This window comes from Salinisphaera sp. SWV1 (genome assembly GCF_052044155.1).
Classification (GTDB): domain Bacteria; phylum Pseudomonadota; class Gammaproteobacteria; order Nevskiales; family Salinisphaeraceae; genus Salinisphaera.
Map to the genome: position 1 here is coordinate 1 of NZ_JBQDYE010000034.1, position 46,472 is coordinate 46,472.

A 46,472-nucleotide genomic window follows, 5' to 3' on the forward strand; every position below is an offset into this window, starting at 1 on the left:
CGATCTGGCGTCGCGCCAGCCGGCGCCGCTGCCCGCGAGCGCCGCTTGCGCGCTGCCGAAACGCGCGACAAGGCGTCCGGCAAGAGTCGCGCCGATCCCCGGCGTGGTCGCCAGGCGCAGCCAGGCCGAGCGATCGCTCACGTGGCGGCGGGCGAATGCACGACGTCGTCGACGTGGATGGCGCGCGTGGCATGCATGACCAGCGCGAAGCTCACCTTGTCGTCGACCTTGAACACCATCAGATAGCCGGCTTTCACCTCGGGGAGCGTGACCTGGCCGCCGGCGACCGGGTCGGACACGGTGCGCCCGGATTTGTAGATGTCGAGGACATCGCCGCGTCGCAGCCCGATGTTGTGGCCGCGATCGAGCGTGACGACATCGTACTGGCCGATCTCGTCGACGCCGCCGTAGACCGAAATGATATGGGCGCTCAGTGCCTTGCCGGGCGCATGGGGATAGAAATCGTGCAGCAGGTTTTCATGGGTCAACGGCAGCAGGCGATCGCCGCGCCGGGCTTCGCGGTAGGTCTTGTCGATCCGGGCCGTCGCGATCTTCGGGCCGAAGGACTGGATGGTCAGTCGGCCGACCGGCACGACCTTGCGGCCCAGAACCTTGTGGGTTTCCGCGTCGCGGTAGGGGCCGGCCGGATGGACCAGTTCATAGTGGTCGGGCCCGTTGCGATCGGCACCGCGAACATACACCGTGGCGCCGTTGCCGGCGACCACATGCTGATCGTCGAAGGACACCACGTAGGGCGCGTTCTCGAGCGTTTTCCCGTCGACCAGGCGCGGGCTTTGCAGAAAATCGCGGATCGCGGCATAGGGGATGACCGCAATCGCCTGCGGCAACGGTTCCTCGCGCACCTGCGGTTCCAGATGCACCGTTTTGCCGCGCGCCAGCCGCGGCTGGCCGTTCATGCCACGTGTGAGCACCAGGACTTCGCCGGGGTAGATCCGATGCGGATTGGCGATGTCGGGATTGGCATCCCATAGCTGTGGCCAGTACCAGGGATCATCGAGATACTTGCTGGCGATATCCCAGAGTGTATCGCCGCGCTTGACCACATAACGCAGCGGCGCGTTGTCGCGCATGTGTCCGGCCAGATTCGCCGTGGTCAGGTTCTTCGGCACGGGGGCGGGCCTGGCAGGCAGGGGCGTGGTCCGGCCGGCATCGCGCGTCGCGCCGGCCGTGGCTCCGTTCGCCTGCGCGCCGCCCGCCTGTTGGCCGGGCCCGTGCGCGCAGCCCGACGCGAGCAGCGCCAGGCCGAGCCCGAGCAGCCGCCATCCCCCAATCCGCATCTGCCTCAAACCGTTATACTCCCGCGTTTCGACCGCCGACCGCGGCCATACCGCCGCCGTCTGAACAATCGACGTCAGTCAACTGCCGACAGAATATGGCCATTCTCGAGATTTTGCATTTCCCCGATCCGCGCCTGCGCGCGGTGACCGACCCGATCACGGTTTTCGACGACACGCTGTCACGTTTCATCGACGACATGTTCGAGACCATGTACGACGCGCCGGGCGTGGGGCTGGCCGCGACCCAGGTCGGCGATACGCGGCGTGTGGCGGTCATGGATTGTTCCGAGGACAAGAGCGAGCGCATCGTGATGTGCAATCCGCGCATTCTCTGGTCCGAGGGGGAGGACGTGGTCGACGAAGGTTGTCTGTCGGTGCCGGAACACTTTGATCGCGTCACCCGCGCCACGCGGCTGCGCTTTGCCGCCCAGGATCGCGACGGACGTGAATACGAAATGGACGCCGAAGGCCTGTTGGCGCAGTGCGTGCAGCACGAGCTTGCCCATCTCGACGGCGGGCTGTACATCGACAAGCTCTCCCGGCTCAAGCGCGAGCGCATCCGGCGCAAGCTGACCAAGGCGGCCAAGCGCGAAAGCGCCAAGGCGGACTGACCCATGCGCATCGTCTTCGCCGGGACCCCCGAATTCGCGCTGCCCACGCTGGAGGCGATCGCGGCCAGCGGCCACCAACTGGTGGGCGTGTTCACCCAGCCGGATCGCCCGGCCGGTCGCGGGCGCCGGCTCAAGCCGTCGCCGGTCAAGGCGCGCGCGCTCGAGCTCGGGCTGCCGGTATTGCAGCCGGAAAAACTGAAGAACAACACCGAGGCGCTCGATCGACTCGCCGAACTCGCGCCGGACGTGATGGTGGTCGTGGCCTACGGCCTGATCCTGCCGAAGGCCGTGCTCGACCTGCCGACCTGGGGTTGCCTGAACGTGCATGCCTCGTTGCTGCCGCGTTGGCGGGGCGCGGCCCCCATTGCACGCGCCATCGAGGCCGGCGATGCCGAAACCGGCGTGACCATCATGCAGATGGACGTGGGGCTGGATACGGGCGACATGCTGGCCGTGCGCCGCACGCCGATCGATGAGACCACCACGGCCGGCGATTTGCACGACGTGCTGGCCGACCAGGGCGGCGCGGCCCTGGTCGAGGTGCTCGATGCGCTGCCCGATGGCCTGACGCCCGCCGCCCAGGACGACGGGCGCGCGACCTACGCCGCCATGCTCGACAAGGCCGAGGCCGCGGTCGACTGGTCGCAGCCGGCGGTGCGCATCGCCCGGCTCGTGCGCGCATTCTCGCCCTGGCCGGTGGCGCATGCCGAGCTCGATGGCGATCGGGTGCGATTCTGGCAGGCGGTCAGCCGGGATGAGACGGCGCCGGCCGCGCCGGGCGCGGTGATCGCCGCCGGGCGCGACGGCATCGATATCGCCACGGCCGACGGCGTGTTGCGCGTCACCGAGCTGCAGCTGCCCGGCAAGCGCCGTATGAGCGCGGCGGATGCCGCCAACGGCCGCGCCTGGATTGGCGTCCGTTTTGGTTGATTCCGCGGGCACGGCAGCGCGCGTTCACGCCGCGCGTGCGGTCGCGGCGGTGATCGACCGGGGCCGCAGCCTGGATGCCGCCATTGCCGCCTGGCCACCCACGCTGGCCGGGGCCGATCGCTCGCTGGCGCGGCTGCTGGCTTACGGCACGCTGCGCGATCATCGTCGGCTGGGCGCGCTGTTGGCGCCCCGGTTGAGAAAGAAACCCCAGCCGCTGCTCGATGCGCTGCTGCGAGTCGGGCTCTACCAGCTCGAGGCCACGCGGGTGCCGCCGCATGCGGCGGTGCATGCCACCGTAGCCGCGACGCAAAAACTCAAGCTGGCCAAGGCGCGAGGGCTGGTCAACGCGGTGCTGCGCGGGCACCAGCGCGAACCGGCGTCGCTGGACGATGCCAGCGTTGCGGTGCGTGAAAGCTATCCCGACTGGCTGGCCGGCATGATCGCCGACGACTGGGGCACCGAGGCCCCGGCGGTCCTGGCCGCCGGCAATGCGCGCGCGCCAATGCATGTACGCGTCAACGCGCGTCGCGCCACGCGGGACGGCCTGCGCGCGCGCTGGGCCGAGGCCGGTATCGCGGCCACCTCGATCGCGGATTGCGCCGAGGGCCTGACGCTGGACGAGCCGGTCGCGGCCGAGCGTCTGCCGGGGTTTGCCGCGGGCGAGGTGTCGATTCAGGACGGCGCGGCGCAGCTGGCCGCCGATCTGGTGGCGCCGGAACCGGGCCAGCGCGTGCTCGACGCCTGTGCGGCGCCTGGCAACAAGAGCGCTCACTTGCTGGAGCGGGCCGATGTCGCGCTGACCGCACTGGATATCGACGCCGAGCGCGCGCGGACGCTCGAAGCGACGCTGGCCCGGCTGGGCCTGGCGGCGGCGGTCCGCGTGGGCGATGCCGCGGAACCGGCGGCCTGGTGGGACGGTCAGCCATTCGATCGCATCCTGCTGGATGCGCCCTGCAGCGGTACCGGCGTGATCCGACGGCATCCCGATATCAAATGGCTGCGGCGGGCGTCGGATATCGCCGCCGCCGCGACACGCCAGCGCGCGCTGCTCGCCGCGCTCTGGCCGCTGCTCGCGCCCGGCGGCCGGCTGGTCTATGCCACCTGCTCGATTCTGCGCGCCGAGGGCGTCGGCGTCGTAGCCGATTTTCTGTCCGCCACGCCGGAGGCCTGCGAAAAACCGATCGAGGCCGGCTGGGGCCGACCCGAGACGATCGGCCGCCGCATCGCGCCCGGCGATCACGATTTCGACGGCTTCTACTACGCGCTGCTTGAGCGAGCGCCCGTGTAGTAGCCGGTCGTGTAGTGGAGTCGAGCCATACGGCTTGATGTTGCGACGCGCCGCCGCCGTTGTCCTGGCCGCGCCGTCGTGGCGCGAGGCCCGTGCCTCCGGGTGCTGCCTGGATAGCCCGGGTAACGCTACGGATTGGAATTGGTTCGGGTGGGCGCCAGTGCGTTGGCAACCCAGCATCGCATGCCAAAAGGAGTCACACCATGGCAGGTCAACTCGAAGGCAAGAAGATCGCGTTTCTGGTTGCCGACGGTTTCGAGCAAATCGAACTGACCCGCCCGCGACAGGACATCACCGAAGCCGGTGCGCAAGTGCAGCTCGTTTCGCTGCAATCCGGCGAAGTACAGGGCATGAGCGGCGACATCGACAGGGCCGACAGGTTCACGGTGGACGAGACCGTCGATGAAGTCCCGGCGTCCGACCATTACGGGCTAGGGCCTGTTAACGCTATCCACGCGGGGCGCGCCGGAGGCTATTTTCGCGCAGGACAAGGCGCCGGGAGCGCCGTGTAGCCGCGCTACACAAGCGAGCGGCAACGCCGTATTGCGGGAAAATAGCCCCGGCCCTTCGGGTTGCGCCCAAAATCACGCCCCGCGGCGTTGCGCAGCTTGGCTTTGGAACCACCAACGCCGACGCTACGCGCCTTGCGGGATCGCGATTTTGGGCGGGCAACGCGACCCACGCGGATAGCGTCAACAGGCCCTGGTATTGCCCGGCGGCACACTCAATCCGGACGGTCTGCGGGTCAACGACACGGCCGTTTCCTTCGTGCGTGACGTCTTCAAGCAGCACAAGCCGGTCGCCGCGATCTGCCACGCACCGATCACCCTGATCGAGGCGGGCGTGGTCGACGGACGCACGCTGACGTCATTCCCCTCGATCAAGACCGATTTGAACAACGCCAGCGCGAACTGGGTCGATCAGGCGGTTGTCTGCGATGAGGGCCTGGTCACCAGCCGCACGCCGGACGATCTGGATGCCTTCTGTGCCAGGGCGATCGAGGCGTTTGCCGAAGGCAGGCACGCGGAACAGACCGCATAGCCGCTGCGCCGGTTCGTCGATTGAAAAGCCCGGGTTCGGCCCGGGCTTTTTCATGTTCAGCAGATCGAGCATGGCGGGGTTCAGCGAAAAGCCGCGTCGCGTACCAGAACGCCGTGTTCGGCCAGATAATTCTTGGCCTGCTGGATGGTGTAGGTACCGAAATGGAAGATCGAGGCCGCCAGCACCGCATCGGCATGGCCTTCGGCCAGGCCGTGGTACAGATCCTCGAGGCTGCCGACGCCACCGGAAGCGATGACCGGTACGGGCACCGCATCGGACACCGCCCGTGTAAGCCGGATATCGAAGCCGGACTTGGTACCGTCGCGATCCATGCTGGTCAGCAGCACTTCGCCCGCGCCGAGCGACACCAGTTTCTGGGCCCAGCCGATGGCCTCGATGCCGGTCGATTTGCGCCCGCCATGGGTGAAGATCTCGTAACGCGGCTCTTCGTCCTTTTTCGCCGCGTTCTTCACGTCGAGCGCGACCACGATGCACTGGCTGCCATAGCGGTAGGCGGCCTCGGCCACGAATTCGGGATTGCCGATGGCGGCGGTGTTGATCGAGACCTTGTCGGCACCCGCCGACAACAGGCGGCGGACGTCCGACAGGGTGCGTACGCCGCCGCCGACAGTCAGCGGGATGAACACCTCGCCGGCGACCTGCTCGACCACGTCCATGAGCGTTCCGCGGTCTTCAGTGGACGCGGTGATGTCGAGAAACACCAGTTCGTCGGCGCCCTGCTGGTCGTAGCGACGGGCGATCTCGACCGGGTCCCCGGCATCGGCGATATCCAGGAACTTCACGCCCTTGACGACGCGGCCCTTGTCGATGTCCAGGCACGGGATGATGCGTTTGGCGAGAGACAAGCTCAGCCTCCCTTGTACTCGTTGACGCGCTTGCGCGCGGCGGCGAGGTCGAGCGTGCCTTCGTAGATGGCACGGCCGATCACCGCGCCGGCGACACCGTCGGATGCAACGGCGAGCAGCGCATCGATATCGGCCATGTCGGTCACGCCGCCGGAAGCGATGACGGGAATGGTGAGTTCGGCGGCCAATGCGCGCGTGGCTTCGATATTCAGGCCCTGCATCATGCCGTCGCGGCTGATGTCGGTGTGGATGATGGCGACTACGCCGTCTTCCTCGAACTGCTGGGCGAGGTCGGCCACGGTGTGGTTGGATAGCTTGGACCAGCCGTCGGTGGCGACCATGCCGTCACGGGCGTCCAGGCCGACGATGATATGGCCGGGAAACTCGACGCCGACATCGGCCACGAAATGCGGCTCGGAGACGGCCCGAGTGCCCAGAATCACGAATTCGACGCCGCGTTCGAGATAGGTCTCGATCGCGGCCTCGTCGCGAATGCCGCCGCCGACCTGGACTGGAATCCGGCCCGCGGCATCGACGATGTCGCCGATGATCCGGTCGTTGACGGGGTAGCCGGCCTTGGCGCCGTCCAGGTCGACCACGTGAATGCGGTCGGCGCCTTCGTCGATCCAGCGCTGGGCCACGGCCACGGGATCGTCGTCGAAGACCGTGACGTCGTGCATGTCGCCCTGACGCAGGCGTACGCACTGGCCGTCCTTGATGTCGATGGCAGGAATGAGTAGCACGCCGTTTCTCCTCGCTTTGCTGACGGCAGATGAACCGGGCCGGACGCCCGATGAAGCGGCGAGGCCGTCAGGCCGCGCCGTTCCACTCCAGAAAATTGGCGAGCAGCTGCAGCCCGGCGGACTGGCTCTTCTCGGGATGGAACTGGACCGCGAACACGTTCTCGCGCAGCACCACCGAGGTGAATCGCACCCCGTAGTCGGTCGTGCCGGCGATATGCCTGGGATTGTCCGGCACGACATAGTAACTGTGCACGAAATAGAACCAGGAGTCCGCCGCGATGTCCTTCCACAGCGGGTGCGGGCGCTCCTGATGCACCTGGTTCCAGCCCATGTGCGGGATCTTGCGCCGCGAGCCGTCGGCCAGGACCTCGGCCTCGGCAAATTTCACCGTGTCGCCCGGAAAGGCGCCCAGGCAGTCCACGCCGCCGGATTCCTCGGAATGCGCCATCAGCGCCTCGATGCCCAGACACACGCCCATGAGCGGGGTCTTGCCGAGGACGCCGCGCAGCATGTCGTCGAGCTCCAGACGCTGGAGTTCGTCCATGCAATGGCCGATCGCGCCCACGCCGGGCAGGACCAGCCGATCCATGCGGGCGAGCGCGTCCGGATCGAAGCTGACCTCGATCTGCTCGTCCGAAGCGACGTAGCGCAGAGCCTTGGCAATCGAGTGCAGATTGCCCATGCCGTAGTCGATGATGCCGACGGTTGCCATAAAGCGACGAGTTGGGTTTCTACAAACTGCCCTTGGTAGAGGGCAGGGCGTCGAGGGCGCGTTGGTCGCGGGCCACGGCGGCGCGCAGCGCCCGGCCGAAGGCCTTGAACAGCGTCTCCGCAATATGGTGCGCGTTGTCGCCGGCGAGTGTATCCATGTGCAGCGTCAAGGCCGCACCGCTGGCCACCCCGTTGAAGAATTCACGCACCAGTTCGGTATCGAAGGTGCCGATTTTTTCGGCGGTGAACGGGACCCGAAAATGCAGGCCCGGGCGCCCGGAAAAATCCAGCACTACGCGCGACAGCGCTTCGTCGAGCGGCACATAGGCATGGCCGTAGCGCATGATGCCTTTCTTGTCGCCGACCGCCTGCTTGAGCGCGTTACCCAGACAGATGCCGACATCCTCGACCGTGTGATGATCGTCGATGTGGAGATCGCCGGCCGCGCGCACATCCAGATCGACCAGCCCGTGCCGGGCCAGCTGATGCAGCATGTGCTCGAAGAAGCCGACACCGATTTCGGCCCGGAATTCGCCGGTGCCGTCCAGATCCACGCTGAGCTGGATATCGGTTTCGGCGGTGCAGCGTTCGATCGTGGCGCGACGCGCTGTCATGGTCTCGCGATATACTCGGAATGCCCCTCTGGACGATCGATCATACGCGGTTGATAACGCCGATGCGAGAGGCGTTCGCCACAATAATCGATCACGCCGATCAGGCCGTCAGCCAGAAGGTCACGGGGCCGTCGTTGACCAGCTCGACCTGCATGTCGGCACCGAATCGGCCGGTGGCGATCGGCGCGTGGCGCGCGACCAGCACCGAGGTGAAGTGATCGAACAGCGGTTCGGCGCGCTCGGGCGGGCAGGCGGTGGAAAAACCGGGCCGATTGCCACGGCGGGTATCCGCGGCCAGGGTGAATTGCGGCACGGCCAACACCGCCTTGTTCGCGCTGATCGCGCCGCGATTCATGCGCCCCTGGTCGTCGACGAAGATACGGTAGGCCAGCACCCGTTCGGCGAGGCGTTGCGCGCGTGCCTCGGTGTCGTCCGGCTCGGCCGCCACCAGCGCCAGCACGCCGGCGTCGATGGCCGCGATGCGCTCGCCGGCCACTGTCACCGAAGCCCGGGTGACACGCTGGATCAGCGCGATCATTGCGGTATCAGGGCGGGTGCCGCGGCGCGGTGGGCGAGCAGTAGACGCTTGAATGGCGCCGGGTCCTTGATGTGCACGACTTCGCCGCTCATCGGAAAATACGCGTCGATCAGGCGCGAGGCCCAGAAACGCAGGGCGGCGGCACGCAGCATGGCCGGCCAGGCGGCGTGTTCGGCCTCGTCCGGCGTGCGCCGGCGGCCATACGCACGCATGAATGCCTGCCATTGCGCCGGGTCGTAGCGTTCGTCGTCGTCGAAGGCCCAGTCGTTGCAGATGATGGCGAGATCGAACAGCAGGTAGTCGTGGCAGGCATAGTAGAAATCGATCAGCCCCGACACGCGGGACTGGTCGAACAGGACGTTGTCGCGGAACAGGTCGGCATGCACGACCGCCGCCGGCAGGTCGACGTAGAGCGTGCGGGCGGCGCGCTGCTGGAAGGCGATCTCGTCGGCCAGTAGCGCATGCTCCTCGGCCGCCATGACGCCGTTGAGCCGCTCGGCGGCAGCGGCGATCCACTCGAGGTTGCGTGCGTTGCCCTGCACCGGGGTAAAGCTGGCCACCGCGCGATGCATTTCGGCGACCACGCCGCCCAGCGAACGGCAATGTCCGGCGCCGGGCGATTCCACGCTGGCGCCTTGCAAACGGTAGACCAGGGCGGCCGGCCGACCGCGCACCCGGCTCAGGAAGCCGCCGTCGTTGCGGGCGACCGGATGCGCGCAGGGCACGCCGTGGCCGGCCAGATGATCCATGAGCTGCATGAAGAACGGCAGCTCGGATTCGTCGACCTGCTCGAACAGCGTCAATACCCAGCGCCCGAGGCTGGTGTCGACGAAGTAGTTGGTGTTGGTGATGCCGGCAGAAATGCCGCTGAAGTCCTCGAGCTCGCCGACGGCATAGTCGGCGAGCAGCGCGCGCAGATCGTCGGCCTCGACGCGGGTGTAAACAGACATGCGCCGGCGCCTAGTTCCGCGCGCGTCGCGCGCGCTTGAGAAAGACCTGCATTTCCCTGGCCGCCTGGTTGTCGCCGCGTCGCTCGGCGACTTCGACGCCGCGCTCCAGCGCATCGATCGCGGCATGAACCCGGCCGGCGTCCAGCAGAACCCGGCCGTACAGCCGCCAGGCGGCCGAATACTCGGGATCCTGACGCACGGCCTCGGCCAGGTGCGTGCAGGCGGTCTCGAGCTCGCCGTTCTTGTACAACAATTCGCCCAGCGTGAACCGCGCCAGGGGCGCGTCCTGTCCGGCGTCGATCATGGCTTGGAGTCGATCCTGCATCGTCATGGCGCCGATTGTACCGAAAGGCCGGGCGGGCCTGTCAGGCGCGCCCGGATCAGCGGCGCCAGAAAGCCGGGGTGAGGATCACCAGCAGCGTGAAGACCTCCAGGCGGCCCAGCAGCATGGACAGGCACAGCACCCACTTGGCGAGCGTGGGAATGCCGGCCATGTTGGAGGCCACCGAGCCCAGGCCGGGGCCCACGTTGTTGATGGTGGCGGCCACCGCGGAGAACGACGTCAGCTCGTTGAGCCCGGTGGCGAGCAGAATGAGAAACATCAGCACGAATACGGTCACGTAGACCGAGAAGAAGCCCCAGACGGCGTGCACGACACGGTCGGGAATGACCTTGCCGCCCATCTTGATGGGAATCTCGGCGTTGGGATGAACCAGGCGGCTGATCTCGCGGGTGCCCTGCTTGGCCAGCAGGATGAAGCGAACCGTTTTCATTCCGCCCGTGGTGGAACCGGCACAGCCCCCAATGAAACCGCCCAGCAGCAGGAACATGGGAATAAAACTGGGCCAGATGGTGTAGTCGGTGGTGGTGAAGCCGGTGGTGGTGCCGATCGACAGCACCTGAAACAGCGCCTTGATCACGGCATCGGGGGCGTCGATATAGGTGCCCGAGACCAGCAGCACGATCGTGGTCACCGTGGTCGCGGCAACGACCATGATCAGGAACGTGCGGGTTTCCGGGTCGCGCCAGTAGCCCAGCGGATTGGCGCTGCGCCAGATCGAGAAATGCATGCCGAAGCTGATCGCACCAATGAGCATCGAAACACAGGCGGCCAGTTCGATGATGGGGTTGTCGTGGTAACCGAGCGATAAATCGTGGTTGGAGAAGCCGCCGGTTGCGATCGAAGAAAACGCATCGCTGATGGCATCGAACGGGGTAGTGCCTGCGGCCCAGAACAGCAGGGCGCAAAACAGGGTCAGCGATACATAGACGTACCACAGCGCCTTGGCGGTCTCGCGGATGCGCGGCGTGAGTTTGGCATCCTTGATCGGGCCTGGTGTCTCGGCGCGATACAGCTGCATGCCACCGACGCCCAGCATGGGCAGCACGGCGACCGCCAGCACGATGATGCCCATGCCGCCCATCCAGTGCAGCAGCACGCGCCAGAACAGAATGGCGTGGGGCAGGGTATCCAGGCCGGTGAGCACCGTCGCCCCGGTCGTGGTCAGCCCCGAGACCGATTCGAAGGCGGCATCGGTGAAGTTCATGTCGGGCCGGGTGGCCAGCCATAACGGGATGGCGCCGAACAGGCTCAGCACCATCCAGAACAACACGACCACCAGGAACCCGTCGCGAATCTTGAGTTCGCGCTGGACATGCCGGCTCGGCAACCAGGCGAGCAACCCGGTCGCCAGGGTGATGGCAAAGCCGATGGCAAAGGCCTCGATCTCGCCGTCGCCGTAGATCAGCGCAACCACAATCGGCGCCAGCATCGAAACCGAGAAGATCATCAGCAGCAGGCCCAGCACGCGCTGGACCACCGCGTAGTAATAGTTCAGCCGCCCCTGAATGATGGAAGTGAGCATCAGCCGGGACTAGACGTAGGACACGCCGACCTGGAACAGCTGTTCGACTTCGGCGGTGTATTTCTTGTCGATGATGAAGATCATGACGTGGTCGCCGGATTCGATCACGGTGTCGTGATGCGCGATGAGGACATCTTCGCCGCGGGCGACCGCACCGATGGATGCGCCGGGCGGCAGCTTGATCTCGTCGATGCGCCGGCCGACCACCCGCGAGTTGGAGCGCTCGCCGTGCGCAATCGCCTCAATCGCCTCGGCCGCGCCGCGGCGCAGCGTATGCGCGCGCACCACGTCGCCGCGGCGGACGTGCGCCAGCAGCGCCGAAATGGTCGATTGCTTGGGCGAAATGGCGATATCGATCTGGGTGCCGGAAGATTCGATCAGGTCGACATACGCCAGCCGGTTGATCAGCGACATGGCCTTGCGCGCGCCCAGCCGCTTGGCCAGCATCGCCGACAGGATGTTGGCTTCGTCGTCGTCGGTGACCGAGCAGAACACATCGACCGACTCGATGTTCTCTTCGCGCAGGAGCGCCTCATTGGCGGCATCGCCCTTGAGCACGATCGAGCGATTCACACGCTCCGACAACCAGCCCGCCCGTTCCGGATTGTGTTCGATCACCTTGACCTGGCACTGATTTTCCAGCGCAAGCGCCAAGCGTGTGCCGATGTTGCCACCACCGGCCAGCATCACGCGCTTGACCGGACGATCGATCTTGCGCAGTTCGCCGATCACCTGCTTGATGTCGCGCCGGGCGGCCACGAAGAACACCTCGTCGTCGGCCTCGACGATGGTATCGCCTTGGGGAATCAAGGGCTTGCCGCGGCGATAGATCGCCACCACGCGGGTGTCGACGTTGGGTATGTGCTGGCGCAGCGCCTTGAGTTCGTTGCCGACGAGTGGCCCGCCGTAATAGGCCTTCACGCCCACGACCTGGACCCGGCCCTCGGCGAAGTCCACCACCTGCAGCGCGCCGGGATACTGGATCAGGCGCTTGATGTAGTCGGTCACCAGCTGTTCCGGACTGATCGACATGTCGATCGGGATCGCGTCCTGATGGAACAGCCGTGCCTCCACCAGGTATTCCGACGACCGGATCCGCGCGATCTTGGTCGGCGTATGAAACAGGGTGTAGGCGATCTGGCAGGCGATCATGTTGATTTCGTCGACCGCGGTAACGGCGATGATCATGTCGGCGTCGTTCGCGCCCGCATCGCGCAGTACCGCCGGGTGCGCCGCATAGCCGTGCACGGCCCGGATGTCGAGCCGGTCCTGTAACGGACGCAGCAGCGATTCGTTGATATCGACGACGGTGACGTCGTTCGATTCATGGGCGAGATTCTCGGCGAGTGTGGCGCCGACCTCGCCCGCCCCCAGGATGATGATCTTCATGCGCGGCAACATTAGATCGCGCCCGCGGAGGTTGCAACAGCGCGAGCGTGCGGCCCGGCCGCCGGGTCGGGTTGGGTTCGCGCGCGCACGGCCGCAGTGGCGGCGTGCGACACCGGCATCGACGCCCGGATTCGGCCGCGCCGACGCGGGCCTCGTATGAAACGGCCACAGGCTCTACGATACGGCGCAACGGCATGACGACATGGAGTTCCGCATGGGTTCGAGCGCGGCAAACGACTGGCTCTCGGTGGTCGACTGGGATGAGCGGGGGCTGGCGCCGGTAATCACGCAGTCGGTCGACAGCGGGCGCGTGCTGACGCTGGCCTGGATGAACCGTGACGCGCTCGCCGCGACCGTGGCATCCGGTTATGCCACTTACTGGTCGCGCTCGCGCGCGGCGCTGTGGCGCAAGGGCGAGACCTCCGGCAATCTTCAGCGTATCGTCGAGATTGCGCTGGACTGCGACAACGATGCCCTGCTTCTGCGCGTCGAGCAGGTCGGCGGCGTGGCTTGTCACACTGGCCGCGAGTCCTGTTTCTTCCAGATCCTGGACGGCGAGACCTGGGTCACCCACGATCCCGTGCTCAAGGATCCCCAGCGAATGTATGGTCTGCATGAGTAATTCCGCCCCCGCCGATCCCGACGTCTTCACCGCGCTTGATGCCGCGTTGGCCAAACGTCGCATATCAGATCCCGCGCATAGTTACACTGCCTCGCTGTATGCTGGCGGTGTGGCCGCGATCAGCGCGAAGATCGACGAGGAGGCCGCCGAAGTCATCGAGGCCGCGCAGGGTGATGACGATTCGCATGTCGTGCATGAGGTCGCCGACCTGTGGTTTCACTGCATGGTTCTGCTCCAGTCGCGAGGGCTGGATTCCACGGCGGTACGTAATGAACTGGCCCGGCGCTTCGGCGTATCGGGCCACGAGGAAAAAGCCGCCCGTGGCACACGGGGCGGGAACAACGCCTAACACGAAGAGGTTTATATGCTTTCCGGTATCAGTATCTGGCAGCTGCTCATCCTTCTGGTCATCGTGCTGCTCGTCTTCGGGTCGAAGCGGCTGCGCAATCTCGGGCCGGACCTGGGCAATGCGCTCAAGGGCTTCCGCTCGGCCATGAAGGACGACGACGAGCAGCGCGAATCCGACAAGGATCCGAAGGTCGTGGATCACGCGCATCGCGAGGATGCGTCGAGCCACGGCGACAACCAAAGCCAAAACCACAGCCACGAAACCGGCGCCGAGAACGATAGCGCCAACCGTCGCGACTAGGGCGGATACACGTCATGTTCGACATCGGTTTCTGGGAGCTGGCGGTTCTCGGTGTGATTGGATTGATCGTGCTCGGTCCCGAGCGTCTGCCCGTGGTCGCCCGTACCCTCGGGCGCTGGGCGAGTCGCGCGCGCCATTACGTCAACGCGTTGACCACCGAGCTCGAGAACGAAGTGGCCACCGAGGACATCCGCCGGGATGTCCGGCGTGCGCGCGAGCAGATCGAGGCCGAGACGCAGGAATTTCGTTCGAGCACGGAGCGCGCCGTCAGCCCGCTCATGGAGCCGATCGAGGGCGAAGCCGAGCCCACCGAGAATGCGTCCGGCGAGCAGAACACGCCGACGCGGCCGGCCGCGGAGGACGCGGCGTCCGTGGCATCAGACGAATCCAGCGCGGCGGCGTCCGATGACGAGGCCGATAAGGCCGATGTCTCTGCCACCACAACGCAACCACACAACGAGAATCGCCCGTGAGCGACGACGAGATCGACGACAACGAACAGCCCCTGATGGCGCATCTTTTTGAGCTGCGCACGCGGGTGATCCGCATTGCGATCGGCATCGTCGTGGTGTTTCTGCCCTGTTTCTATTTTTCCCGTCCGTTGTTCACCTACCTGTCGGGCCCGCTGTTGGTGCACATGCCGAACCACAGCAGCCTGATCGCCACTGGCGTCACGGCGCCGTTCCTGGTGCCGATGAAACTCTCGCTGATGGTCGCGTTCGCGGTCTCGCTGCCGTGGACGCTGTACCAGGTGTGGATGTTCGTGGCGCCCGGGCTGTACATGGCCGAGCGCCGGCTTGTCACGCCCTTGCTGGTTTCCAGCACGTTGTTGTTCTATCTGGGTATGGCGTTCGCGTATTACGTCATCTTTCCCATCGTGTTCGGTTTCTTCGTCTCGGTGGCCCCGGCCGGCGTGACCGTGATGACCGACATCTCCAACTATCTCGACTTCGTGTTGAAAATGTTCATGGCGTTCGGCATCGCCTTCGAGCTGCCGGTGGCCATCTTCCTCATCGTCTGGGCCGGTTTCGTCACACCCAAGCAGCTCGGCGGCTATCGGCCTTACGTGCTGGTTGCCGCGTTCGCCGCCGGCATGCTGCTCACGCCGCCGGACGTGATATCGCAGACATTGCTCGCTGTGCCCATCTACCTCTTGTACGAGGTCGGGCTGTTCACGGCGCGCATGTTCGCACCGGGCGCACGCGACCGTGAACGCGAGCAGGAAACCGGCTGACCTGATGCGCCCGCAAGCGCGGGCGCGCAGAATTCAGGCCGAATTAATGGGCCGGACGTAGCGTCGGGGTGTTTCTTGCAACGCAGTAGGGCGCCATGATGTTGAACAAAACCGCGATTGTTTTCGGTCTGGCCATGGTCACGAGTTCGGCTTTTGCCGCGTCCGGCATGGGTGCTTCCGGCAATACGGGTGCGAGTGCGGGTGCCGCTCGGGCCGGTACGTCGAGCCGCGTCTCGTTGGCGGCCGAGTTTCACAAGCTCGATACCAACAATAACGGTGTGCTCAGCCGGAGCGAGGCACAGGCCAATCCGACCGTGGCCAAACGGTATGACTCGATGGATACCAACGCGTCGATCAAGAGCGACCCGCGGGCCAGGAAAAGCGATGTGAGCGCTGGCGGCATCACCCTCAAGCAATTCGAGGCGGGTATGCAGGCGGCCCACGGCGGCACGGTCGGGCCGGCGGTTTCCGGTGGCGAGACCTATATCGTCATGAAGAACGGCAGCAAGCGGAAGCTGCCCAAAACGACACAGAAAGCCGGAAACGCCATGAACGGCACACGGCAGAGCATGCAATCGGCGGGTCAGTCGATGAGCAATACGGCGTCGCAGATGCGTAACAACATGCAAGGGTCGGGCAACCCCATGTCGGGTAATGGCGCGCATGGTGGTACAGGCCCTGGATCGCAATAGCCGAATCTGTCGGACGGCTATGATAACGGCCCCGTGTCGGCCCCGGCACGGGTCGGGCCGGTCGCGGGCCCTGGGTCGCGATCCGTCGATCGGGGCTTGGCGGCCGGTTTAGTTTTGTGTAGAAGATGATCTTTGAACCGTGCCCGGAGTCATCGATCGTCTTGTGCCCTGATATCGCCGCGGACCGTTCGCGCTGTGCAGACGGCTGGAAGGCCCGACTCGATCTGACCATTGCCCGTCGCGGCGAACGCAGCGTGGCCACGCGCCGGCGTCATCGCGGGCCGGTTTATGTGCAGCGGTTACTGTACCCCGAAGGTGACGGCACCGCGCATGTCATGCTGCTGCACCCGCCGGGCGGCGTGGTTCAGGGCGATGAAATCGATTTCGACATCCAGCTCGAATCGCGCGCGCAGGCGCTGATCACCACGCCTTCGGCGGCCAAGCTGTACCGGGCTCCCGCGCGTGCCAGCCGTCAGGGTGTTCGCCTGTCGGTCGGTGCCGGGGCGCGGCTGGAGTGGCTGCCCCAGGAAACCATCGTGTTCGACGGGACACAGGCGCTGACCTCGCTGGATCTCGATCTGGCCTCGGATGCGCGCGCCGTCGCCTGGGATATCTGGACACTCGGCCGGCCGGCTGCGCACGAAGCATTCGATAGCGGACACTACGACGGTCGATGGTGCGTACGGGTCGGCAATCGGTTGCGTTGGCACGAACGCACATTGGTGCCGGGCGCCGGGCAGTCGCCGTTCCAGAACGCGCCCTGGGGGCTCAACGGCGCGCGGGCGGTCGGCACGCTCGTTGCTTATCAACCGGAAGGGTTCGACGCGACGACGGCGAACGAGTTGCGTCGGCGGCTTGCCGAATACCGCATCGGTAGTGGCGTGTCGGTGGTGGACGGTCTGTTGGTCGTGCGCGTGACCGGGCGAGAAGCACGGTTGTTACATACGCCGTTACGCCGGGTATGGGAATCTCTGCGGCCGTCGATACTGGGCAAACCGGCTGTTGCGCCCCGTATCTGGGCGACGTAGGCGCCGCGCTCCCGGCTATCGCCAACGCGTTGTTCCTGGGCCGCGGCCGCGTGGCGTGTCTTGATGGCCGGCGTCGCCGGTCGCTATCGAACGTAGGGGTAAACCGGCACACCGCGCGTCGATTGTCAGACCGGCCCGTCGGCACGGCCCGGTCGCCCACTGAATAGAGAATGTGTCATGGATCTCACGCCGCGCGAAAAAGACAAACTGCTGATCTTCTCGGCCGGGCTGCTTGCCGAGCGGCGTCGGGAGCGTGGCCTGAAACTGAATTACCCCGAGGCGATGGCATTCATTGCCTCGGCGTTGATGGAAGGCGCCCGCGAAGGCCGTTCGGTGGCCGAGATGATGGACTACGGCCGGACGCTGCTCACGCGCGAGGACGTCATGGACGGCGTGCCGGAAATGCTGACCGAGGTCCAGGTCGAGGCGACGTTCATTGATGGCACCAAGCTTGTCACCGTCCACGATCCGATTGTCTGAGGTAGCCATGATTCCAGGCGAAATTCTGCCCGCCGAGGGCGAGATCGAAATCAACGCGGGGCGTGAGCGGCGCACGATCGAGGTCGCCAATACCGGCGATCGGCCGGTGCAGGTCGGGTCGCATTATCATTTCGCCGAAACCAATCCGGCGCTGGCGTTCGATCGGGCTGCCGCCCGCGGTTTTCGACTCGATGTGCCGGCAGGCACGGCGATCCGCTTCGAGCCGGGCGCGACGCGCAGCGTGGCGCTGGTCGCCTACGCCGGCCGGCGTGTGATCCACGGTTTTCATGGTCGGGTGATGGGCCCGCTCGATGAGGATTCGGCATGAGCCATATGGACCGGACGGCCTATGCCGAGATGTTCGGGCCCGCCGCGGGTGATCGCGTGCGGCTCGGCGACACGGCCCTGACCATCGAGATCGAGTCCGATGCCGGGCATTACGGCGATGAGGTCAAGTTCGGCGGCGGCAAGGTGGTGCGCGACGGCATGGGCCAGAGCCAGCACGCCAACGATGTGGCCGCCGATACGGTGATCACCAATGCCGTGATTCTCGACTGGTGGGGCATCGTCAAGGCCGATGTCGGCATATCCGGGGGCCGTATCTCGGGCATTGGCAAGGCCGGCAACCCGGACATCATGGACGGCGTCGGCATCGTGATCGGGCCGGGCACGGAAATCATCGCCGGCGAGGGGCAGATCCTCACCGCCGGCGGGATCGATGCGCATATCCATTTCGTCTGCCCGCAGCAGATCGAGGAGGCGCTGGCCTCGGGTATCACCACCATGATCGGCGGCGGCACCGGCCCGGCTACGGGCACCAAGGCCACGACGGCCACGCCGGGGCCCTGGCACATGCATCGCATGCTCGAGGCGGCCGAAGCCTTTCCGATGAACCTGGGGTTTCTGGGCAAGGGCAATGCCAGCCAGCCCGGCCCGTTGCACGACCAGATCGTGGCCGGGGCCTGTGGCCTGAAACTGCACGAGGACTGGGGCACCACGCCGGCCGCCATCGACAATTGTCTGACGGTGGCCGAGGCAACGGACGTTCAGGTGGCCATCCATACCGATACGCTGAACGAGTCGGGCTTCGTCGAAGACACGTTCGCGGCATTCAAGGATCGGGTGATTCATACCTACCACACCGAAGGGGCCGGTGGCGGTCATGCGCCCGATATCATTACCGCCGCGGGCAAGCCGAATGTGTTGCCATCGAGCACCAATCCGACGCGGCCGTATACGGTGAATACGGTCGACGAGCATCTGGATATGCTCATGGTGTGTCACCACCTGAGCCCGTCGATCGCCGAGGACGTGGCATTCGCCGATTCGCGGATTCGCCGCGAGACGATCGCTGCCGAGGACATCCTGCACGATCTCGGCGCGTTCTCGATGATCGCCTCGGATTCGCAGGCGATGGGCCGCGTGGGCGAGGTCATCACCCGCACCTGGCAGACCGCGCACAAGATGCGCGTCCAGCGCGGGCCGGCGCCCGGCGACTCCGCGCGCGCGGACAACGAACGTGCGAAGCGCTACATCGCCAAATACACCATCAACCCGGCGATCACCCATGGCATCGCCCACGAGGTGGGCTCGGTCGAGGTCGGCAAGCTCGCCGATCTGGTGCTGTGGAAACCGGCTTTCTTCGGCGCCAAGCCGGCCACCATCATCAAGGGCGGGGTGATCGCCATGGCGCCGATGGGCGACCCGAATGCCTCCATTCCCACGCCGCAGCCGGTGCATTACCGTCCGATGTTCGGCGCCTACGGTCGTTCCGTCACCTCAACGTCGGTGACGTTCACCTCGGCCGCCGCCCTGGCGGCCGGCATTGGCGATCGGCTCGGTCTCGCCAAGCGCCTGGTCGCGGTCGCCGGTACGCGTCGGCTCTCCAAAGCCGACATGCGCAACAACGATGCCCTGCCGCATATCGAGGTCGACCCGCAGACCTACGACGTGCGCGCCGACGGCGAACTCCTGGTCTGCGAACCGGCGGCCGATCTGCCGCTGGCCCAGCGTTATTTCCTGTTCTAATTCGGCGCCTCGCCGTCGATCGGCCTGATCCATACCCCCATGATTCGACTCGTTCACAAATACAGCGGCGCGCCGGTTGCCGCCGATGCCACGGCAACCCTGGATTTCGACGCCCGCCAGAAATCACGCCAGCGCCTCGCGCTCGACAACGGCGACTTTGCCGGCCTCGTGCTGGCCCGCGGCACGACGCTGTCGGACGGTGATGTGCTGACCGACGCGCAGGAAAGCGTGTTCGTGCGCATCGTCGCGGCGGCCGAAGCCCTGTCCTACGTGCATTGTCTCGATCGACTGTTGCTGAACCGGATCTGCTATCACCTCGGCAACCGCCACGTGCCGCTGCAGGTGCACGCCGATGCCGTGGCCTATCGCCACGATCATGTGCTGGATGCGATGGTCGCGGGCCTGGGCGCGCGGCCGCAGGTCTGTCACTGTGCGTTCCACCCCGAGCCGGGCGCTTATGATCATAACGGCCACGGCCACGGCCACGGCCACGGCCACGGCCACGGCCACGGCCACGGCCACGAGCACGAGCACGAGCACGAGCACGAGCACGAGCACGAGCACGAACCGGCGGCCCCGGTCGAGAGCCCGAATCACGCCCATGGCTGATGCCGGCCGGGGGCTTGCGTTACAGCGCTTGCTGCAACTGGCCAGCCCCTCGCTTCCGGTCGGCGCCTTCGCCTATTCCGAAGGCCTGGAAGCCGCCGTCGAACAGGGTTGGCTGCGCAGCGAGGCGGATGTACGGGGTTGGCTCGCGGCGAGCCTCGAGGCCACGCTCGTACCGCTCGACCTGGCCGTGTATTTCCGCCTGCATGCGGCCTGGCAGGCGGACTGCGTCGAGCGGGTCGGCGACTGGAGCCGTTATCTGCTGACGTCGCGCGAAACCGCCGAGCGGCGAGCCCAGGAGCGCCACCTCGGGCACGCCCTGGCGACCCTGCTCGACGGTATGCAGGAGCCGGGCGCGCGCGATTGGCGTCTGGGCGGGGCGCATGCGGCGGACGTTTCATTCGCGGCGCTATGGGCGCTGGCCGCAACGCGCTGGCAAATCGAGCCCGAGGCGGCCGCGTCCGGGCTGGCCTGGGCCTGGCTTGAAAATCAGGTGCTGGCGGCGGTGAAGCTGGTGCCGTTGGGGCAGACGCGCGGCCAGATCCTGTTGTTCGAGTTGGCCGAAGGCGTGCCGGGTGCCGTCGCGCGCGCAACACGCCTCGCCGATGCGGAACTGGGCGGTTCGTTACCGGGCGTGGCGCTGGCCAGCACGGCGCACGAAACCCTGTATTCGCGACTTTATCGTTCCTGATCGATCATCTGAAAGAGGTAAGCATGGACAAGCAATCGCCCCTGCGGGTCGGCATCGGGGGTCCGGTCGGCTCGGGCAAGACGGCGCTGACCGACGCCCTGTGCAAGGCCATGCGCGACAAGTATTCCATCGCCGTGGTGACCAACGACATCTATACCCGCGAGGATGCGGATTTCCTGATTCGCAGCGGCGCATTGCCGGAACAGCGCATTCGCGGCGTCGAGACGGGGGGGTGCCCGCATACCGCGATTCGCGAGGATGCCTCGGCGAATCTGGCGGCGATCGATCAGCTCACCGCCGAATTTCACGATCTGGATATCATCCTGATCGAAAGCGGCGGCGACAATCTGGCGGCGACCTTTTCGCCGGAACTGTCGGACCTGACGCTCTACGTGATCGATGTCTCGGCCGGCGACAAGATTCCGCGCAAGGGCGGGCCCGGCATCACGCGATCCGATCTGCTGGTGATCAACAAGATCGATCTGGCGCCCTATGTCGGCGCCTCGCTCGAGGTCATGGCGCGGGACGCCCGGATGATGCGAGGTGAGCGCCCGACCCTGTTCACCAACCTGCGCGCCGGCAATGGCGTCTCCGAGATCATGGCGTTCGTGGAGCAGGAAGGCATCCTGAACTGATCCGCTTCGAGCGCGCCGGTTACGGCCGGCCGCGCCCGCATTCGTGCGCGGCGCTGACAAGAAAAAGCCGGCGGATCGTCCGATCCGCCGGCTCAATGGCCATCGAGCGGCGTGTTACGCCGTCTGCTCCTCGAGCGTCGGGTAGTCCGTGTATCCGGTTTCGTCGCCGCCATAGAAGGTCGACGGATCGGGTTCGTTGAGTTCGGCCTCCTGACGGAAGCGTTCTACCAGATCCGGATTGGCGATGTAGGGCCGACCGAAGGCCGCACCGTCGCCGAGATCGTTTTCGATCAGTTTCTCGGCGCGATCCGCGGTGTAGTGCCCGCAGAAGATGAGCGCGCCACTGGCGAACCGCTGGCGCATGGCCGCGCGGAATTCGTCGGTGAGCTTGATATCGCCGCCGGCCCAGTCGGGCTCGTTGATGTGCAGATAGGCCAGGCCGCGCGCTTCGAGCTGCTCGGCCAGATGGAAGGCCATGGCCTTGGGCTCGTCGTCGGTCAGGCCGAAGATCTCGATGAACGGCGAGATACGAATGCCGACGCGATCGGCGCCCATGACCTCGGTGACGGCGTCCACGGCTTCCAGCGTCAGCCGGGCCCGGTTCCCGATCGAGCCGCCATAGGCGTCGGTGCGCTGGTTCGAGCCGGTGGCCATGAACTGCTGCAGCAGATAGGCGTTGGCCGCATGGACTTCGACCATGTCGAAACCGGCGCGCTTGGCGCGAATCGCCGCCTGACGGTATTCGTCGATGACGTCCGGGATCTCCTTGGTTTCGAGCGCGCGGGGCGTCGAGGTGGGGTGATTGCCCGAGGTTCCGTCCTCGAACTCGACATAGCATTCCGCGCCCTCGGCCTTCAGTGCGCTGGGGGCGACCGGCTTGCGGCCGTCCGGATGCACCATCTCGTGGCCGATGCGGCCGACGTGCCACAGCTGCAGACAGATGCGACCGCCCGCATCGTGCACCGCATCGACGACCTTCGACCAGCCGGCTTCCTGTGCGTCGGTGAAGATACCCGGCGTGTAGACATAGCCCCGGGCCGACTCTGAGATGTTGGTCGCCTCGGAGATGATCAGCCCGGCGTCGGCGCGCTGAGCGTAGTAGGTCTGTTGCATTTCGCCCGGCACCAGATCGGGGCAGCGGGCGCGCGTAAGCGGCGCCATGACAACGCGATTGGGCAGTTCCAGCGCGCCAAAGCGAACGGGTGACAGCAGTTTGTCGTAAGACATGAGGGTCCTTTGATGAACACTAACCCCGGTGATTTGACGGCGCTGCGCGTAAATTCAACGGCGAACGATCAATTTGTGGGTGACACGGTCAGCGTGCCCTTCATCCCGGCCCGAAAGTGCCCCGGAAAGGTGCAGATGTATTCATAATCGCCGGGTTTGGTGGGCGCGGTGAACGTGATGGTATCGCTGTGGCCGCCGCTCACCATGGCCGTATGCGCGATGACGCGATCGCTCATCGATTTCGGGATGTAGTCGTTGCTGGCGGCGCTCCGCGCGGCATTGTCGAAGGCGCCGGCATCGGTACCCGATTTCAGCAGCACCCAGTTGTGCGACATGGCCGAGGCCGGCAGGTGCGACTTGTTGATCAGCTTGAGCGTGACCTGGGTGCCGGGTGCCACGGTGATGTGGTCCTGCGAGAAACGCAGATCATTGCGCCCGACGATGGTCACACTCTTGCTTGGCGCGGCGAACACCGCCGTGGCGACGAGCAACAGAACGCTGGCGGCAATCAGACGACGAAACATCGGCAAGTCCTCGGGCCGGCCGGCTCGTGATGGCCGGTCGGCTGGGTTGTGGGTTCGAGCATTATCGCGCCGGCCGTGCGCAAAACCCAGGGGGTTCAGAACTGAATCACCTGCCGTATTGCCTCGCCGGCGGCCAGGCGCTCGAAGCCGGTATTGATCTGGTCGAGCGTCAGTCGATGCGTGAGCAGCCGATCCACCGGCAGCCGGCCGGCCTGGTAGAGCGCGATGTAATCCGGGATATCGAGCTTGGGCACATGGCCGCCCAGATAAGAGCCCAGCAGACGGCGTTCCTGGGCCACCAGCGTCAGTGCCGGCAGCGACATGCGCGAATCCGGATGCTGCAGGCCGGCGGTGACGGTGGTGCCGCCCTTGCCGGTGGCGTCGTAGGCGAACTCCAGGGCCTTGGCGACCCCGGCGAACTCGGCGGCGATATCGACGCCACCGCCGGTCAGATCGCGGACTTTCTCCAGTGCGTTGGGGTCGCTTGGGTCGACCGTGGCGGTGGCGCCGAGCCCGCGCGCGGTCTCCAGTTTGTCGGGTGCGATGTCGGCGGCGATGATCTGCGAGGCGCCGCCGGCAACGGCGCCGAGCACGGCCGACAATCCCACGCCGCCGAGGCCCACGACGAGCACGCTCTGGCCGAGCCGCAGCTGTGCGGTCTGCAGCAATGCGCCCACACCGGTCAGCACCGCGCAGCCGAACACCGCGGCGATATCGAAATCCAGCGCCGGGTCGATGCGGACCAGCGATTCGGTGGCCACGATCGCGTATTCCGCGAAGCCGGATACGCCGAGATGGTGATGAACGTCGTGGCCGTGCTGCGACAGACGGCGGCCGCCGGACAGCATGATCCCGGCATTGTTGGCCTCGGCGCCCGGCGTGCACAGCGCGGCGCGCCCATCGGCGCAGTAGGCGCAATGACCGCAGCTCGGCACGAACGTACACACCACATGATCGCCGACCGCGAAATCGGTCACGCCGTCGCCGAGCTCCACGATCTCGCCGGCGGCTTCGTGGCCCAGCACCATCGGGGTGGGGCGCGGGCGATTGCCGTCGATGCTGGACAGGTCGGAATGACACAGCCCGGCCGCATGCATCTTCACCCGGACTTCGCCGCGGCCGGGGCCGGCAAGCTCGACGGTCTCGATCGACAACGGTTTCGATTCGGAATAGGGGCGCGCGGCGCCCATCTCGTGCAGTACGGCGGCGCGGGTTTGCATATCGACCTCACGGGCTGCGCCGGCGGGGTGGATCACGTCCGCGTCCCGCCGGACTGTTGAAACGACCGGGTCAGACTACACCCGTGTCTTGCCCGGCGCATTTTGCCGCATGCCCTGAAGTCGGTGCGTGCCCATCCCGCGTCGCCGTCCGGATCGGATTTAGATTTGTCGCCCGGCCTGTTGCACAATGCAGCGCTGATCCGAACCCAGTCCTGCCCGCCGATGCAAGCCACGCAACGCACCTATCCCGTCGAAATCGCCGGACTCAAGCGCGAACTGCCCCTGTTCCGGGTGGCCTCGGGCGTCCGCATTGCCGTGCTCAATATCCTGGGCGACACGGCGCTGGTGCAGGCGGCCGCCAGCGGGCTGGCGAATCGCCTGGCCGCGCTTGATTACGGCGTGCTGGTGACCGCGGAAGCGAAGTCGATTCCGCTGGTCCATGCCTTGTCGGTGGCCACTGGACGCCCGTACGCGGTGCTGCGCAAGAGCTACAAGCCCTATATGGGCGACGCACTGTCGGCCACCACCCATTCGATCACCACGGGCGACGAACAGACGCTGTATCTCGATGCCAAGGATCGTGATCTGGTGGCGGATGCGCGTATCGTGCTGGTCGACGATGTGATCAGTTCCGGCTCCACGCTGGAAGCCATGCGCAAGATCATGGACCATGCCGGCGCGATCATCGCCGGCGAAGCGGCGATCATGACCGAGGGCGATCGCAGCGACTGGTCGGAGGTGATTGCGCTCGGCCATCTGCCGATATTCGACGGCGACGAGACGGCGATCGACTGACAGCGCCGCGGCACGCGGCGCTGCGACGAAAAGGGCGGCCCCGGGCCGCCCTCGACGTGTGCACCTCAGCCTTTCAGGTGATGCTCGAAGAACGCCATGCTGCGTTGCCAGGCCAGCTTGCTGGCTTCGGGATCGTAGTAATCCCAGTCCTCGTTACCGAAGGCATGCTGGGCTTCGTAGCGATAGCATTCATGCGCGACGTGGCCGGCCTCGAGCTTCTTTTCGAAGGCATCGGCCTGCTCGATCGGGAAGAACGTGTCCTGCGTGGCGAAATGACATTGCAGCGGTACGTCGATGGCGCTGGCATCGCCGGCTTCCTCCGGCGGGATGCCATACCAGGAGACCGCCACATCGGTCTCGGGCACATGCATGGCGGCCAGCACCGCGAGCACGCCACCCATGCAGAACCCGATCACGCCGACCGAGGCGCTGTCCTGCTTGAGATACTGGACCGCGCCGCGCACGTCCTGGGTGGCGGCATCGGAAAAATCCAGGTCGTCCATCTTGTGCTCGGCTTCGGCCGCGTCCAGCGCCTTCTCGCCGCGATACAGATCAGGAATCAGCACACGATAGCCGGCGTCCGTCCATTGCTGGCCGATGCGTTTGATCTGGTCGTTGAGACCCCACCATTCCTGGATCACCACGATGCCGGGCGCGTTCGGCCGGCCGTCGGGCTCGGCGTAGAAGCCGGGCGCGGTGGCGCCATCGGGCCGGGTGAATTCGATCTGCTTGCCCATGAACAATCCTCATTGTCGATTAGTGGGCCCATCCTAACCCGATACTCGCCGACGGGAACACGGGGCATATGACTGCGCGTCACCGAGCGGTCATCGGCTCGTGGTGCTTGGGCGCGCTGTCCGATCGGCATCCGCAACCCCGTGAAATGCCAGACGGCGCGGCGATTGCAGCGGTGCGCCCGCGACCGCGTCGCCGTCCCGGTTTTGACAGCGTGTGCAACAGCCGGCACAAGTACCGTCTTGGGGCAATTGGATACGGGGCAGACTATGCAGGACGCATCGGCCGACCGGCGGGGCCAGACCGGCTTCACGCTGATCGAGCTCATGATCGTGGTGGCGATCATCGGCGTGCTGGCGTCCATTGCGCTGCCTTTGTATCGCCATTACGAAACACGGGCCAAAATCACCGAGGGGCTGGTGCTCGCCCAGCCGCTCAAGCATGCCGTGGCCGAGTACTACAGCATACATGGTCAGCTGCCCAAAAGCGGTTCCTGGAATGGCGTACTGGCGGAGCTGAACATGCCGAGCGGCACGGACGGCGCCGCAAGCGGGCGCTACGTCAAGCGGATCTGGTGGCACAACAACCCGGACGCGCCCGGCATTTACATTCGATATGCCGGCGGCGCGATCGACGACAAGGTCGTCTATCTGACCGCCGACTTCGGTTCGGGCACCATCACCTGGCGCTGCACGGCGCCATCGGAGCACGATAGCGTGAATGCGGGTGTCCCGGCCGATGACCTGCCGGCGAGCTGTCGCTGATGCCGGACGTGGCCCGATACGCGCTACCGCGACCGACGGATCGGGCAGGCCGCCTGGCAATCGGGCGCCACGGTTTCCCGGCGGCCCGGCCTGCGCCGGGCCTCAATCGCCGTGCTTGAAGCGCCGCAGCTCGCGGCGTTGTTTCTTGTCCGGGCGGGCGGTGGGGCGCGGCATGGAAATACGCGCCGCCCGACGCTCGGCGGCGCGCTCGGCGCGGCGTTCGCGGCTGGCTTCGGTTTCGGTGTACAGGGCCTCGGCCTGGTTCGCCGGGCCGCGCTTGTCCGACACGTCGGCGACCTCGACTTCGAAGACCACCTCGCCCTTGGTCACCCGCAATCGATGCCCGGGGCGGAGCGTCGCGCTGGGCTTGGCCTTGTGGCCGTTGACCTCGATCTTCCCGCCCTTGACCGCGGTCGAGGCCAGGCTGCGGGTCTTGAAGAACCGCGCCGCCCACAGCCACTTGTCGACCCGTACCGCGGGTCCGGCGGACGATTCAGACTTGCGTGATGCTTGGCTCATGTCGAGACTTTGACAGGCCATGACCCTGAGGCCAAGACGTGCTCGACCGATTTCGCATCAATTACCGACTCGCCGTTGAACCGGGTGGCCGTGTGACCACCCGCATCGGGCGACCGCCCGCCGGTTTCGTTGCCGCGGTGGCCGATATCGTGCGGTTGCACGGTATCGATCGCGGCACGATCGAATGCAGGGGCCGCGGGGCCTCGGCAAGACTGCGTTTCGGTGGTGGGTTCCCCGAGCGCGGACGGCAGGCGATCCGCAATGTCTGGCAGCCGCCGGCCGGCCCGGGGCCCGGCGGCGGAAGCCGCGCCGTCGGCTGACGAGGTCGCCGCGTCGGCTGACGAGGTCGCCGCGTCGGCTGACGAGGTCGCCGCGTCGGGTTATGGTCGAGGTCATCATTGTCATCATCAAAGCCGGCCATGATCACGGTTCACCATCTCGAAGATTCGCGTTCGCAGCGTGTGCTCTGGCTGCTCGAAGAGCTGGAGATCGCGTATCAGGTCGAACGTTACGCGCGTGACCCGAAAACGCAGCTCGCCCCCGATGCGCTCAAGCGTGTTCACCCGCTCGGCAAAGCGCCGGTGATCACGGACGGGCGCCGCGCCGTGGCCGAGACCGGCCTGATCATCGACTACATCGTACGCGAGCACGGCGGCGGTCAGCTCGCGCCGGCGCCGGACAGCGAGGACCACCTGCGCTATCGGTACTGGTTGCATTACGCCGAGGGATCGCTGATGCCGCCGCTGCTATTGCAATGGGTCTTCGACACCGTCGAGAAAAACACGCCCCTGCCGGCACGGCCGTTCGCTCGCGCGATCTGCGGACAGGTCAAAAAGCAGTTCATCCGGCCGCAGCGGCTGCTGCATTTCGATTATCTGGAAAACGAATTGCGCAGTCATGAGTGGTTCGTGGGCGAGCGCTTCGGCGCCGCCGATATCATGCTGAGCTTTCCCATCGAGGCTGGCGTGGCGCGCGGCGGCATCGGCGAACGGTGCCCGAAGCTGCGCGAGTTTGTCGAACGCATTCATGCCCGGCCGGCCTACCAGCGGGCCCTGGAACGGGGCGGGCCGTACGCTTTTGCGCATTACTGAACCAAAAAAGCCCGGCCTTGGCCGGGCCGGGCTTTGACGGGCGTTGGCCAGTCGACTTAGCCGCCGTTGTTGGAACCGGCCGACGACCGCTGCTGCTGCTGAAGCTTGCCGCGCACGCTCTTCATCTCGGAGATGAGCTGAGGCGTCTTCGGGTTCTGCTTCTTCATGGCCGCGATGGTGTCGTTTTCGAGCTTCTGGCCCGATTTCTTGATATCCGGCTGCGACAGCGCCGCATTGCGCGCCTTGACCATCTTCTGACGCTCGTTCTGGAAGTTCTGCATGACCTGCTTGCGCTGCTTGTCATTCAGCTTGCCGGACTGCAGCTTCTTGGCCATCGACTGCATGCGCTTCTGGCCCGACTTGATGTCGTAGCCCTGCTTTTTGATGGCGCCCTTGACCTGGCTCTGGAACTGCTGCTGTTCCTTGGCCAGTTGCGGGTTGTTCTTGATGGTCTTGTCGTGGATCTGCTTGAGCTGCTGGGCGTCCGAGCGGTACGTCTTCATCAGCTGCTGGGTCTTGTTCTGGCCGCTGTTGCTCTGGCTGCCACTATCCGCGGCGACCGCCATGCCGGTGAACGACAGCGCGGCAATTGCCAGTGCGCCGAGGATGCAAACACGTTTGATCATAGAAAAACCTGTAGGTATGGAATTGACCGAATCGGCTGTGACCGCGCAAAAGCATAACAGTTGCATTAAAACGGCCAAAAATTTGCGGCGAGCCGGTCTGGGCGGTACTCGCGCGCGTCGTCAACGACGGGAAGCAAGCCGATCGGCGGCCCGCGTCGTCTCCGGCAGGCGATAACGCGTCAGCGTTCGTGCTGTCCACTCGATCGCCGTGCCGAGATCAATACGATGCCCGGGCGATGTGAAGATCGGCTTAACGCCGACCCGCGAGCGCAGCACGGCGCCAATGGTTTCATCACCATCGGTGAGCGCGGTCCAGGCCAGGCGTTGTTCGGGCACGGCGTCGTGGGTGCCGGTGAGGCGTTTCTTGGCCACGCCGATGGTCGGCAGGCCGCTGACCAGGCCCAGATGGGTGGCCACACCCAGCCGCCTGGGGTGGGCGATGCCGTGGCCGTCCACCATCAGCAGGTCCGGCAGGATCGAGAGTTGTTCCAGCGCATCGAGTGCGGCCGGGATCTCGCGGAACGACAACAGGCCCGGAATGTAGGGCATGCGGGTCGGGCGGCGCACCAGCGCCTGCGCGACCACGCCCAGGTCGGCCGCATCGAGCACCACCACTGCGGCGCGCGTGGTGGCGCCGCGATCCTCGAAGCCGATATCCACGCCGGCCACGGTCTGTATATCGCGCGGCAGCGAATTACGGGTGTCCACATATGGGGCGATCGCATCCTGAATGGCGCGCCCGGCGCGTGCCTCGCGCGGCCAGTCATGCTCGATCCGCCGGCGGCCGTCCGCGGTCTCGGTCTGGCGGACGGTCGGGGCCGGCGGCTCAGCCGGGCTCACGGTGATCCGCGAATCGGCGCATGATCTCCATGGTTTCGTCCGAGATGTGATGCTCCACGCCCTCGGCGTCCTGGCGCGCCGTGTCTTCGGACACGCCCAGCGCGCGCAGAAACCGCAGCACCACGATATGCCGCTCGCGCGACACGCGCGCCATATCGTGGCCGGCTTCGGTGAGAAAGATCGAGCGATAGGGCTGGCTGGTGACCAGCCCGGCTTCCGTCATCCGCCGGATCATCTTGCCGACCGTGGCCTGGGTCACGCCCATGCGCTGGGCCAGTTCGACCGCACGTGCTTCGCCCTTGGCGTCGATCAGGTCGGCGATCAGTTCGACGTAGTCCTCGATCAGCTCGGTTTCGTGCGCCTTGCGCACGGTGCTGTATTGCCGCGCATGGATCTGCGGGTCGAGCAGTTCGCCCGAGGTATCGTCGCGCAGGACGTGATCGAGCTCTTGGGCCGAGGACCGTGCGTTCATAGTCGCGTCATTATAGCGGTTCAGCCGGGCCGGCGTGTGGCGCCGCGCAGCGCTGCGATAACCGGTACGGTCGCCGGCCGGATGCCGCGCCAGAGCGCGAACGATTCGGCCGCCTGCTCCACCAGCATGCCGAAACCGTCGCGCCCGGCCGTCACGCCGTGTTCGGCCGCCCAGCGCAGGAACGGCGTGGGCGCATCGGCATAGATCAGATCGTAGACCGCGCCGGCGCGGGCCAGCACGCGCGCGTCGATCACCGGCATCCGACCCTCGGTCAGGCCGGCGGAAATGGCGTTGATCACCAGGTCGGCATCGGCGGGGGCCGCGTCGAGCGCACAGGCCGACACCGCGCCCATGTCCGCGCAGGCATCGGCGATCGCGCGCGCCTTGTCGGCACTGCGATTGGCGATCGTGATGCGGGCCGCGCCGGCCGCCAGCAGATTCGGCACCACGCCGCGCACCGCGCCGCCGGCACCGAGAATCAGCAGGCGGCGTCCCGCGATCGCCACGCCCAGGTTGTCGACCAGATCGGCGACCAGGCCGGCGCCGTCGGTGTTGTCGCCCACCAGCCCCTCGGCGCTGGCCATCAGCGTATTCACCGCGCCGGCCCGGCGGGCGCGTTCGGTCAACCGGTCCGCCAGTTCGGCGGCGGCCGTTTTGAACGGCAGGGTGACGTTCAGCCCGGCGCCGCCGGCGGCGAAGAATTCGCCCGCGACCCGTTCGAAGCCGTCGATGGGGGCCGGCAGCCGGGTGTAGTCCATGGTCTGCGCGCACTGTTCGGCGAACAGGCGATGGATGTCCGGCGACCGGCTGTGTTCGACCGGGTGGCCGATGACGGCATAGCGATCAGGGGCTGGTGACATGAAACGAACGCTCGCGGCGGATAGGGGCGCTTATCGTGACCAAGCCGTCCGACGGGCGCAAACGTTCAGGCGGCGTCGCCGCAGGCGCGGTAATGCGCGATCGCGTGCAGCGAGGCGATGGTGGCTGCGCCCGGATCGGTACAAGCGGTGAAGACATCGCGTACCGGCAGGTCTTCCATGCAGGCGTGATGGCCGAGCGGGCACTGGCGCCGGCGACACGGCGAGCACTCCATGCCGCGCCACAGACGCTGGGAGGCGGGCGCCAGCGGTGGGGCATAGTCGGGGTCGGTCGAGCCGTACAGGCCAATCACGCTGGGCGCGGCGGCCGAGGCCAGATGCATGACGCCGGTATCGTTGCCGACGAACTGGGTGGTGAGCGCAGCCAGATCGACGATATCGACCAGGCGCGTGCGCTCGGCCAGGTTCACGCCGTGTTTCGGGGCGGCTGCGGCGATCGCGGCGGCCACCTCGCGATCGGCGGCGCTGCCGAAGATCCAGCAGGCCTGGCCGGCCGCATCCAGACGCGCGGCCAGCGCGGCATAGTGCCGTGTCGGCCAGGCCTTGGCGCCGCCGTAGGCCGCGCCCGGCGCGAAGCCGACCGCCGGCCGGGCCAGGTCGAGGCCCAGCGCGGCGATCAATGCGTCCTGGCGTGCGGCATCAACGCTCAGACGCGGCCAGTGCATCGGGCCGAGCGCGTCGCCTTCGCCCGCGGTACCCAGCAGGGCGTAGTGCTGGGCCTTGAGTGGATAGCGCGTCTTGTCGAGGGTACGCAGGTCGTTGATCAGGCCCGGACGCAGTTCGCCGCGATAGCCGGTGCGCAGGGCAATCCCGGCCAGCCAGGGCACCAGTGCGGCCTTGGCGCTGCGCTGGGGGACGATGGCCTGGTGGTAGCCGCGCTCGCGCAGTTCCCGCGCCGCCGTGCGCCGCCGGGACCAGGCGAGCTTGCCGTGTGCGATGTTCATGATCACGGCGTCGTCCACTTCGGGCATGCGCGCGACGAGCCGGGCGGTTGCCGCGGGCGCGAGCACGTCGATGGTCGCCGCGGGCAGCCGCGCGCGCAGCGCCATGAACAGGCTCTGCGCCATCACCATGTCGCCGATCCAGGCCGGGCCGACGATCAGAATGCGCTCGGGCTGCGGGGGCATCGGGGTTTCAGTCGGCAAGCCAGCGTGCGGCGTCCTTGGCGAAATAGGTGAGTACGCCGTCGCAGCCGGCGCGCTTGAAGCCCATCAGGCATTCCAGCACGGCGGCGCGCTCGTCCAGCCAGCCGTTGTTGATGGCGGCCTTGAGCATCGCGTATTCGCCGGAGACATGGTAGGCGAAGGTTGGTACGCCGAAGGTGTCCTTCACGCGATGAATGATGTCCAGGTACGGCATGCCCGGTTTGACCATGACCATGTCCGCGCCCTCGGCGAGATCCAGCGCCACCTCGCGCAGGGCCTCGTCGGTATTGGCGGGGTCGATCTGGTAGGTGCGCTTGTCGGCCTTGCCGAGGCTGGCGGCCGAGCCGAGTGCCTCACGGAACGGGTTGTAGTAGGCCGAGGCGAATTTGGCCGCATACGACATGATGACCGTGTTGATGTGGCCATCGGCTTCGAGCGCGGTGCGCATGGCGGCGATGCGGCCATCCATCATGTCGGACGGCGAGACGATGTCCACGCCGGCCTCGGCGTGCGCACGCATCTGCTCGACCAGGATGCCGATGGTCGGATCGTTGATCACATAGCCGTCGTCGTCGATCACGCCGTCCTGGCCGTGACTGGTGTACGGGTCGAGTGCGACATCGGTCATCACCCCGAGCTGCGGGAATTCCGTCTTGATGGCGCGAATGGCCTGGGGGATCAGCCCGTCGGGGTTGGCTGCCTCGGCCGCATCCGGGGTTTTCTTCGCCGGATCGATGACCGGGAACAACACCATCGCCGCAATACCCAGCTCCGCGGCCTCGCCCGCCTCGCGCAGCAGCCCGTCGAGGGTATGACGGCGTACGCCCGGCATGGCAGCGACGTCCACCGCCTCGCCCTCGGTGACGAATACCGGATAGATCAGATCGTCGACCGACAGGTGGTTTTCGCGCGCCAGGCGGCGGGTGAAGTCGCGGGCACGCCCACGGCGCAGGCGGGTCGCGGGGAAGGAACCGGGGAAGGTATGCGGCATGACGGAGCCTCGAGGCGTGCAAAGTTGGCGCCGACGATAGAACCGGGCGCACGGCGATTCAACTCGGATCAACCCGGACGGGGTCGATCGGGCCGGCGCAGGGCGGGAAAACAGGCGCGATACCGGGGATCGCGCCGCACGGGCCGGCGCGCCGCGCGCCTCGGCGCGACGGCCGCTCGGTCACGTGCTCAGTCCGGCGCCGCAGGGGACGGCCCTCAGTGGCCATTGTGCGGCGAGACGGTCACAATTGAGTTGTGCGGCATAAGCCGTCAGACTGGCTCCATCGATGGGGGATCGTGGTAGGCGATGGCAACCCGATATTTGGTTACACTGCGCCTGGCGGGTGCAGGGCGGCAGGATGGCTGAGCGCGAACAGCTGGCCGAATGGCTCGCGGCGACGGCGCGTGGCGACGAGCAGGCGTTCAAACGCCTGTATACGGCGACCTCGCCGCAACTCTATGCGCTGTTGCTGCGTATTCTACGCAGCCCGGAACGGGCACAGGATGCTTTGCAGGATGCGTACGTGCGCATCTGGCAGAAAGCCGATACCTACGCGCCGGAGCGTGGCGCGCCCTTGACCTGGCTGTTGTCGATCGCGCGCTATCGTGCGCTGGACATGCTGCGGCGGCGACGCCCCGAAGTCGCCATGCCGGAAGAGCCGGACCGGGTCGCCACGCTTCTGGAGGATGAACAGAGCTTGTCCCCCGCACAGGAAAACGAAAATCAGCAGTCACTGGCTGCGATCAACGCCTGTCTGGGCCAGTTGTCCGACGAGCAGCGCGAAAGCGTGCTCCTCGCCTACTATGAGGGGCTGACGCATCAGGAGCTTGCCGAGCGCATGGACGCGCCGCTGGGCACGGTCAAGAGCTGGATTCGACGCGGCCTGCTGCGTCTGCGCGATTGTCTGGCGGGGGGTGCGGCATGACGACGCCCCAACACGACGAGCTGGATCTGATGGCGGCCGAGTATGTGCTCGGCACGCTGGAGCCTGAACATGCCCGAGCCTTCCAGCAGCGCCTGGTGGACGATGCCGCGGCCCGCGCGCGCCTCGCCTTCTGGGAGGATCGCCTGGCGCAGCTGGGTCTCGATCTCGACCCGGTCGCACCGCCCGCCGAGGTCTGGGCCCGGGTAGAGCGGGCCACCGGCCTGTCCCGCCGGGGCCCAGCCGCGGCGCGCACGGGTGTTGCGCCCGCCGCCGCGGCCAACGATAGCCGCGTTGTACGTCGCTGGAGGCGTCTGGCGCTGGCCGCGTCGGTGGCCGCACTCGCGCTGGCCGGTCTGTCGGTCTACCAACTGCCGGTCTGGCACGGCGGCAGCGAGAGCGCACCGAAGTACGCCAGTGTCATCTATGACAAGCCGACCGGCATGAGCTGGCTGGTCACGTCCTCCGACAATGGCCGCAAGCTGTCCGTGCAGGCCATGGGCGATTTCAGTGTGCCTTCGGGCAAGATGCTGCGCATGTGGATCAAGGCAGCCAATGGCCGGCCGCACCTGGTGGGCCGATTGCCGCACACCCGCGGCCATTACACCATGACGCTGTCACCCCGGGTGGCCGACGCACTCGGCGATCACAGCGAGATCATGGTGTCAATGGAGGACACCTCACGCGCGGGCACGACCACGCCGGGCGGCAAGCTGATGTGGGTCTCGCCGCTGGCGCATCGCACGGGCTGACGGGATCAATGGTCGTGGGCTGGCTTGGCCGTGACGTTGGCTTCGGAATTCAGTGACCAGTCGAAGTCGTAGCCGGCGATGTGCCGGTCGGCTTCCAGATGTACGGAGAGCTGCGGCGCGGCATATCGGCGAATGTGGTTGATCACGCCGCGCTTGTCGCCGCCGAAGTCGGCCTTGTACCAGTCGTAGATTTTCGAGATCTTCAGCCCGCCGTCGTGATCGAAGCGCACGCCCTCGGGTGAATTGACATAGTCCTCCGCGTTCTCGTAAAGCGCCGCGTACACGTTGCTGCCGGTGTAGGCGGTCTGGCGCAGGCTGGCACAGGATATCGCGCCACAGCTCAGGCCATAGAGCGTCAGTCCGTCGGTCCATATCGGGCGGAGGATGCGACGGCTGATGTCGTTGAGCGTCAGCTTCTGGCCCGCCACCTTGAGCACTTTCTTCTGCCACGGGCCGTGGTGCAGCAGGCTGCCGATGTCACGGACCGACTTGATCGGGTAGTGCTGGAGGATCAGGTCGATGGTCTCCGCGTTGTACAGATTGAGCCAGTAAGCGCGCTGGACGTGGCGGTTGTAGTGGTCGATATCGACGTTTTCCAGGGTTTGGATGTAGTGCTCGAGCTTGTGCCGATCGGCGCTGGAGACATCGCCGTAGCGCACGCCGTTCGGCCCGTCCCGGTGAACCACCACGTACTTCTTCAGAAACGCGTCATAGGCGCCGTTGTCGATCGTGGCCGTCGATTGGCTGTCGTGGGCTTGCCAGCGGGCCCACAGTTTGGCCTTCGATTCGGACTGGGCCTGCGCGGCAGCGCTGACGAGGCCGAGGCCGAGCGTAAGAATCCAGACTAGGCGGCGCATGAACGTCTCCGGTTGTTTCGGGCGGTGTGCGGGGCGCGCACCGGTGGCCACTCAGATTAGCCGCGCGGGCGACGCCTTACAAATCGCATGCCCCGAGTGCCAAGGTTTTGATATGGAAAATAAAAAAAGCCGGCACGAGGCCGGCTTCGTCAACTATCGGGCGGGCTCGGCGCTACAGCAGATGCGCGACCGCTTCGCGCTCGCTGCGCAACTCGTCCTCGGTAGCCTGCATGCGCTGGCGGGCGAAATCGTTGATCGCCAGATCCTGGACGATCTTGAACTCGCCGTTGGCGCAGGTCACCGGGAACGAATACATGATGCCCGGCTCGATGCCGTAGCTGCCATCAGCCGGAATGCCCATGCTCACGATCTGGCCGTCGGTGCCGGCCACCCAGTTGCGCATGTGATCGATTGCCGCGCTGGCCGCCGAGGCGGCACTGGACGCACCACGCGCTTCAATGATCGCCGCGCCGCGCTTCTGCACGGTCGGGATGAAGTCATTCTCGTACCAGGCCTGGTCGACCAGATCGAGCGCGGGCTTGCCCTTGACCGTGGCATGCGACAGGTCCGGGAACTGGGTGGAGCTGTGGTTGCCCCACACCATCATGCCCTCGATGTCCGTGACCAGGCTGCCGGTCTTCTGGGCCAACTGGGACAATGACCGGTTGTGGTCCAGTCGCATCATCGCCGTGAACTGATTATTGTCCAGATCCGGCGCATTGTTGGCGGCGATCAGCGCGTTGGTGTTGGCCGGGTTGCCGACCACCAGCACCTTGACGTCCTTCGAGGCATGATCGTTCAGGGCCTTGCCCTGCACCGAAAAGATATCGCCGTTGGCCTTGAGCAGATCCGAACGTTCCATGCCCTTGCCGCGCGGCCGCGAGCCCACCAGCAGTGCATAGTCCACGCCGGCGAAGGCTTCTTCCGGCTTGTCGGTGCCGTGGATTTCGGTGACCAGCGGGAAGGCGCAGTCGTTGAGTTCCATGATCACGCCCTTGAGCGCATCCATGGCCGGCGGAATTTCCAGCAGCTGCAGGATGATCGGCTGGTCGTGTCCGAGCATCTCGCCGGTGGCGATGCGAAAGATCAGTGAATAGCTGATCTGGCCGGCGCCCCCGGTTACGGCTACGCGTACGGGATCTTTCATGGCGGCTCCTTGGTTGAACGACGTGTTCGTGTGTACCAATCAGCGGGCCCGGCATCGCGGGGCCGGCCGATGTCATGAACGGCAAGCCGAGGGGCCCGGGAACGGGCTGCGCCTTGCCAATAATGCGCGACAGAGCATAGCCCAAACCCAAAATACCGTCCAAGGAAGAAGCGCTCGACGCCGGCCCGCATCGGCTCGTGGCACTATAAGCACAATTCAACGTTCGGAACGCAGTGGATGCAGACAATCGCAATTATCGGCGGGGGCATAGCGGGTATGGGCGCGGCGTGGCTGCTGCGCGACACCGCCGAGGTGACCCTGTTCGAGGGCGCCGACAAGCTCGGCGGTCATGTCTGCACGATCATGGATGGCGCCCAGCCGGTCGATACCGGCTTCATTGTTGCCAACGATCGCAATTACCCCAGTTTCAATCGTTTTCTCGACGAGCTCGGTGTGCCCACCCAGCCCAGCGACATGTCGTTCGGAGTCTCGATCGGCAACGGGGCGATCGAATGGGCCGGCGACAGCCCGGCCAAGTTGTTCGCGCAACCCGGACTGGCGCGCGATCCCGCGCACTGGCGGATGATCGTCGATATCCTGCGTTTCAACCGCCGCGCCAAGCGCATGCTGGCCGCCGACCGCGTGCCGGATATGGCGCTGGGTGAATTCCTCGACCACCACCGCTTCAGCGAAGCGTTCGCGGCGCGCTATCTGTTGCCGATGGCCGCCGCGATCTGGTCCACACCCACTGCGGAGATCCGTCGATTCCCGCTGGCGGCGTTCCTGCACTTCTTCGACAACCATGGCCTGCTCGATGTCCGGGACCGGCCGCAGTGGCATACGGTCGCCGGCGGCAGTCATGCCTACGTGCACGCGGTGGCCGCCGTGCTCGGCGACCGGGTGCGTTGTGCCACGCCGATCCAGCGCGTCCGACGCCAGGCCGACGGCGTGACGGTGATCACCGAACGCGGGCGCACGCTGCATTTCGACCAGGTCATTTTCGCCTGTCATGCCGACACGACCACGCGGCTGCTGGTCGATGCCGAGCCGCTGGAACGCGCGCTGCTCGGTTCGTTCTCGTTCCAGCCCAACCGTGCGGTGCTGCACAGCGACGCCAGCCTGATGCCCAAACGCCGGCGTGTGTGGTCGTCCTGGAACTATCAGGCCGACCGGGCCGTGATTTCCGACCAGCGCGTGGCGGTGACCTACTGGATGAACCGGCTGCAGTCGATCCGCGGCCCGCGCGAGTATTTCGTCAGCCTCAATCCGCTGGCCGAGCCGGACCCCGCCCGGGTGATCGCCGATATCGGCTATTCGCACCCGGTGTTCGATCGCGCCGCGCTGGCGGCCCAGAAGCGGTTGCACGAAATCCAGGGCAACGGCGGTGTATGGCATGCCGGCGCCTGGTGTGGCTATGGCTTCCACGAGGACGGCCTGGCCGCGGCGACCCGCGTGGCCGGGGCGTTGGGCGCCCGGGCGCCGTGGCCGGGGTGAGCGCGCCGGCACTGTATCGCTGCCGGATCATGCACCGGCGGCCGGGGCCGCCGCGCTACCGGTTCATGTATCGGGCGTTCTTCGTGTTGCTGGATATCGACGCGATCGACGCGGCCTGTGCGGGCTCGCCGCTGATATCGCGCAATCGTTTCAATCTGTTGTCGTTTTACGATGCCGACCACGGTCCGCACGACGGCAGCGATGTGCGCGCCTGGCTCGACGGCGTGCTCGCCGAGCACGGCGTAACGCTCGCCGGGGGGCGCGTGCGGCTGCTCGCCATGCCGCGCGTGCTCGGCTACGGCTTCAATCCGATCAGCCTGTATTACGCCGAGCATGCGGACGGCACGCTGCGCGCGCTCGTCGCCGAGGTGCACAACACCTTCGGTGAGCATCATGTCTATGTGCTGCACGACGACGGCCGGCCGATGGACTGGCGGGCGGCGCGCGACAAGGCCAAGCAATTCCATGTCTCGCCGTTCTTCGATCGCAGCGGCACGTATCGCTTTCACGTCATGGCGCCGGGTGCGCGCGTGGGGCTGGGCATCCGGCTGTACGACGAGGCCGGGGGGCTGCGCATTGCCACGGCGGTGTCGGGTCGGCGACAGCCATTGTCCACGCGCAGCATCGCAATCGCCGCCTGCCGCGTACCTCTGATGACACTCAAGGTCACGGCGGCAATCCATTGGCAGGCGCTCAAGCTCTGGTGGCGTGGGGCGCGGTTCCATACCCGGCCCGAGCCGCGACGACCGAACCGATCGTAAGAACGACAACATGAATTCGACTTCGTACCGCGCGACCGTGGCATACGGTCGCCCCGTGGGCTGGCGCGAGCGCGCCGTGGTCAATCGGCTCGATCGCCTGGTCTGCGGCCGTCTGGATGTGCGGCTGCCCAGCGGCGGCGCGGCGTGCTTCGAGGGCGAGCGCCCGGGGCCAACGGCCACGCTGCATATCCATTCGCCGCGCATGGTCACGCGGTTGTTCAGGGCCGGCTCGATCGGCTTTGCCGAGGGCTATATGGCCGGCGAGTGGGACTGCGATGATCTGCCGGCGCTGATTTATCTGTTGCATCTCAACACGGCGGCACTGGAGCCGGATTTCTCGCGCCTGCAGTGGCTGTACTCGCTGGCTTCGGGGATTCGTCATCGGCTCAACGCCAACAGCCGGTCGGGCTCGCGGCGCAATATTGCCTATCATTACGATCTCGGCAATGAGTTCTACGCCCACTGGCTGGACGAAACCTGGACTTATTCATCGGCGCTGTTCGCGTACCCAGACGAACCGCTGGCGGTGGCCCAGCGACGCAAGTACGACGCGCTGCTCAATCGCCTCGCGCCCGAGCCGGGCGATCATATTCTCGAGATCGGCTGTGGCTGGGGCGGCTTCGCGCGCCATGCCGCGGCCACCCGCGGCGTGCGGGTGACCGGTATCACGCTGTCGGCAGAGCAGCTGCGTTTCGCGCGCGAACAGGCCGACGCCGCCGGTCTGGCCGATCGCATCGATTTTCATCTATGTGACTATCGCGATGTGGTGGGCCGTTACGACCACGTGGTTTCGATCGAGATGTACGAGGCCGTGGGCGAGGCCTACTGGCCGGGCTATTTCAAGGCCATCCACGATGCGCTCCAACCGGGCGGCCGCGCCGCCATCCAGGCGATCACGATCGAAGACGGACGTTTCGACTATTACCGCAAGAACGTGGATTTCATCCAGGAATACATTTTCCCCGGGGGCATGCTGGCCTCGCCGGCGATCTTCGCCGAGCGCGCCGGGGCGGCAGGGCTGGTCGAGCAGAGCCGCGATTTCCATGGCCGCCACTACGCCCGCACGCTCCTGCGCTGGGACCGGGCCGTGGTCGCCGCGGGCGCCGAGATCCGGGCCGGGCGCGGCGAAGCGTTTTATCGCATGTGGCGCTATTATCTGGCCTACTGCGCCGCGGGTTTCACCTCCGGCAATATCGACTTGATGCAGATCGGTTTCCAGCGGCCTCGATGAGCCGCCGCTATCCCGTCTCGCGTCTGGCGCCGTATGGAGGTCTGGGTCTGCCGCTGGCCGCACTCGGCCTACCGCTGACGGTCTTTTTGCCGCCGTTCTATGCGCAGTTGCCCGGGCTCAACACCGGCCTCGTCGGTATCCTCATCTTCGCCGCGCGCCTGTTCGATGTGTTCACCGACCCGGTGATCGGCACCGCGTCGGACCGTACGCCAGCGCGCTTCGGCCGGCGCCGGCCGTATATCCTGGTTGGCACGCCGCTCCTCATGCTGGCGGCCTGGTTCCTGTTCGTGCCGGGCGGGCATGCCGGGGGCGCCTATCTGTTGGTCTGGAGTATGGCGGCCTATTTGGGCTGGACCCTCATTTATCTGCCGTACACCACGATGGGCGCCGAACTTTCGGCCGACTACGATGAGCGCACGCGCATCACGGCCTGGCGCGAGGGGTTTTTCGTGCTGGGCACGATGGTCGCGATCGTGTTGCCGGCCGGGGTGGGGCAACTGGCCGGGGGCGCGGCCGCGGGGCTGGAGGCGATCGCGATCTTCCTGCTGGTTGCGCTGCCGGTGGCGGTGGGTCTGTTTCTCTGGCGGGTGCCGGAGCCGGGCGGGGCGGCTTCCAACGTACCCTGGTCGGATAGCGCGCGGCTGCTGGCGGCGAACCGGCCATTCCGGCGCCTGGTCATCGCCTATCTGTTCAACGGCGCGGCCAACGGGTTGCCGGCCGCGTTGTTTCTGTTTTTCGTGCAGTCGGTGCTCGGTGCCAGCCAGGCGACGGCCGGGATTTTCCTCGCCATCTACTTTCTGTCCGCCGTGGCCGGCCTGCCGGCCTGGTTCTGGATCGGGCGCCACTGGTCCAAGCATCGGCTGTGGTGTGCCTCGATGGCGTTCGTTGCCGGGGTGTTCCTGTTCACGATCACGTTGTCCGCCAACACCTACAGTTATGTGGTCTACACCCTGATCTGCGTTCTCGGCGGCTCCTGTCTCGGTGTGGACCAGGCCACCGCCGCCTCGATCCAGGCCGATGTGATCGACGAGGATACGGCCGCCGGCGGCGATGGCCGCGCCGGGCTGTATTTCGGGCTCTGGGGCATGGCGACCAAGCTCGCTTTTGCGGTGGCCCTCGGCATCGCCTATCCGGCGCTGTGGCTGGTGGGCTTCGCTGCCGGCCAGCCCAACGACGCGACCGCGCTCTGGACGCTGGCCGCGCTTTACGGGCTATTGCCGGTGGTGATCAAGATCGGCGTCATCGTGCTGATGTGGGATTTTCCGCTGGATCGCGCGCGCCATGCCGAACTGCAGCGTACTATCGGCCGACAGGCCAATCAGGCGCCGGTGACCCGGCGGATGATCGGGAAATAGGCCGCGTAGGGCAGGCGCTGGAAAGTCTTCAACAACCAGACCAGCCGGCGCGGGAACGCAATCTCGAAGCGGCCGGCCTCCAGGCCCTGGCGGATGCGTCGGGCCGCATCCGCGGCGCCGATCACGAACGGCATCGGCTGCTTGTTGTCGGCGGTCAGTGGCGTGGTGACATAGCCCGGGCAGATCACGCTCACGGCCACGCCGGAGCCGGCCAGGTCCAGGTGCAGGCTTTCGGCCAGCGCGATCATGGCCGCCTTGGACGCGGCATAGGGGGCCGCGCCCGGCAAGCCGCGATAACCCGCCACGCTCGCGGTCATGGCGATGCGGCCGGCACCGCGCGCCTGCATGGCCGGCAGTACGGCGCCGATGCCGTTGACCGTGCCACCGTAATTCACGGTCATGCGCCGATTCACGTCCTCGGCATCGAAGTGGCGCACATCGAAGTTCGCACCGATGCCGGCATTGAACACGGCCAGATCGATCGGGCCGAGTTCGGTGGTGATGCGCCGCGCCGTGTCCGCGCAGGCCGCGGCGTCGGTGACGTCCAGGGGATAGGCGGTGATCGCCTCGGGGCGTTGGTTGGCCACGGCGGCCAATGCATCGGCGCGGCGCGCCGAGATCGCCACCCGCCAGCCGTGATCGACAAGCTCGATGGCCAGTGCCTCGCCGATGCCAGAGCTGGCGCCGGTGATCCAGGCGATACGTTCAGGCATGACGGTCTCCGGTGGCGAGATCGTGGAAGGCGCGCTGCGGATTTTCGGGGTCCTGGATGGCGGCCACCTCGGCGTCCTTCGCGGCCCAGAGTTCGCCCAGCCAGGTCTTGAAGCGGTCGCGGTATTCCGGGTCGGCGCCGTAGTCGCCGTCGGCGAGTTCGGGCGGGACCGCGAGATAGCGCACGCGTACCGCCACCTCGGGAATCCGGCCGCACAGCACATCCCAGAACTTCGGCTCGGGCGTATCGATGTAGGCGACCGTCATGTCGAGAATGCCGTCGAGCACGTCACGCATGGCATTGACGGCAAAGGCCGTGCCCCCGGCCTTGGGTGGCAGCAGGGTGCGATACGGCGAGTTCGCTGCCGCCCGTTTGGCCGGCGTGGAGCGCGTGCCCTCGGCGTAGTTGACCAGGGAGACCGGCTGCCGCCGAAAGACCTCACAGGCGCGCCGCACCGCGTGCATGTCTTCGTTGCGCAGTTCGGGGTTGCGCTCGATCGCGGCGCGGCTGTGGCGCTTCATGAACGGAAAATCCAGCGCCCAGCAGGCCAGTCCGATCACCGGCAGCCAGCGCAGCTGCTCCTTGATGAAAAAACGTGGAAACGGCAGTTGGGGATCGATCGCCCGGATCAGCAGCATGACATCGGCCCAGCACTGATGATTGGAGATCAGCACATAGCGGCCGCCCGGATCGTCGGCCATCTGCTGCTGGTAGCGCAGGCGCGTGCCGCTGATGCCGAAGATGAGCCCGTTCGATCCGCGCGCCCAGGTCTTGGCGATGCCGAGTACGACATCCGTGGCGCGATCGCGGGCACGCCCGGGCGGCAGCGCGAGCTTGACGATACTGGCCGGCACGAGCGGAACGCCGCCGAGAATCGTCAGCCCGATCAGACCGACGATGATTGCGATACCCCGCACGGGTCCAGCCAGCGCAGCCATTAACGCGTCGAGAACTCGTGTACCGCGTCGACCAGCGCGCCCACATGCGCCGGGTCGACCTGCGGTGTGACGCCGTGGCCGAGGTTGAAAACATGCCCCGGACGGTCGCCGAAGCGATCGAGGATATCGCGCACTTCCGTGCGTATGCGCTCGGGTTCCGCGAACAGGATCGCCGGATCGGCATTGCCCTGTAGCGCGACGCGATCGCCCACGCGTGCTGCTGCGTCGTCGATGTCGATGGTCCAGTCCAGCCCGATCGCCGATGCACCGCTGGCGGCGATGTGCTCCAGCCATGGGCCGCCGCCCTTGGTGAACAGGATCGTCGGCACGTGGCCATCGGGCCCCGGTTCGAGCCCGGCCACGATCTGCGCCATGTAGGCCAGCGAGAACGCCCGGTAGTTCGCCGGCGACAGCACGCCGCCCCAGGTGTCGAAGATCTGCACGGCCTGGGCGCCGGCCGCGATCTGGGCGTTGAGGTAGGCAACGGTCGAGAGCGCCAGCACATCCAGCAGGCGATGCAGGGCGTCCGGCGCGTTGTACATCAGCGCCTTGATATGCTCGTAATTCTTGGACGGGCCGCCCTCGACCATGTACGTCGCCAGCGTCCACGGGCTGCCGGCGAAGCCGATCAGCGGCGTCTTGCCGTCCAGTTCGCGCCGGATCAGCTTGATCGCGGCCGGGACATAACCGAGTTCATCCTCGATGTCCGGAATCACGAGCCGGTCGATGGCGGCGGGCGTGCGGACCGGATGGGCGAAATGTGGCCCTTCGCCGGCCACGAAATGCAGGCCCAGCCCCATTGCCTCGGGAACCGTGAGGATGTCGGAGAACAGGATCGCGCCGTCCAGATCGAAACGGCGCAGCGGTTGCAGCGTGACCTCGCAGGCCAGTTCCGGGTTCTGGCACAGATCGAGAAAGCTGCCGGCCTTCTTGCGCAGCTTGCGGTATTCGGGCAGATAGCGCCCGGCCTGACGCATCAGCCATACCGGCGTGGCGTCCACCGGCTCGCGCCTGAGGGCCCGTAGCAAACGATCGTGGGACATGGGTAGCGTCGGCGGCCGGTAAGTGATGCCCGGATTCTACCGACTGCCGCAGGTTCGGGGATAGCGTGCGCTGCGCGCTTTATGGCTGGCGGCGAACGGGCTGGCGGCTCATGGGGGGGGGCATAAACCACAGCAGAGAACGAAAACCAACGGCGGTCGATTCTGAAACGTTCGAGATATATTACAACCAATCCATTTTCAAACAATGGAAAACCGCGATTGTCCGGGCCTTTCACCACTAAAGTCTATGTCATTTCTGACAAGTGATATGACATGTTTAAAAAGACATACGATGAGTATGTGTGTGTTGAAGATAAACCTAGTGGAGGAGTCATGGGAACAAGGGAGATCCGTAGTCGGGGCGGGTACCGCTTCAAAAGCCCTGAGAGACAGGGACCGCTCATTGCGGGCTGCATGGCAGCGCTGGCATTGGTGTGGGCGATGCCGGTCATGGCGCAGCAAGCCGCGCCATATTCACGCCAAGCCAAAAAACAGCAGAACAGCTTCATGATCCGCTCTACTATGACCGGCGACTGGGGTGGCGTGCGTAGCCGTTTGAAGCACGAAGGCGTCGATTTGCATGCCGGCTACGACGGTGAATACGCGCGCACTTTGTCCGGTGGCATGAGCGGGGGCGGTGACGACGCCTATGCCCAGCAGGTCAGTTTCGGTGCCGGTTTTGATATGGCGAAACTGGCCGGCTGGCGGGGCGCGAGTTTTCACCTGCAACTCAACTATCGACAAGGCCACGATCTGGCGGGTGAATCCATCGGGGGGCGTCATACCTCGGTGCAGGAAGCCTATGGGGCGGGTGAGAATTTTCGGATGGTCGAGCTGAGCTACAGCCAGGTTCTGGCCGGTGGCGCGCTGGAGACCCAGATCGGGTTCTATCCGCTCGGCAACGAATTCGCCCATTTCGCACCGCTGTGCAAGTTTCAGAGTGGAACCGCCTGCGGCCATCTCAAGAACCTGCCGTCATCCAGCGGCTGGAACGACTATCCGACCGGGCAGTGGGGTGGGCGACTGCAGTGGAATATCTCGGACCATGCCTATGCCGAAATCGGCGTGTTCGAGGTCAACCCGACCTATGGCACGTCCAATCACGGCTTCAAGATGGACTTCCAGGGCGCGACCGGCGCCATCATCCCGGTCGAATTCAGCTACAAGACCGATTTCGACAGCGGTACGTTGCCGGGCCGTTACAAGATCGGGGGCTATTACGACACGTCGAATGCGCCTGACGTGGTGCATTCGGCTCAAACCCACAGCAGTCGCTATGGCGGCTACGTATTGGCCAGCCAGATGCTGCTCAGCTTCGATGGCACGTCTACGCGCGGCCTGGAAGTCTTCGGCGGCGCTGGTGTCTCTGATACCAATACGGCGGTGTTCTCGAACACCGAGGTCGCCGGCGTGATCGTGAAGGGACCGCTGGCCGCGCGACCGCATGATTTCATCTCGCTGGGCTATTTCCGTGAAGGGGTGAATCACCGCAAAGTGGGGGCCGAAGAAGCCCTGCGAGCACAGCAGAGCAATCCGCTGCCTGGAATGGCGAATTTCCATGCTTTGCCGGACGGAGTCGAGGCGATGGAAGTCGGTTATGGCCTGCAGGCCACGCCGTGGTTGCGGATTCGGCCGAACGTGCAATACCTGCACAACCCGGGTGCGTTCGTTTACCACCATATTCCGGACAATTGGACCTTCGGTCTCGAGACCAAGATCAAGCTGTAACCGGGTTCAGAAAAAAGAGGCCCGCGATCGATTGTCCGGTCGCGGGCCGTCGTCATTTGAAGGGCGCCTGAGCCTGTGACTAACCGTAAGCGCTCCACAAACCCCATCATTCACAGGCCGCCAGGTTCATGGCTAAATCCTGTGCATGCAGGTTCCACGGCAACAAAGCTTCCAGTTCGTCCACCGTGGTGGCCAT

The 46,472-nt window shown here is 66.0% G+C and carries 54 protein-coding genes and 2 pseudogenes; 29 read left to right on the top strand and 27 right to left on the bottom strand.

Annotated features, from left to right (window positions below; genetic code table 11):
- Window positions 1–141, bottom strand: a pseudogene (locus ACS8YF_RS15060) (DNA-processing protein DprA); the annotation flags it as partial.
- Entirely contained in the window at window positions 138–1,298 is a 1,161-nt protein-coding gene (locus ACS8YF_RS15065) for a LysM peptidoglycan-binding domain-containing protein (RefSeq protein WP_440850969.1), read from the bottom strand. The pseudogene ACS8YF_RS15060 and the gene ACS8YF_RS15065, both read right to left, overlap by 4 nt.
- Before the next feature lie 95 nt (window positions 1,299–1,393).
- On the opposite strand from ACS8YF_RS15065, the gene def reads away from it, so the two are divergent.
- The 5 genes and pseudogenes from def to ACS8YF_RS15090 all read left to right on the top strand — a co-directional run.
- Window positions 1,394–1,909 (top strand): peptide deformylase, encoded by a 516-nt coding sequence (gene def / locus ACS8YF_RS15070; RefSeq protein ID WP_440850970.1) that lies wholly within the window; start codon window positions 1,394–1,396, stop codon window positions 1,907–1,909.
- Window positions 1,910–1,912: 3 nt separating this feature from the next.
- Window positions 1,913–2,839, top strand: coding sequence for a methionyl-tRNA formyltransferase (gene fmt, locus ACS8YF_RS15075; protein WP_440850971.1), 927 nt, complete (start codon window positions 1,913–1,915; stop codon window positions 2,837–2,839).
- Window positions 2,832–4,127 carry a 16S rRNA (cytosine(967)-C(5))-methyltransferase RsmB gene (rsmB, locus tag ACS8YF_RS15080; RefSeq protein WP_440850972.1) on the top strand — a complete coding sequence of 432 codons (1,296 nt, stop codon included), beginning with the start codon at window positions 2,832–2,834 and terminating at the stop codon, window positions 4,125–4,127. Before fmt ends, rsmB begins: the two co-directional genes overlap by 8 nt.
- A gap of 203 nt (window positions 4,128–4,330) precedes the next feature.
- Window positions 4,331–4,639 carry a DJ-1/PfpI family protein gene (locus ACS8YF_RS15085; RefSeq protein WP_440850973.1) on the top strand — a complete coding sequence of 103 codons (309 nt, stop codon included), beginning with the start codon at window positions 4,331–4,333 and terminating at the stop codon, window positions 4,637–4,639.
- A 190-nt stretch (window positions 4,640–4,829) separates the two neighbouring features.
- Window positions 4,830–5,168: pseudogene (locus ACS8YF_RS15090) on the top strand (DJ-1/PfpI family protein); the annotation flags it as partial.
- Window positions 5,169–5,248: 80 nt separating this feature from the next.
- On the opposite strand, the gene hisF reads toward ACS8YF_RS15090, so the two are convergent.
- The 9 genes from hisF to trkA all read right to left on the bottom strand — a co-directional run bounded on the left by hisF (window position 5,249) and on the right by trkA (window position 12,844).
- Window positions 5,249–6,034 carry an imidazole glycerol phosphate synthase subunit HisF gene (gene hisF, locus ACS8YF_RS15095; protein WP_440850974.1) on the bottom strand — a complete coding sequence of 262 codons (786 nt, stop codon included), beginning with the start codon at window positions 6,032–6,034 and terminating at the stop codon, window positions 5,249–5,251.
- Between the two features lie 2 nt (window positions 6,035–6,036).
- Entirely contained in the window at window positions 6,037–6,777 is a 741-nt protein-coding gene (gene hisA / locus ACS8YF_RS15100; RefSeq protein ID WP_440850975.1) for a 1-(5-phosphoribosyl)-5-[(5-phosphoribosylamino)methylideneamino]imidazole-4-carboxamide isomerase, read from the bottom strand.
- 67 nt (window positions 6,778–6,844) lie between these two features.
- On the bottom strand, window positions 6,845–7,489 hold the full coding sequence (gene hisH / locus ACS8YF_RS15105; RefSeq protein WP_440850976.1) for an imidazole glycerol phosphate synthase subunit HisH: 645 nt from the start codon (window positions 7,487–7,489) through the stop codon (window positions 6,845–6,847).
- Between the two features lie 19 nt (window positions 7,490–7,508).
- Complete coding sequence (gene hisB, locus ACS8YF_RS15110; RefSeq protein ID WP_440850977.1) at window positions 7,509–8,102, bottom strand: imidazoleglycerol-phosphate dehydratase HisB; 594 nt, start codon at window positions 8,100–8,102, stop codon at window positions 7,509–7,511.
- A 100-nt stretch (window positions 8,103–8,202) separates the two neighbouring features.
- Window positions 8,203–8,640: a D-aminoacyl-tRNA deacylase gene (dtd, locus tag ACS8YF_RS15115; protein ID WP_440850978.1), complete on the bottom strand. Its 438-nt coding sequence runs from the start codon at window positions 8,638–8,640 to the stop codon at window positions 8,203–8,205.
- Window positions 8,637–9,590, bottom strand: coding sequence for a homoserine kinase (locus ACS8YF_RS15120; RefSeq protein ID WP_440850979.1), 954 nt, complete (start codon window positions 9,588–9,590; stop codon window positions 8,637–8,639). Before ACS8YF_RS15120 ends, dtd begins: the two co-directional genes overlap by 4 nt.
- Window positions 9,591–9,600: 10 nt before the next feature.
- Window positions 9,601–9,921 carry a tetratricopeptide repeat protein gene (locus ACS8YF_RS15125; protein ID WP_440850980.1) on the bottom strand — a complete coding sequence of 107 codons (321 nt, stop codon included), beginning with the start codon at window positions 9,919–9,921 and terminating at the stop codon, window positions 9,601–9,603.
- 49 nt (window positions 9,922–9,970) lie between these two features.
- On the bottom strand, window positions 9,971–11,455 hold the full coding sequence (locus ACS8YF_RS15130; protein ID WP_440850981.1) for a TrkH family potassium uptake protein: 1,485 nt from the start codon (window positions 11,453–11,455) through the stop codon (window positions 9,971–9,973).
- 9 nt (window positions 11,456–11,464) lie between these two features.
- Complete coding sequence (gene trkA, locus ACS8YF_RS15135) at window positions 11,465–12,844, bottom strand: Trk system potassium transporter TrkA (protein ID WP_440850982.1); 1,380 nt, start codon at window positions 12,842–12,844, stop codon at window positions 11,465–11,467.
- A 214-nt stretch (window positions 12,845–13,058) separates the two neighbouring features.
- On the opposite strand from trkA, the gene hisI reads away from it, so the two are divergent.
- The 13 genes from hisI to ureG all read left to right on the top strand — a co-directional run bounded on the left by hisI (window position 13,059) and on the right by ureG (window position 21,509).
- The gene (gene hisI, locus ACS8YF_RS15140) at window positions 13,059–13,466 is read left to right on the top strand and encodes a phosphoribosyl-AMP cyclohydrolase (protein WP_440850983.1); all 408 of its coding nucleotides are present in this window, start codon (window positions 13,059–13,061) and stop codon (window positions 13,464–13,466) included.
- The gene (locus tag ACS8YF_RS15145) at window positions 13,459–13,815 is read left to right on the top strand and encodes a phosphoribosyl-ATP diphosphatase (RefSeq protein WP_440850984.1); all 357 of its coding nucleotides are present in this window, start codon (window positions 13,459–13,461) and stop codon (window positions 13,813–13,815) included. The genes hisI and ACS8YF_RS15145 overlap by 8 nt, the downstream gene beginning before the upstream one ends.
- A gap of 15 nt (window positions 13,816–13,830) precedes the next feature.
- Window positions 13,831–14,115: a twin-arginine translocase TatA/TatE family subunit gene (gene tatA / locus ACS8YF_RS15150; protein WP_440850985.1), complete on the top strand. Its 285-nt coding sequence runs from the start codon at window positions 13,831–13,833 to the stop codon at window positions 14,113–14,115.
- Between the two features lie 14 nt (window positions 14,116–14,129).
- A complete protein-coding gene (gene tatB, locus ACS8YF_RS15155; protein WP_440850986.1) occupies window positions 14,130–14,588 on the top strand; it encodes a Sec-independent protein translocase protein TatB in 459 nt (152 codons plus the stop codon).
- Between the two features lie 11 nt (window positions 14,589–14,599).
- On the top strand, window positions 14,600–15,349 hold the full coding sequence (tatC, locus tag ACS8YF_RS15160) for a twin-arginine translocase subunit TatC (protein WP_440851019.1): 750 nt from the start codon (window positions 14,600–14,602) through the stop codon (window positions 15,347–15,349).
- A 95-nt stretch (window positions 15,350–15,444) separates the two neighbouring features.
- On the top strand, window positions 15,445–16,041 hold the full coding sequence (locus ACS8YF_RS15165; RefSeq protein ID WP_440850987.1) for a hypothetical protein: 597 nt from the start codon (window positions 15,445–15,447) through the stop codon (window positions 16,039–16,041).
- A 125-nt stretch (window positions 16,042–16,166) separates the two neighbouring features.
- Entirely contained in the window at window positions 16,167–17,069 is a 903-nt protein-coding gene (locus ACS8YF_RS15170; RefSeq protein ID WP_440850988.1) for an urease accessory protein UreD, read from the top strand.
- Window positions 17,070–17,246: 177 nt separating this feature from the next.
- The gene (ureA, locus tag ACS8YF_RS15175) at window positions 17,247–17,549 is read left to right on the top strand and encodes an urease subunit gamma (protein ID WP_109992418.1); all 303 of its coding nucleotides are present in this window, start codon (window positions 17,247–17,249) and stop codon (window positions 17,547–17,549) included.
- Window positions 17,550–17,556: 7 nt separating this feature from the next.
- A complete protein-coding gene (locus ACS8YF_RS15180) occupies window positions 17,557–17,877 on the top strand; it encodes an urease subunit beta (RefSeq protein WP_440850989.1) in 321 nt (106 codons plus the stop codon).
- Window positions 17,874–19,577 carry an urease subunit alpha gene (gene ureC / locus ACS8YF_RS15185; RefSeq protein WP_440850990.1) on the top strand — a complete coding sequence of 568 codons (1,704 nt, stop codon included), beginning with the start codon at window positions 17,874–17,876 and terminating at the stop codon, window positions 19,575–19,577. Before ACS8YF_RS15180 ends, ureC begins: the two co-directional genes overlap by 4 nt.
- Before the next feature lie 39 nt (window positions 19,578–19,616).
- On the top strand, window positions 19,617–20,186 hold the full coding sequence (gene ureE, locus ACS8YF_RS15190; RefSeq protein WP_440850991.1) for an urease accessory protein UreE: 570 nt from the start codon (window positions 19,617–19,619) through the stop codon (window positions 20,184–20,186).
- Window positions 20,179–20,874 (top strand): urease accessory protein UreF, encoded by a 696-nt coding sequence (locus tag ACS8YF_RS15195; RefSeq protein ID WP_199678666.1) that lies wholly within the window; start codon window positions 20,179–20,181, stop codon window positions 20,872–20,874. Before ureE ends, ACS8YF_RS15195 begins: the two co-directional genes overlap by 8 nt.
- A 23-nt stretch (window positions 20,875–20,897) precedes the next feature.
- Window positions 20,898–21,509 carry an urease accessory protein UreG gene (gene ureG / locus ACS8YF_RS15200; RefSeq protein ID WP_440850992.1) on the top strand — a complete coding sequence of 204 codons (612 nt, stop codon included), beginning with the start codon at window positions 20,898–20,900 and terminating at the stop codon, window positions 21,507–21,509.
- Window positions 21,510–21,623: 114 nt separating this feature from the next.
- Here the strand turns inward: ureG and ACS8YF_RS15205 are convergent, their stop codons facing one another.
- The 3 genes from ACS8YF_RS15205 to ACS8YF_RS15215 form a co-directional block, all read right to left on the bottom strand.
- The gene (locus tag ACS8YF_RS15205; protein WP_440850993.1) at window positions 21,624–22,736 is read right to left on the bottom strand and encodes an alkene reductase; all 1,113 of its coding nucleotides are present in this window, start codon (window positions 22,734–22,736) and stop codon (window positions 21,624–21,626) included.
- Between the two features lie 68 nt (window positions 22,737–22,804).
- Window positions 22,805–23,260, bottom strand: coding sequence for a plastocyanin/azurin family copper-binding protein (locus ACS8YF_RS15210; protein WP_440850994.1), 456 nt, complete (start codon window positions 23,258–23,260; stop codon window positions 22,805–22,807).
- 95 nt (window positions 23,261–23,355) lie between these two features.
- The gene (locus ACS8YF_RS15215) at window positions 23,356–24,480 is read right to left on the bottom strand and encodes a zinc-dependent alcohol dehydrogenase family protein (RefSeq protein WP_440850995.1); all 1,125 of its coding nucleotides are present in this window, start codon (window positions 24,478–24,480) and stop codon (window positions 23,356–23,358) included.
- A 222-nt stretch (window positions 24,481–24,702) separates the two neighbouring features.
- On the opposite strand from ACS8YF_RS15215, the gene ACS8YF_RS15220 reads away from it, so the two are divergent.
- On the top strand, window positions 24,703–25,275 hold the full coding sequence (locus tag ACS8YF_RS15220; protein ID WP_440850996.1) for a phosphoribosyltransferase family protein: 573 nt from the start codon (window positions 24,703–24,705) through the stop codon (window positions 25,273–25,275).
- A gap of 65 nt (window positions 25,276–25,340) precedes the next feature.
- Here the strand turns inward: ACS8YF_RS15220 and ACS8YF_RS15225 are convergent, their stop codons facing one another.
- Window positions 25,341–26,012, bottom strand: a complete 672-nt coding sequence (locus tag ACS8YF_RS15225) for a dienelactone hydrolase family protein (RefSeq protein ID WP_440850997.1) — start codon at window positions 26,010–26,012, stop codon at window positions 25,341–25,343.
- 267 nt (window positions 26,013–26,279) lie between these two features.
- Between ACS8YF_RS15225 and ACS8YF_RS15230 the strand changes: the two genes are divergently transcribed.
- Window positions 26,280–26,774, top strand: coding sequence for a pilin (locus tag ACS8YF_RS15230; protein WP_440850998.1), 495 nt, complete (start codon window positions 26,280–26,282; stop codon window positions 26,772–26,774).
- Window positions 26,775–26,876: 102 nt separating this feature from the next.
- Here ACS8YF_RS15230 and ACS8YF_RS15235 read toward each other — a convergent pair whose 3' ends face one another.
- Entirely contained in the window at window positions 26,877–27,293 is a 417-nt protein-coding gene (locus ACS8YF_RS15235; protein ID WP_440850999.1) for an RNA-binding S4 domain-containing protein, read from the bottom strand.
- Window positions 27,294–27,331: 38 nt separating this feature from the next.
- Between ACS8YF_RS15235 and ACS8YF_RS15240 the strand changes: the two genes are divergently transcribed.
- Both ACS8YF_RS15240 and ACS8YF_RS15245 read left to right on the top strand, forming a co-directional pair.
- Window positions 27,332–27,613 carry a DUF3634 family protein gene (locus ACS8YF_RS15240; RefSeq protein ID WP_440851000.1) on the top strand — a complete coding sequence of 94 codons (282 nt, stop codon included), beginning with the start codon at window positions 27,332–27,334 and terminating at the stop codon, window positions 27,611–27,613.
- Window positions 27,614–27,712: 99 nt separating this feature from the next.
- Window positions 27,713–28,384, top strand: coding sequence for a glutathione S-transferase (locus tag ACS8YF_RS15245; RefSeq protein ID WP_440851001.1), 672 nt, complete (start codon window positions 27,713–27,715; stop codon window positions 28,382–28,384).
- A 56-nt stretch (window positions 28,385–28,440) separates the two neighbouring features.
- Here ACS8YF_RS15245 and ACS8YF_RS15250 read toward each other — a convergent pair whose 3' ends face one another.
- The 6 genes from ACS8YF_RS15250 to hemB form a co-directional block, all read right to left on the bottom strand.
- Window positions 28,441–29,010, bottom strand: coding sequence for a hypothetical protein (locus ACS8YF_RS15250; RefSeq protein WP_440851002.1), 570 nt, complete (start codon window positions 29,008–29,010; stop codon window positions 28,441–28,443).
- A 120-nt stretch (window positions 29,011–29,130) separates the two neighbouring features.
- A complete protein-coding gene (gene nfi / locus ACS8YF_RS15255; protein ID WP_440851020.1) occupies window positions 29,131–29,784 on the bottom strand; it encodes a deoxyribonuclease V in 654 nt (217 codons plus the stop codon).
- A 52-nt stretch (window positions 29,785–29,836) separates the two neighbouring features.
- Window positions 29,837–30,322 carry a manganese-binding transcriptional regulator MntR gene (gene mntR, locus ACS8YF_RS15260; RefSeq protein WP_440851003.1) on the bottom strand — a complete coding sequence of 162 codons (486 nt, stop codon included), beginning with the start codon at window positions 30,320–30,322 and terminating at the stop codon, window positions 29,837–29,839.
- Between the two features lie 20 nt (window positions 30,323–30,342).
- A complete protein-coding gene (gene aroE, locus ACS8YF_RS15265) occupies window positions 30,343–31,182 on the bottom strand; it encodes a shikimate dehydrogenase (RefSeq protein WP_440851004.1) in 840 nt (279 codons plus the stop codon).
- A 65-nt stretch (window positions 31,183–31,247) separates the two neighbouring features.
- Window positions 31,248–32,327: a lipopolysaccharide heptosyltransferase II gene (gene waaF / locus ACS8YF_RS15270; RefSeq protein WP_440851005.1), complete on the bottom strand. Its 1,080-nt coding sequence runs from the start codon at window positions 32,325–32,327 to the stop codon at window positions 31,248–31,250.
- Between the two features lie 7 nt (window positions 32,328–32,334).
- Window positions 32,335–33,336, bottom strand: coding sequence for a porphobilinogen synthase (gene hemB, locus ACS8YF_RS15275; RefSeq protein ID WP_440851006.1), 1,002 nt, complete (start codon window positions 33,334–33,336; stop codon window positions 32,335–32,337).
- Between the two features lie 358 nt (window positions 33,337–33,694).
- Here hemB and ACS8YF_RS15280 point away from each other — a divergent pair, with 358 nt between their 5' ends.
- A complete protein-coding gene (locus ACS8YF_RS15280; protein ID WP_440851007.1) occupies window positions 33,695–34,261 on the top strand; it encodes a sigma-70 family RNA polymerase sigma factor in 567 nt (188 codons plus the stop codon).
- Window positions 34,258–35,010, top strand: a complete 753-nt coding sequence (locus ACS8YF_RS15285) for an anti-sigma factor (RefSeq protein WP_440851008.1) — start codon at window positions 34,258–34,260, stop codon at window positions 35,008–35,010. Before ACS8YF_RS15280 ends, ACS8YF_RS15285 begins: the two co-directional genes overlap by 4 nt.
- Before the next feature lie 5 nt (window positions 35,011–35,015).
- On the opposite strand, the gene ACS8YF_RS15290 is transcribed toward ACS8YF_RS15285, so the two are convergent.
- Window positions 35,016–35,867, bottom strand: a complete 852-nt coding sequence (locus ACS8YF_RS15290) for a DUF547 domain-containing protein (RefSeq protein ID WP_440851009.1) — start codon at window positions 35,865–35,867, stop codon at window positions 35,016–35,018.
- 172 nt (window positions 35,868–36,039) lie between these two features.
- On the bottom strand, window positions 36,040–37,014 hold the full coding sequence (locus tag ACS8YF_RS15295) for a malate dehydrogenase (protein WP_440851010.1): 975 nt from the start codon (window positions 37,012–37,014) through the stop codon (window positions 36,040–36,042).
- Between the two features lie 237 nt (window positions 37,015–37,251).
- Here ACS8YF_RS15295 and ACS8YF_RS15300 point away from each other — a divergent pair, with 237 nt between their 5' ends.
- Genes ACS8YF_RS15300 through ACS8YF_RS15315 form a run of 4 tightly spaced genes read left to right on the top strand, consistent with a single transcriptional unit; the run spans window position 37,252 to window position 41,855 of the window.
- A complete protein-coding gene (locus ACS8YF_RS15300; protein ID WP_440851011.1) occupies window positions 37,252–38,508 on the top strand; it encodes an NAD(P)/FAD-dependent oxidoreductase in 1,257 nt (418 codons plus the stop codon).
- On the top strand, window positions 38,505–39,269 hold the full coding sequence (locus ACS8YF_RS15305) for a DUF1365 domain-containing protein (RefSeq protein WP_440851012.1): 765 nt from the start codon (window positions 38,505–38,507) through the stop codon (window positions 39,267–39,269). Before ACS8YF_RS15300 ends, ACS8YF_RS15305 begins: the two co-directional genes overlap by 4 nt.
- 10 nt (window positions 39,270–39,279) lie before the next feature.
- A complete protein-coding gene (locus ACS8YF_RS15310; protein ID WP_440851013.1) occupies window positions 39,280–40,500 on the top strand; it encodes a class I SAM-dependent methyltransferase in 1,221 nt (406 codons plus the stop codon).
- Complete coding sequence (locus tag ACS8YF_RS15315; protein ID WP_440851014.1) at window positions 40,497–41,855, top strand: MFS transporter; 1,359 nt, start codon at window positions 40,497–40,499, stop codon at window positions 41,853–41,855. Before ACS8YF_RS15310 ends, ACS8YF_RS15315 begins: the two co-directional genes overlap by 4 nt.
- On the opposite strand, the gene ACS8YF_RS15320 is transcribed toward ACS8YF_RS15315, so the two are convergent.
- From ACS8YF_RS15320 to hemE, 3 genes are read right to left on the bottom strand one after another with little or no spacing between them, the layout of a single operon-like run.
- Window positions 41,819–42,568 carry an SDR family NAD(P)-dependent oxidoreductase gene (locus ACS8YF_RS15320; protein ID WP_440851015.1) on the bottom strand — a complete coding sequence of 250 codons (750 nt, stop codon included), beginning with the start codon at window positions 42,566–42,568 and terminating at the stop codon, window positions 41,819–41,821. The two genes, ACS8YF_RS15315 and ACS8YF_RS15320, sit on opposite strands and share 37 nt — an antisense overlap.
- Window positions 42,561–43,505: an acyltransferase gene (locus tag ACS8YF_RS15325; protein ID WP_440851016.1), complete on the bottom strand. Its 945-nt coding sequence runs from the start codon at window positions 43,503–43,505 to the stop codon at window positions 42,561–42,563. Before ACS8YF_RS15325 ends, ACS8YF_RS15320 begins: the two co-directional genes overlap by 8 nt.
- Window positions 43,505–44,548 (bottom strand): uroporphyrinogen decarboxylase, encoded by a 1,044-nt coding sequence (gene hemE, locus ACS8YF_RS15330; protein ID WP_440851017.1) that lies wholly within the window; start codon window positions 44,546–44,548, stop codon window positions 43,505–43,507. Before hemE ends, ACS8YF_RS15325 begins: the two co-directional genes overlap by 1 nt.
- Before the next feature lie 300 nt (window positions 44,549–44,848).
- Here hemE and ACS8YF_RS15335 point away from each other — a divergent pair, with 300 nt between their 5' ends.
- Window positions 44,849–46,276: a carbohydrate porin gene (locus ACS8YF_RS15335; RefSeq protein ID WP_440851018.1), complete on the top strand. Its 1,428-nt coding sequence runs from the start codon at window positions 44,849–44,851 to the stop codon at window positions 46,274–46,276.
- Window positions 46,277–46,472: the final 196 nt, after the last annotated feature.

Excerpts from the sequence above, each read along its gene's own strand:
- ACS8YF_RS15120 (WP_440850979.1), bottom strand. The coding sequence starts at position 9,590 with ATGTCTGTTTACACCCGCGTCGAGGCCGACGATCTGCGCGCGCTGCTC.
- ACS8YF_RS15180 (WP_440850989.1), top strand. The coding sequence starts at position 17,557 with ATGATTCCAGGCGAAATTCTGCCCGCCGAGGGCGAGATCGAAATCAAC.
- hemE (WP_440851017.1), bottom strand. The coding sequence starts at position 44,548 with ATGTCCCACGATCGTTTGCTACGGGCCCTCAGGCGCGAGCCGGTGGAC.
- ACS8YF_RS15310 (WP_440851013.1), top strand. The coding sequence starts at position 39,280 with ATGAATTCGACTTCGTACCGCGCGACCGTGGCATACGGTCGCCCCGTG.
- ACS8YF_RS15170 (WP_440850988.1), top strand. The coding sequence starts at position 16,167 with ATGATCTTTGAACCGTGCCCGGAGTCATCGATCGTCTTGTGCCCTGAT.
- tatB (WP_440850986.1), top strand. The coding sequence starts at position 14,130 with ATGTTCGACATCGGTTTCTGGGAGCTGGCGGTTCTCGGTGTGATTGGA.
- ACS8YF_RS15195 (WP_199678666.1), top strand. The coding sequence starts at position 20,179 with ATGGCTGATGCCGGCCGGGGGCTTGCGTTACAGCGCTTGCTGCAACTG.
- ACS8YF_RS15215 (WP_440850995.1), bottom strand. The coding sequence starts at position 24,480 with ATGCAAACCCGCGCCGCCGTACTGCACGAGATGGGCGCCGCGCGCCCC.
- ACS8YF_RS15325 (WP_440851016.1), bottom strand. The coding sequence starts at position 43,505 with ATGGCTGCGCTGGCTGGACCCGTGCGGGGTATCGCAATCATCGTCGGT.
- ACS8YF_RS15245 (WP_440851001.1), top strand. The coding sequence starts at position 27,713 with ATGATCACGGTTCACCATCTCGAAGATTCGCGTTCGCAGCGTGTGCTC.
- ACS8YF_RS15295 (WP_440851010.1), bottom strand. The coding sequence starts at position 37,014 with ATGAAAGATCCCGTACGCGTAGCCGTAACCGGGGGCGCCGGCCAGATC.
- ACS8YF_RS15290 (WP_440851009.1), bottom strand. The coding sequence starts at position 35,867 with ATGCGCCGCCTAGTCTGGATTCTTACGCTCGGCCTCGGCCTCGTCAGC.
- ACS8YF_RS15235 (WP_440850999.1), bottom strand. The coding sequence starts at position 27,293 with ATGAGCCAAGCATCACGCAAGTCTGAATCGTCCGCCGGACCCGCGGTA.
- ACS8YF_RS15065 (WP_440850969.1), bottom strand. The coding sequence starts at position 1,298 with ATGCGGATTGGGGGATGGCGGCTGCTCGGGCTCGGCCTGGCGCTGCTC.
- ureE (WP_440850991.1), top strand. The coding sequence starts at position 19,617 with ATGATTCGACTCGTTCACAAATACAGCGGCGCGCCGGTTGCCGCCGAT.
- ACS8YF_RS15300 (WP_440851011.1), top strand. The coding sequence starts at position 37,252 with ATGCAGACAATCGCAATTATCGGCGGGGGCATAGCGGGTATGGGCGCG.
- ACS8YF_RS15315 (WP_440851014.1), top strand. The coding sequence starts at position 40,497 with ATGAGCCGCCGCTATCCCGTCTCGCGTCTGGCGCCGTATGGAGGTCTG.
- waaF (WP_440851005.1), bottom strand. The coding sequence starts at position 32,327 with ATGCCCCCGCAGCCCGAGCGCATTCTGATCGTCGGCCCGGCCTGGATC.
- fmt (WP_440850971.1), top strand. The coding sequence starts at position 1,913 with ATGCGCATCGTCTTCGCCGGGACCCCCGAATTCGCGCTGCCCACGCTG.
- ACS8YF_RS15250 (WP_440851002.1), bottom strand. The coding sequence starts at position 29,010 with ATGATCAAACGTGTTTGCATCCTCGGCGCACTGGCAATTGCCGCGCTG.
- dtd (WP_440850978.1), bottom strand. The coding sequence starts at position 8,640 with ATGATCGCGCTGATCCAGCGTGTCACCCGGGCTTCGGTGACAGTGGCC.
- aroE (WP_440851004.1), bottom strand. The coding sequence starts at position 31,182 with ATGTCACCAGCCCCTGATCGCTATGCCGTCATCGGCCACCCGGTCGAA.
- ACS8YF_RS15125 (WP_440850980.1), bottom strand. The coding sequence starts at position 9,921 with ATGACGATGCAGGATCGACTCCAAGCCATGATCGACGCCGGACAGGAC.
- ACS8YF_RS15220 (WP_440850996.1), top strand. The coding sequence starts at position 24,703 with ATGCAAGCCACGCAACGCACCTATCCCGTCGAAATCGCCGGACTCAAG.
- ACS8YF_RS15285 (WP_440851008.1), top strand. The coding sequence starts at position 34,258 with ATGACGACGCCCCAACACGACGAGCTGGATCTGATGGCGGCCGAGTAT.
- ureA (WP_109992418.1), top strand. The coding sequence starts at position 17,247 with ATGGATCTCACGCCGCGCGAAAAAGACAAACTGCTGATCTTCTCGGCC.
- ACS8YF_RS15210 (WP_440850994.1), bottom strand. The coding sequence starts at position 23,260 with ATGTTTCGTCGTCTGATTGCCGCCAGCGTTCTGTTGCTCGTCGCCACG.
- ureG (WP_440850992.1), top strand. The coding sequence starts at position 20,898 with ATGGACAAGCAATCGCCCCTGCGGGTCGGCATCGGGGGTCCGGTCGGC.
- ACS8YF_RS15085 (WP_440850973.1), top strand. The coding sequence starts at position 4,331 with ATGGCAGGTCAACTCGAAGGCAAGAAGATCGCGTTTCTGGTTGCCGAC.
- ACS8YF_RS15280 (WP_440851007.1), top strand. The coding sequence starts at position 33,695 with ATGGCTGAGCGCGAACAGCTGGCCGAATGGCTCGCGGCGACGGCGCGT.
- trkA (WP_440850982.1), bottom strand. The coding sequence starts at position 12,844 with ATGAAGATCATCATCCTGGGGGCGGGCGAGGTCGGCGCCACACTCGCC.
- hisI (WP_440850983.1), top strand. The coding sequence starts at position 13,059 with ATGGGTTCGAGCGCGGCAAACGACTGGCTCTCGGTGGTCGACTGGGAT.
- ACS8YF_RS15225 (WP_440850997.1), bottom strand. The coding sequence starts at position 26,012 with ATGGGCAAGCAGATCGAATTCACCCGGCCCGATGGCGCCACCGCGCCC.
- def (WP_440850970.1), top strand. The coding sequence starts at position 1,394 with ATGGCCATTCTCGAGATTTTGCATTTCCCCGATCCGCGCCTGCGCGCG.
- ureC (WP_440850990.1), top strand. The coding sequence starts at position 17,874 with ATGAGCCATATGGACCGGACGGCCTATGCCGAGATGTTCGGGCCCGCC.
- ACS8YF_RS15130 (WP_440850981.1), bottom strand. The coding sequence starts at position 11,455 with ATGCTCACTTCCATCATTCAGGGGCGGCTGAACTATTACTACGCGGTG.
- hemB (WP_440851006.1), bottom strand. The coding sequence starts at position 33,336 with ATGCCGCATACCTTCCCCGGTTCCTTCCCCGCGACCCGCCTGCGCCGT.
- ACS8YF_RS15230 (WP_440850998.1), top strand. The coding sequence starts at position 26,280 with ATGCAGGACGCATCGGCCGACCGGCGGGGCCAGACCGGCTTCACGCTG.
- ACS8YF_RS15205 (WP_440850993.1), bottom strand. The coding sequence starts at position 22,736 with ATGTCTTACGACAAACTGCTGTCACCCGTTCGCTTTGGCGCGCTGGAA.
- tatA (WP_440850985.1), top strand. The coding sequence starts at position 13,831 with ATGCTTTCCGGTATCAGTATCTGGCAGCTGCTCATCCTTCTGGTCATC.
- hisB (WP_440850977.1), bottom strand. The coding sequence starts at position 8,102 with ATGACAGCGCGTCGCGCCACGATCGAACGCTGCACCGCCGAAACCGAT.
- ACS8YF_RS15320 (WP_440851015.1), bottom strand. The coding sequence starts at position 42,568 with ATGCCTGAACGTATCGCCTGGATCACCGGCGCCAGCTCTGGCATCGGC.
- ACS8YF_RS15165 (WP_440850987.1), top strand. The coding sequence starts at position 15,445 with ATGATGTTGAACAAAACCGCGATTGTTTTCGGTCTGGCCATGGTCACG.
- hisH (WP_440850976.1), bottom strand. The coding sequence starts at position 7,489 with ATGGCAACCGTCGGCATCATCGACTACGGCATGGGCAATCTGCACTCG.
- ACS8YF_RS15145 (WP_440850984.1), top strand. The coding sequence starts at position 13,459 with ATGAGTAATTCCGCCCCCGCCGATCCCGACGTCTTCACCGCGCTTGAT.
- mntR (WP_440851003.1), bottom strand. The coding sequence starts at position 30,322 with ATGAACGCACGGTCCTCGGCCCAAGAGCTCGATCACGTCCTGCGCGAC.